At 64.0% G+C, this 56,609-nt stretch carries 54 protein-coding genes and 1 pseudogene (1 of these 55 running past the window's edge); 23 read left to right on the forward strand and 32 right to left on the reverse strand.

Annotated elements, in window-relative coordinates:
- The 10 genes and pseudogenes from NDO48_RS26590 to NDO48_RS26635 form a co-directional block, all read right to left on the reverse strand.
- A pseudogene (locus NDO48_RS26590) lies at positions 1–461 on the reverse strand (glutamine amidotransferase); the annotation flags it as partial.
- Positions 462–793: 332 nt separating this feature from the next.
- Positions 794–1,531 carry a helix-turn-helix domain-containing protein gene (locus NDO48_RS26595; RefSeq protein ID WP_018430925.1) on the reverse strand — a complete coding sequence of 246 codons (738 nt, stop codon included), beginning with the start codon at positions 1,529–1,531 and terminating at the stop codon, positions 794–796.
- Positions 1,532–1,726: 195 nt separating this feature from the next.
- Positions 1,727–3,025: a glycerate kinase type-2 family protein gene (locus NDO48_RS26600; RefSeq protein ID WP_267322713.1), complete on the reverse strand. Its 1,299-nt coding sequence runs from the start codon at positions 3,023–3,025 to the stop codon at positions 1,727–1,729.
- On the reverse strand, positions 3,025–3,993 hold the full coding sequence (locus NDO48_RS26605) for a 2-hydroxyacid dehydrogenase (protein WP_267322714.1): 969 nt from the start codon (positions 3,991–3,993) through the stop codon (positions 3,025–3,027). The genes NDO48_RS26600 and NDO48_RS26605 overlap by 1 nt, the downstream gene beginning before the upstream one ends.
- A gap of 153 nt (positions 3,994–4,146) precedes the next feature.
- Positions 4,147–5,046 (reverse strand): succinate--CoA ligase subunit alpha, encoded by a 900-nt coding sequence (gene sucD / locus NDO48_RS26610; RefSeq protein WP_018430922.1) that lies wholly within the window; start codon positions 5,044–5,046, stop codon positions 4,147–4,149.
- Positions 5,047–5,058: 12 nt separating this feature from the next.
- Positions 5,059–6,243: a malate--CoA ligase subunit beta gene (locus tag NDO48_RS26615; protein WP_018430921.1), complete on the reverse strand. Its 1,185-nt coding sequence runs from the start codon at positions 6,241–6,243 to the stop codon at positions 5,059–5,061.
- 13 nt (positions 6,244–6,256) lie between these two features.
- On the reverse strand, positions 6,257–7,222 hold the full coding sequence (locus tag NDO48_RS26620) for an HpcH/HpaI aldolase/citrate lyase family protein (RefSeq protein ID WP_267322715.1): 966 nt from the start codon (positions 7,220–7,222) through the stop codon (positions 6,257–6,259).
- An 11-nt stretch (positions 7,223–7,233) separates the two neighbouring features.
- Positions 7,234–8,424: an aminotransferase class V-fold PLP-dependent enzyme gene (locus NDO48_RS26625; protein WP_267322716.1), complete on the reverse strand. Its 1,191-nt coding sequence runs from the start codon at positions 8,422–8,424 to the stop codon at positions 7,234–7,236.
- Between the two features lie 201 nt (positions 8,425–8,625).
- Positions 8,626–9,951: an NAD(P)/FAD-dependent oxidoreductase gene (locus NDO48_RS26630; protein ID WP_267322717.1), complete on the reverse strand. Its 1,326-nt coding sequence runs from the start codon at positions 9,949–9,951 to the stop codon at positions 8,626–8,628.
- A gap of 128 nt (positions 9,952–10,079) precedes the next feature.
- The gene (locus NDO48_RS26635; protein ID WP_018430917.1) at positions 10,080–10,784 is read right to left on the reverse strand and encodes a GntR family transcriptional regulator; all 705 of its coding nucleotides are present in this window, start codon (positions 10,782–10,784) and stop codon (positions 10,080–10,082) included.
- Between the two features lie 163 nt (positions 10,785–10,947).
- Between NDO48_RS26635 and NDO48_RS26640 the strand changes: the two genes are divergently transcribed.
- On the forward strand, positions 10,948–11,301 hold the full coding sequence (locus NDO48_RS26640) for a RidA family protein (RefSeq protein ID WP_026227791.1): 354 nt from the start codon (positions 10,948–10,950) through the stop codon (positions 11,299–11,301).
- 30 nt (positions 11,302–11,331) lie between these two features.
- Positions 11,332–12,582, forward strand: a complete 1,251-nt coding sequence (locus NDO48_RS26645; protein ID WP_018430915.1) for a D-amino acid dehydrogenase — start codon at positions 11,332–11,334, stop codon at positions 12,580–12,582.
- Between the two features lie 74 nt (positions 12,583–12,656).
- On the opposite strand, the gene NDO48_RS26650 is transcribed toward NDO48_RS26645, so the two are convergent.
- From NDO48_RS26650 to NDO48_RS26660, 3 genes are read right to left on the reverse strand one after another with little or no spacing between them, the layout of a single operon-like run.
- Positions 12,657–13,673 carry a phosphotransferase family protein gene (locus NDO48_RS26650; RefSeq protein WP_018430914.1) on the reverse strand — a complete coding sequence of 339 codons (1,017 nt, stop codon included), beginning with the start codon at positions 13,671–13,673 and terminating at the stop codon, positions 12,657–12,659.
- Positions 13,674–13,707: 34 nt separating this feature from the next.
- Positions 13,708–14,919 (reverse strand): acyl-CoA dehydrogenase family protein, encoded by a 1,212-nt coding sequence (locus NDO48_RS26655; RefSeq protein WP_267322718.1) that lies wholly within the window; start codon positions 14,917–14,919, stop codon positions 13,708–13,710.
- Positions 14,920–14,927: 8 nt separating this feature from the next.
- The gene (locus NDO48_RS26660; protein WP_018430912.1) at positions 14,928–15,683 is read right to left on the reverse strand and encodes an SDR family NAD(P)-dependent oxidoreductase; all 756 of its coding nucleotides are present in this window, start codon (positions 15,681–15,683) and stop codon (positions 14,928–14,930) included.
- Between the two features lie 144 nt (positions 15,684–15,827).
- Between NDO48_RS26660 and NDO48_RS26665 the strand changes: the two genes are divergently transcribed.
- A complete protein-coding gene (locus tag NDO48_RS26665; protein WP_018430911.1) occupies positions 15,828–16,505 on the forward strand; it encodes a TetR family transcriptional regulator in 678 nt (225 codons plus the stop codon).
- Here NDO48_RS26665 and NDO48_RS26670 read toward each other — a convergent pair whose 3' ends face one another.
- Positions 16,506–16,955 (reverse strand): DUF983 domain-containing protein, encoded by a 450-nt coding sequence (locus NDO48_RS26670; protein ID WP_051092015.1) that lies wholly within the window; start codon positions 16,953–16,955, stop codon positions 16,506–16,508.
- Positions 16,956–17,291: 336 nt separating this feature from the next.
- Between NDO48_RS26670 and NDO48_RS26675 the strand changes: the two genes are divergently transcribed.
- From NDO48_RS26675 to NDO48_RS26690, 4 genes are read left to right on the forward strand one after another with little or no spacing between them, the layout of a single operon-like run.
- Entirely contained in the window at positions 17,292–18,716 is a 1,425-nt protein-coding gene (locus NDO48_RS26675; RefSeq protein ID WP_018430909.1) for a cytochrome ubiquinol oxidase subunit I, read from the forward strand.
- Between the two features lie 4 nt (positions 18,717–18,720).
- Positions 18,721–19,728, forward strand: coding sequence for a cytochrome d ubiquinol oxidase subunit II (gene cydB / locus NDO48_RS26680; protein ID WP_018430908.1), 1,008 nt, complete (start codon positions 18,721–18,723; stop codon positions 19,726–19,728).
- Positions 19,728–19,871 (forward strand): DUF2474 domain-containing protein, encoded by a 144-nt coding sequence (locus NDO48_RS26685; RefSeq protein ID WP_018430907.1) that lies wholly within the window; start codon positions 19,728–19,730, stop codon positions 19,869–19,871. The genes cydB and NDO48_RS26685 overlap by 1 nt, the downstream gene beginning before the upstream one ends.
- A gap of 11 nt (positions 19,872–19,882) precedes the next feature.
- Positions 19,883–20,812: a hypothetical protein gene (locus NDO48_RS26690; RefSeq protein WP_018430906.1), complete on the forward strand. Its 930-nt coding sequence runs from the start codon at positions 19,883–19,885 to the stop codon at positions 20,810–20,812.
- A gap of 4 nt (positions 20,813–20,816) precedes the next feature.
- Here NDO48_RS26690 and NDO48_RS26695 read toward each other — a convergent pair whose 3' ends face one another.
- The 11 genes from NDO48_RS26695 to NDO48_RS26745 form a co-directional block, all read right to left on the reverse strand.
- The gene (locus NDO48_RS26695; protein ID WP_157632932.1) at positions 20,817–22,205 is read right to left on the reverse strand and encodes a PLP-dependent aminotransferase family protein; all 1,389 of its coding nucleotides are present in this window, start codon (positions 22,203–22,205) and stop codon (positions 20,817–20,819) included.
- A gap of 196 nt (positions 22,206–22,401) precedes the next feature.
- Positions 22,402–24,933: a protein translocase subunit SecD gene (secD, locus tag NDO48_RS26700; protein WP_026227788.1), complete on the reverse strand. Its 2,532-nt coding sequence runs from the start codon at positions 24,931–24,933 to the stop codon at positions 22,402–22,404.
- A gap of 93 nt (positions 24,934–25,026) precedes the next feature.
- The gene (locus NDO48_RS26705; protein ID WP_040457326.1) at positions 25,027–25,281 is read right to left on the reverse strand and encodes a hypothetical protein; all 255 of its coding nucleotides are present in this window, start codon (positions 25,279–25,281) and stop codon (positions 25,027–25,029) included.
- A gap of 371 nt (positions 25,282–25,652) precedes the next feature.
- Complete coding sequence (locus NDO48_RS26710) at positions 25,653–26,216, reverse strand: gluconokinase (RefSeq protein ID WP_081623582.1); 564 nt, start codon at positions 26,214–26,216, stop codon at positions 25,653–25,655.
- Positions 26,213–27,496, reverse strand: coding sequence for a TRAP transporter large permease (locus NDO48_RS26715; protein WP_026227787.1), 1,284 nt, complete (start codon positions 27,494–27,496; stop codon positions 26,213–26,215). The genes NDO48_RS26710 and NDO48_RS26715 overlap by 4 nt, the downstream gene beginning before the upstream one ends.
- Before the next feature lie 2 nt (positions 27,497–27,498).
- Complete coding sequence (locus NDO48_RS26720; protein WP_026227786.1) at positions 27,499–28,053, reverse strand: TRAP transporter small permease; 555 nt, start codon at positions 28,051–28,053, stop codon at positions 27,499–27,501.
- A 99-nt stretch (positions 28,054–28,152) separates the two neighbouring features.
- Positions 28,153–29,145 (reverse strand): DctP family TRAP transporter solute-binding subunit, encoded by a 993-nt coding sequence (locus NDO48_RS26725; protein WP_018430899.1) that lies wholly within the window; start codon positions 29,143–29,145, stop codon positions 28,153–28,155.
- 34 nt (positions 29,146–29,179) lie between these two features.
- Positions 29,180–30,070 (reverse strand): NAD(P)-dependent oxidoreductase, encoded by an 891-nt coding sequence (locus tag NDO48_RS26730; RefSeq protein WP_018430898.1) that lies wholly within the window; start codon positions 30,068–30,070, stop codon positions 29,180–29,182.
- A 34-nt stretch (positions 30,071–30,104) separates the two neighbouring features.
- Positions 30,105–30,422: a putative quinol monooxygenase gene (locus NDO48_RS26735; RefSeq protein ID WP_026227785.1), complete on the reverse strand. Its 318-nt coding sequence runs from the start codon at positions 30,420–30,422 to the stop codon at positions 30,105–30,107.
- Between the two features lie 24 nt (positions 30,423–30,446).
- Entirely contained in the window at positions 30,447–31,805 is a 1,359-nt protein-coding gene (locus NDO48_RS26740) for an NAD(P)H-dependent oxidoreductase (protein ID WP_018430896.1), read from the reverse strand.
- A 247-nt stretch (positions 31,806–32,052) separates the two neighbouring features.
- Positions 32,053–32,946 (reverse strand): LysR substrate-binding domain-containing protein, encoded by an 894-nt coding sequence (locus NDO48_RS26745; RefSeq protein WP_018430895.1) that lies wholly within the window; start codon positions 32,944–32,946, stop codon positions 32,053–32,055.
- A gap of 660 nt (positions 32,947–33,606) precedes the next feature.
- On the opposite strand from NDO48_RS26745, the gene NDO48_RS26755 reads away from it, so the two are divergent.
- The 6 genes from NDO48_RS26755 to NDO48_RS26780 all read left to right on the forward strand — a co-directional run bounded on the left by NDO48_RS26755 (position 33,607) and on the right by NDO48_RS26780 (position 40,462).
- Positions 33,607–35,382, forward strand: a complete 1,776-nt coding sequence (locus tag NDO48_RS26755) for a chloride channel protein (RefSeq protein WP_018430894.1) — start codon at positions 33,607–33,609, stop codon at positions 35,380–35,382.
- Positions 35,383–35,525: 143 nt separating this feature from the next.
- Positions 35,526–36,218 carry an alpha/beta fold hydrolase gene (locus NDO48_RS26760; protein WP_018430893.1) on the forward strand — a complete coding sequence of 231 codons (693 nt, stop codon included), beginning with the start codon at positions 35,526–35,528 and terminating at the stop codon, positions 36,216–36,218.
- 190 nt (positions 36,219–36,408) lie between these two features.
- Positions 36,409–37,440, forward strand: coding sequence for a cell division protein FtsZ (gene ftsZ, locus NDO48_RS26765; RefSeq protein WP_018430892.1), 1,032 nt, complete (start codon positions 36,409–36,411; stop codon positions 37,438–37,440).
- Between the two features lie 99 nt (positions 37,441–37,539).
- Entirely contained in the window at positions 37,540–38,439 is a 900-nt protein-coding gene (locus tag NDO48_RS26770; RefSeq protein ID WP_018430891.1) for a LysR substrate-binding domain-containing protein, read from the forward strand.
- Positions 38,440–38,549: 110 nt separating this feature from the next.
- Positions 38,550–39,107 (forward strand): L-2-amino-thiazoline-4-carboxylic acid hydrolase, encoded by a 558-nt coding sequence (locus tag NDO48_RS26775; protein WP_018430890.1) that lies wholly within the window; start codon positions 38,550–38,552, stop codon positions 39,105–39,107.
- Between the two features lie 68 nt (positions 39,108–39,175).
- Positions 39,176–40,462, forward strand: coding sequence for a Zn-dependent hydrolase (locus tag NDO48_RS26780; RefSeq protein ID WP_051092014.1), 1,287 nt, complete (start codon positions 39,176–39,178; stop codon positions 40,460–40,462).
- 15 nt (positions 40,463–40,477) lie between these two features.
- On the opposite strand, the gene NDO48_RS26785 is transcribed toward NDO48_RS26780, so the two are convergent.
- Together NDO48_RS26785 and NDO48_RS26790 are read right to left on the reverse strand one after the other, a co-directional pair.
- Positions 40,478–40,831, reverse strand: a complete 354-nt coding sequence (locus NDO48_RS26785; RefSeq protein WP_018430888.1) for a VOC family protein — start codon at positions 40,829–40,831, stop codon at positions 40,478–40,480.
- A gap of 18 nt (positions 40,832–40,849) precedes the next feature.
- Positions 40,850–41,677 carry an alpha/beta hydrolase gene (locus tag NDO48_RS26790; RefSeq protein ID WP_018430887.1) on the reverse strand — a complete coding sequence of 276 codons (828 nt, stop codon included), beginning with the start codon at positions 41,675–41,677 and terminating at the stop codon, positions 40,850–40,852.
- Positions 41,678–41,980: 303 nt separating this feature from the next.
- Here NDO48_RS26790 and NDO48_RS26795 point away from each other — a divergent pair, with 303 nt between their 5' ends.
- The 7 genes from NDO48_RS26795 (at position 41,981) to NDO48_RS26825 (ending at position 49,143) form a co-directional block, all read left to right on the forward strand.
- The gene (locus NDO48_RS26795; RefSeq protein WP_018430885.1) at positions 41,981–43,606 is read left to right on the forward strand and encodes an AMP-binding protein; all 1,626 of its coding nucleotides are present in this window, start codon (positions 41,981–41,983) and stop codon (positions 43,604–43,606) included.
- A complete protein-coding gene (gene kynA, locus NDO48_RS26800) occupies positions 43,603–44,439 on the forward strand; it encodes a tryptophan 2,3-dioxygenase (RefSeq protein ID WP_267322719.1) in 837 nt (278 codons plus the stop codon). Before NDO48_RS26795 ends, kynA begins: the two co-directional genes overlap by 4 nt.
- Positions 44,440–44,482: 43 nt before the next feature.
- Positions 44,483–45,619, forward strand: a complete 1,137-nt coding sequence (locus tag NDO48_RS26805) for an ABC transporter substrate-binding protein (protein ID WP_018430883.1) — start codon at positions 44,483–44,485, stop codon at positions 45,617–45,619.
- A 181-nt stretch (positions 45,620–45,800) separates the two neighbouring features.
- On the forward strand, positions 45,801–46,721 hold the full coding sequence (locus NDO48_RS26810; RefSeq protein ID WP_018430882.1) for a branched-chain amino acid ABC transporter permease: 921 nt from the start codon (positions 45,801–45,803) through the stop codon (positions 46,719–46,721).
- 25 nt (positions 46,722–46,746) lie between these two features.
- Entirely contained in the window at positions 46,747–47,718 is a 972-nt protein-coding gene (locus NDO48_RS26815; protein WP_026227781.1) for a branched-chain amino acid ABC transporter permease, read from the forward strand.
- Positions 47,711–48,460 carry an ABC transporter ATP-binding protein gene (locus NDO48_RS26820; protein ID WP_018430880.1) on the forward strand — a complete coding sequence of 250 codons (750 nt, stop codon included), beginning with the start codon at positions 47,711–47,713 and terminating at the stop codon, positions 48,458–48,460. Before NDO48_RS26815 ends, NDO48_RS26820 begins: the two co-directional genes overlap by 8 nt.
- A complete protein-coding gene (locus NDO48_RS26825; protein WP_018430879.1) occupies positions 48,457–49,143 on the forward strand; it encodes an ABC transporter ATP-binding protein in 687 nt (228 codons plus the stop codon). The genes NDO48_RS26820 and NDO48_RS26825 overlap by 4 nt, the downstream gene beginning before the upstream one ends.
- A 45-nt stretch (positions 49,144–49,188) precedes the next feature.
- Here the strand turns inward: NDO48_RS26825 and kynU are convergent, their stop codons facing one another.
- The 4 genes from kynU to NDO48_RS26845 all read right to left on the reverse strand — a co-directional run bounded on the left by kynU (position 49,189) and on the right by NDO48_RS26845 (position 53,210).
- Complete coding sequence (kynU, locus tag NDO48_RS26830) at positions 49,189–50,436, reverse strand: kynureninase (RefSeq protein WP_018430878.1); 1,248 nt, start codon at positions 50,434–50,436, stop codon at positions 49,189–49,191.
- Between the two features lie 15 nt (positions 50,437–50,451).
- Entirely contained in the window at positions 50,452–51,375 is a 924-nt protein-coding gene (locus tag NDO48_RS26835) for an ABC transporter permease (RefSeq protein ID WP_018430877.1), read from the reverse strand.
- A gap of 5 nt (positions 51,376–51,380) precedes the next feature.
- Positions 51,381–52,160 carry an ABC transporter ATP-binding protein gene (locus NDO48_RS26840; RefSeq protein WP_018430876.1) on the reverse strand — a complete coding sequence of 260 codons (780 nt, stop codon included), beginning with the start codon at positions 52,158–52,160 and terminating at the stop codon, positions 51,381–51,383.
- A gap of 63 nt (positions 52,161–52,223) precedes the next feature.
- Positions 52,224–53,210, reverse strand: coding sequence for an ABC transporter substrate-binding protein (locus tag NDO48_RS26845; protein WP_018430875.1), 987 nt, complete (start codon positions 53,208–53,210; stop codon positions 52,224–52,226).
- Between the two features lie 156 nt (positions 53,211–53,366).
- Here NDO48_RS26845 and NDO48_RS26850 point away from each other — a divergent pair, with 156 nt between their 5' ends.
- The 3 genes from NDO48_RS26850 (at position 53,367) to NDO48_RS26860 (ending at position 55,727) form a co-directional block, all read left to right on the forward strand.
- Positions 53,367–54,149: a GntR family transcriptional regulator gene (locus tag NDO48_RS26850; protein WP_267322720.1), complete on the forward strand. Its 783-nt coding sequence runs from the start codon at positions 53,367–53,369 to the stop codon at positions 54,147–54,149.
- Positions 54,146–55,114, forward strand: a complete 969-nt coding sequence (locus NDO48_RS26855; RefSeq protein ID WP_267322721.1) for a threonine ammonia-lyase — start codon at positions 54,146–54,148, stop codon at positions 55,112–55,114. The genes NDO48_RS26850 and NDO48_RS26855 overlap by 4 nt, the downstream gene beginning before the upstream one ends.
- An 88-nt stretch (positions 55,115–55,202) precedes the next feature.
- Positions 55,203–55,727: a MarR family winged helix-turn-helix transcriptional regulator gene (locus tag NDO48_RS26860; RefSeq protein WP_018430872.1), complete on the forward strand. Its 525-nt coding sequence runs from the start codon at positions 55,203–55,205 to the stop codon at positions 55,725–55,727.
- Between the two features lie 69 nt (positions 55,728–55,796).
- On the opposite strand, the gene NDO48_RS26865 is transcribed toward NDO48_RS26860, so the two are convergent.
- Positions 55,797–56,609, reverse strand: partial view of a GlxA family transcriptional regulator gene (locus NDO48_RS26865; protein ID WP_267322722.1) — the 3' portion only. 162 nt of this gene lie beyond the right edge of the window; only the last 813 of its 975 coding nucleotides appear in the window; its start codon lies off the right edge, out of view; the stop codon is at positions 55,797–55,799.

Raw genomic sequence — 56,609 nt, forward strand, 5'->3', positions numbered from 1 at the left:
TCGGTTGCCATGCGGGTATGGCCGATGCCGTGGCTGCCGCTCATCTTGGTGACGTCGAAGCGCTTCACCACTTCGACCGGCAGACCCACTTCCTTGTAGATCTCGATGGCTTCGCCTGCACCCATGACGCGGACGTTGGGGCGCAGTTCGGCGATGGCGGCGCGTGCTTCCTCGAGCTTGGCAGCGGGTACGTCGAGAACGGCATGCGTCGACTTCACGGTCGCCGACACCTTGGTGCCGAGCTTCTTGCCGAGTTCGGCGTCGAGGCCTTTGAAATCCTGCTCGGGCGACGCCGACTGGATCGTGATCTTGCCCTGGCCCTTCGCGCCAGCGCCATAGATGGCGATGCCGGCGCTGTCCGGACCGCGGTCCGTCATGGTTACGAGCATTTCGGACAGCAGCGCGCCCAGCTGGGGCTCAAGCGACTTGTCCTTCAAAAACAGTCCTACAATTCCGCACATCCCGGTTTCCTCCACTCATTGGCTGCCTGTGACAAAAGCTAGCAGGTTCCCGAGGGCAATTCAACTGTGATGAATTTTTTATTCCTGTAGAAAAACAACAGCGCATGATGACCGGAGCCCAGCCGGCAAACAGGTGCGCGCGCCAAATCCGTACGGGGCTTTCCCGACAGAGAACGAGCATTATCCCTGGTGAAATGATCTGGCGTCACAGCAGCCAGCCTCGCCTCAGATAGGCGGCGCGGCGTCACCGGCGGGACGTCAAAACGACAGCGGCCCGGAAAACCGGGCCGCTATCAAGCATCAGAAAAACAGAGATAATTCGACCGTTCCGGTCAGTCGCTACCGCGACCGCGCGGATAGGAGATGATTGACAGGTACTTGATCGGCAGCTGGGTCAGTTCCTCCGGCCCGTGCGGAGCGTCGGCGTCGAAGAACAGGCTGTCACCAGGGGTCATGCGGTAGAGGTTGTTGCCATGACGGTAAACCACCTCGCCCTCGAGCATGTAGAGAAATTCCATGCCGTCGTGCTGGAAGGTCGGGAAGACATCGGAATCTTCACTGAGCGTGATGAGATAAGGCTCGACCGTCACGCCTGACGTGTCCGAACCGATGTGCCCGAGCAGCGTATACTGGTGACCCGCACGTGTGCCGCGGCGCTCGACATCGACGCCCTCGCCCGCCTTGACGAAGACAGCGTTGCGCTCCTCCTCGAAGCGGCGGAAGAACGAGGTCAACGGCACGCCCAGCGCCCGCGACAACGATTGCAGAGTGGTCAGCGACGGGGATGTGATGCCGTTCTCGATCTTCGACAGCATGCCGAGCGAAATGTCGGTTGCAGCTGCCAAATCGGCAACCGTGATGCCGAGTTTCTTGCGGAAGGCGCGCACCTCATGGCCGATCGCGACTTCGAGTACCTTTTCGCGGGTGTCGCGAACGGCGTGCGGATCCTGATGCAGCGGCGAAACGCGCGCCAAAGCGGCCTTTGCGACGGCGGCCGGCACATCGACATGCGATTCCTTGCCGTTTTTCCTCGAAGTCGCCTGCTTTTCCGCGGCCTTTGCCTTCGCCATGTCGTTGCCACCCGCTGCTGATCGCTGAATCTATTTCACCGACAGTAAACATTTTCAGCAGCGGAAACAACAGGTACGAAAGTTGACCTTGGGCAAAGGAGCTCAACCAGACAGCGGCGGCGAACGTCTTCGTTTTCGAAAATGGAATATTCTGACCGCCGATGCGACAATGACCGGCAGTGGCCGAAGCTGCCACTACTGCATCAGCAAGATCTGGAGATCGGCGACATTGGTGCCGGTGGCACCCGTGATCAGCAGATCGCCCGATGATTCCAGCGCATGGTAGGAATCGTTGTTTTCAAGCAGCGCCACAGGATTGCAGCCGAGCTTGCGCATCCAGCTCGTCGAGCTTGGATCGACGATCCCGCCTGCCGCATCGGTGGGACCGTCGCGACCATCGGTGCCGCCGCTGAGAAACACCCAGGGGCGCTTGATCGAGGCCCATTCGTTGAGCAGCGCGAAACGAAGGGCGAGTTCCTGGTTGCGGCCGCCGATGCCGGTGCCCGCGACGCGCACGGTCGGCTCACCGCCTGCGACGATGGCAACGGGACCGCGCTGGTTGGCCGCGAAAATGGCCATGCGGTGCAGGATCTCGGCAACGTCGGAGACATCGCCGCTCAGCCAGTCGTCGGCCTTGACCACCATCGGATAGCTGCTCTCCGCACTCTCCATCACCTTGTGCAGGCTGATGCTGTTGGAGCCGACGATGACGTTCTCGACATGGTCGAAGCTGGTTTCAGGTCCGGTCAACGGCAGATTGTCGATATTGCCGCGAAGAGTTGCGGGCAGCCTGTCATACAGGCCGTAGCGCGAGATGATGCGCAGTGCATCTGCAGCGCTTGCCGATGGCCGGGCGGTCGGCCCGCTGGCGATGGTGCCGACATCGTCGCCCGGCACATCGGACAGGATCAGCGACAGCATCTTCGCGCCGGACACGAGCTGGGCGAGCCGGCCGCCCTTCAGCCGCGAGAACTGCTGGCGCACCGCGTTGATTTCATTGATGTCGGCGCCGCAGCGGATGAGTGCTGAATTGAGCGCGATCTTGTCCGCCAACGACACGCCGGGGGACGGCGCGCAGATCAAGGCCGAGCCGCCGCCGCTGACCAGCACCAGCACCAGGTCGCCGGGCTCGGCCGAGCGCGCGGCGCGTTCGACCGCATAGGCGCCTGCGATGCTGCCTTCGTCGGGCAACGGATGGCCGCCCGCGATGACTTCGACGCCGGGAACCGGCGCCAGGTTTTCGCGGTTGGTCACCGCGCAGGCGTGATGCAGCTTGTCACCGACAAAAGGCAGTGCTGCCCGCGCCATGGGGCAGGCAGCCTTGCCGAAGGCGATCAGGATGACGCGGTTGGCGCTCGCGATCTCGCCACGACGCGCGTCCAGCGCCGAGATGACGGCCCGTTCGGGGTCCGATGCCGCAACACCCTCGCGGAACAGCGCAATCGCCTGTTCGCGGAGCCTGGTCACTGCCGGAGCCGAACGGTCGTCGATCATCACACCACCTTGTCGGGTAAGGGGCGGCCTTCGAAGAAGGCGGTCAGATTGTCGACCGCCTTCATGCCCATGGCCACCCGGGTTTCCTCCGTGGCGCTGCCGAGATGCGGCAGCAGAACCACATTCTCCATGCCAATCAGTTCCGCCGGCACGTCGGGCTCGCCGTCATAGACGTCGAGGCCGGCGCCGGCGATCTTGCCTTCCTGAAGCGCTGCCACCAGCGCCTTTTGGTCAACCACGTCGCCACGCGCCGTGTTGATGAGAAACGCGCCGCGCTTCATCGCGGCAAGCCGGTCGGCATTGATGAGATGGCGGTTCTCGGCGCCGCCTGGGCAATGCAGCGAGACGAAATCGGCCGCGGCCAACACGTCCTCGACGCTAGCAAGCTGGCGCGCGCCCATAGCGCGGGTCTCCTCGTCATCGACCTTCGAGCGGCTGTAGAAGACGACGTCCATGTCGAAGCCGAAATGCGCCCGCTTGGCCATCGCCTTGCCGATGCGACCCATGCCGATGATGCCGATGGTCTTGCCGGTCACCTTGGTACCGATCATGTGGGTCGGGCACCAGCCCGCCCACTGCCCGGAGCGCAGCTGGCGCTCGCCCTCACCGGCCCGCCGGGCGACCGAAAGCAGAAGGCTCATACCGATGTCGGCTGTGCAATCGGTAAGCACGCCCGGCGTGTTGGTCACGGTGATGCCACGCGCCTTGGCGGCATCGGTGTCGATATGGCTGAAGCCGACACCGAAATTGGCGAGAATCCTGGTGCGGAAATCAGCGTCAGGGAAGACTGCTGCCGGCAGCTTGTCGCTCACGGTCGGCAGGATCGCATCGAAATTCAGGAATGCCGCCTTGATTTGGGTCGGGCTCAGCGGAACGTCGCCCTGGTTGAAGGTGGTGTCGAACCGTTCCGCCAGGACCTGTTCGACCGCCTGTGGCCAGCGCCGCGTGACTATAACCCGAGGTTTCATCGCATTTCCCTAGAATGAACTTGGAGCGTCGCCCGCCCGTGCGGGCCACGACGCCGGTAGACTACGCTTCGACCAAAGGGAAAATCGAGACCGATCTTCCGGCCGAGGCGAGAAAGGGGAGCCAGTCGGCTCCGGCTCCCCTCGAAGGCCGGGTCAGGCGGCCTTCTTCTGCTGTTCGAGCACGCCGGCAACGGTCGGACCGAAGGCTGCGGGGGTCGGCACGATCGTCACGCCCGCCTCACGCAGGATTTCGACCTTTTCCTGGGCGGATTCGCCGAAGGCGGAGATGATGGCGCCGGCATGGCCCATGCGCTTGCCCTTCGGCGCCGAAAGGCCGGCGATGTAGGCGATCAGCGGCTTGCGCATGTTGTGCCTGGCCCATTCGGCGGCCTCGGCCTCCTGCGGACCGCCGATCTCGCCGATCATGACCACGGCGTCGGTGTCGGGATCGTCCTCGAACAGCTTGAGGATGTCCTTGAAGGACGAGCCATTGATCGGGTCGCCGCCGATGCCGACCGAGGTCGACACGCCAATGCCGAGCGCCTTCATCTGCGAGGCTGCCTCATAGCCGAGCGTACCCGAACGGCCGACGATGCCGACACGGCCCGGCAGGTAAATGTTGCCGGGCATGATGCCCATCAGCGCCTGTCCGGGTGTGATGACGCCGGCGCAGTTGGGGCCGACGAGGCGCATGCGGTCTTCGTAGCGGAAGCGGCGCATGTAGCGCTTCACCCGCATCATGTCCTGGGACGGAATGCCGTCGGTGATGCAGACGCAGAGCTTGAGGCCGGCTTCCGCCGCTTCCATGATCGAGTCGGCCGCGAAGGGCGGCGGCACGAAGACGATGGAGGCTTCGGCGCCCGTCTCTCGCACGGCGCCCCTGACGGTGTTGAACACCGGAATGCCCTGATGGACCTGCCCGCCCTTGCCCGGCGTCACGCCGCCGACGACGTTGGTGCCGTAACGCTTCATGTCGTCGGCGTGGAACGAGCCGATCTTGCCGGTGAGGCCCTGGACGATGACGCGCGTCCTGCGGTTCAAGAGTACTGCCATTTTGACCTCCCCTCAGTTCTTCTTCGATTTGGAATAGGCACGCATCGCCTCGACCGATTTCTCGGCTGCTTCGGCCAGCGTTTCGGCGACGATCACCTTCTCGCCGGACTCGGCGAGGATGCGGCGGCCCTCTTCGACATTCGTGCCGGCCAGGCGCACGACCAGCGGCACCTTCACGCCGACCTCGCGGATTGCCTTGATGACGCCCTCGGCCACCCAGTCGCAGCGGTTGATGCCGGCAAAGATGTTGACCAGGATGGTCTCGACATTCTTGTCGGCCAGCACGGCGCGAAACGCCTTGGCCACGCGTTCAGGCGAGGCACCACCGCCGATGTCGAGGAAGTTGGCCGGCTCACCGCCAGACATCTTGATCATGTCCATGGTCGCCATGGCGAGACCGGCGCCGTTGATGATGCAGCCGATGTTGCCGTCGAGGCCGACATAGGAGAGGCCGCGGTCACTGGCGAAGGTCTCGCGGGGATCCTCCTGCGACTTGTCGCGCAACTCCGAGATTTCGGCGCGGCGGAACAACGCGTTCTCGTCGAACGACATCTTGGCGTCGAGCGCGATCAGATTGCCGTCCTTGGTGACGACGAGCGGATTGATCTCCAGCATCGATGCGTCGAAGTCGCGGAACACGCGGTAGCAGCCGAGCAGCGTCTCGACAGCCTTGCCGATCAGGCTGTTTTCGAGCCCGAGGCCAAAGGCGATCTCGCGGGCCTGGAACTGCTGCATGCCGGCGCCCGGATCGACGATGGCACGAATGATCGAGTCGGGCTGCTTTTCGGCGATCTCCTCGATCTCCATGCCGCCCGAGGCGGAAGCCACGATCATGACACGCTCCGATTTACGGTCGAGCACGATGCCGAGATAGAGCTCCTGGCGGATGTCGACGGTTTCCTCGACATAGAGGCGCGACACCAGCTTGCCCTTCGGTCCGGTCTGGTGGGTCACCAGCTTGCGGCCGAGCATTGCTTCGGCAGCGTCGGAAACTTCGTTGTCGGTCGTACAGATGCGGATGCCGCCGGCCTTGCCGCGGGCGCCGGAATGGATCTGCGCCTTGACCACCCACTTGCCGCCACCGATCTCGCTGGCGCGGTATGTCGCCTGCTCGGGGCTGTAGGCAAGGCCGCCGCGCGGAATCTGCACCGAGTAGCGCGAGAGCAGTTCCTTGGCCTGGTATTCATGAATATCCATGTCGCACTCCTCCTCAGTTTGGCAGGCTCGTGCGCGACCGCGCCGACTGCTCGATTGCCTCGTGCATGACCAGCACATTGCGCGCCATGCGCTCGGATGCTGCGTCGATCATCTTGCCGTCGAGGGCGGCAGCGCCCTTGCCCTGCTCCTCGGCTTCCTTCAGCACCTCGATGATGCGGCGGGCGCGGGTGACCTCCTTTTCAGGCGGCGAGAACACGGCGTTGGCCAGTTCGATCTGCGAGGGGTGGATCGCCCATTTGCCTTCGATGCCGAGCGCTGCCGCACGCTTGGCGGCGGCGATGTAGGCTTCCGGATCGGAGAAGTCACCGAACGGTCCGTCGATGGGGCGCAGGCCGTAGGCGCGGCAGGCGACCGTCATGCGCGACAAGGCTGCGTGCCACTGGTCGCCGGGATAGTCGGGGTTGAGACCGCCGATGCTGACCGTGCGCGCCTTGCAGCTCGCTGCATAGTCGGCAACGCCGAAATGCATTGCTTCGAGCCGGCCGCCATAGGCGGCGATCGCCTCGACATTGGCCATACCCAACGCCGTCTCGATGAGTGCTTCCAGGCCGACACGGGTCTTGAAACCCTTGGCCGTTTCTATCTGGCTGACCATGGCGTCGACCATGTAGAGGTCGGCAGGCACGCCGACCTTGGGCACCAGGATGGTGTCGAGCCTGTCGCCAGCCTGCTCCATCACATCGACCACGTCGCGATACATGTAATGGGTGTCGAGGCCGTTGATGCGAACCGAGATGGTCTTGCCCTTGGCGCGCCAGTCGATTTCGTTGAGCGCCTGGATGATGTTCTTGCGCGCCCGCTCCTTGTCCGGCGGCGCCACCGCATCCTCGATGTCGAGGAAGATGTAGTCGGCGTCGCCGTCGGCGGCCTTGCGGATCATCTCCGGGTTGGAGCCGGGGACAGCCAGCTCGCTGCGCTGGAGGCGCAGCTTGCGGAGGTGGTGGAGTGTATGGCTCATGCGATCCTCCCTCAGGCCGCTTTGGCGACGGCCGGCTGGGCCGACAGGCGATAGTGCTCTAGGGCGGCGCCGACGCCGGAGCCCGGCTGCACCTTCACGCCGACGTCACGCAGCGCCATTTCGGCAGCCGAGATCGCGCCGCACATCATCACTTCGTTGACCCAGCCAAGATGGCCGATGCGGAACACCTTTCCGGCGACCTTGTTCAGGCCGACGCCGAGCGAGGTCTGGTAGCCGTGATAGGCGCGGCGCACGACTTCGGCGCTGTCGATGCCCTCGGGAACCACGATCGCGCTGACCGTGTCGGAGTTCCACTTCGCCTCCTTGGCGCAGACCTTCAGGCCCCAGGCGTCGACAGCCTTGCGCACGCCGGTCGCCAGACGGTTGTGGCGTTCGAAGATGTTGTCGAGGCCCTCCTCCTGGATCAGGTCGAGGGCAGCGCGCATGCCGCGCAGCAGCTGCACCGCCGGCGTGTAGGGGAAGTAGCCGGTGTCGTTGGCGCGGATCTGATCCTCGAAGGAGAAGTAGCAGCGGCTGAACTTCGCCTGCTTGGCGGCGGCCAGCGCCTTCTGGCTGACCGACAGGAAGCCGAGACCGGGCGGCAGCATGAAGCCCTTCTGCGAACCTGACACGGCGCAATCGACGCCCCATTCTTCCTGGCGGAAGTCGATCGAGCCGACCGACGACACGCCGTCGACAAACAGCAGCGCCGGATGCTTGGCGGCAGTGAGTGCTGCGCGCACCGCGCCGACATCGCTGGTCACGCCTGTGGCCGTCTCGTTGTGGGTGACGAAGACCGCCTTGATGCGGTGTTCCTTGTCGGCGGCAAGACGTTCGGCATAAATCTCGACCGGGACGCCCGTGCCCCATTCGACATCGACGACGTCGACATCGAGGCCGAAGCGCTCAGCCATGTCGACCCACAGATGTGAGAACTGACCGAAGCGCGACATCAGCACGCGGTCGCCGGGGCTGAGCGTGTTGGTGATCGCCGATTCCCAGGCGCCGGTGCCCGAGGACGGGAAGATGAAAGCGCGGCCGGTTTCGTTGCGGAAGACCTTCATCAGGTCGGTGAACAGCCCGCGGGTGAAGGTCGGATAGTCAGGCGCGCGCATGTCCTCCATGGGCATGTTCATCGCCTGCCGGACAACCTCCGGAACGTTGGTCGGTCCTGGAACAAAAAGCTGTGTGAAGCCGGCCATGATATGTCCTCCCGAAGACTGCTCAGGGCGCCGTGCCCTTTCGTGGCTTTCGAGAGGATGATCGGTTTTGCCCCCGACCCTCACAACACCTGTCGGGATAGAAACGCGGACCTTTGGGCGTTGGCCCGCACCTACTCGTTCAGAGGTGCGGGCGACCGTTCGGATAGGGTCGGGCCTACCCGATACCAGGTGGACTGGGCGTCACACCCCCGTTGTCGGCCGATGTTTCGTGCCGTCGATGAAGCGCTCGTAGCGGAAGGCCCTGGGATCGACCAACGGGGTGTCGTTGGTGACAAGGTCGGCTGTCAGCCGGCCAGCCGCCGGACCGATGCCGAAGCCGTGGCCGGAGAAGCCGGTGGCGAGCACCAGCCCCGGCATCGACTTGACCGGTGCAATGACCGGCACGGCATCGGGCGTGGCGTCGATGAAGGCTGCCCAGCGCTGCACCGTTGGCACGCCCTTCAGCGCAGGGAATACCTTTTCCATGCTGGCACGAGCCTGCTCGAGCCGGCCTTCGGCAGGCTCCGGGTCGAGCGTGCGATGCGTCTCGTAGACAGTCGCCGCGCCGTCCAGCTTCGGCGACAGCCCGAACGGGCCGCCGACGAAATCGCCGAAGCGCAGGCCGACAGAGCGCCATTCGCGCGACAGGATCGGCAGGAAGTCGGCGAAATAGCGGAAACTGTCGGGGTTCACATGGTGGTAGCTGATCGTGCCGTCGGCGATGGTGTAGCCGCCGTCGAGCCGCTTGCGGTAAGCAAAACCCTCGGTCCATGCGGCACCGTCAGGACCACCCTCGACAGGTGCCGTGCGCATGACCGACGAGCGCACGGCAAGCTGCGGCAGGCGAACGCCAACATCCCGGCAGAGCCGGCTCGACCAAGCGCCACCGGCGACCACGACGGTTCCGGCGCGGATCAGGCCATTTTCAGTGACGACCCCGCTGACGCGGCCGCCCTCGGTCTCGATCTCGCGCACGGCGCAGCGCAACAGAATGTGCGCGCCGGCTCTTCGTGCGGCGCGCGCAATCGCGGGCGCCGCCTTCTGCGGCTCAGCGCGACCGTCGCTTGGCGTGTGAAGTGCCGCACGAAAATTCTTCTGCGCGCCGGGCATCAGATCGGCGAGCGCCCTGCCCTCGATCATCCTCGTGTCGAGCGCATAGTCGCCGGCCGTCTTCAGCCACTCGGAATGATGCTCGACGTCGCTTTCGTCCTGGCAGAGATAGAGAATGCCGGTGCGGCGGAATCCGACGTCCTCGCCAACCAGCTGCTCGATGTCGCCCCACATCTTCAGCGCCTCGACGATCAGAGGCAGTTCGCGCGGGTCGCGGCCCATGCGCCGGCACCAGCCCCAGTTGCGGCTCGACTGCTCGCCGGCGATGTGTCCCTTCTCGCACAGGACGACCGATACGCCGCGCTTGGCCAGGAACAACGCCGTACTGACGCCGATGATGCCACCACCGACGATCACGACATCGGCTGACTTAGGCTGGCTATCCCCTGCGGGAACCGGATCGACCGGAGGCCCCATTCACTTCTCCCAATCCCTGAAGGCCAAGCCAGCGGCGCGGCAGCCGCTACGTCTGCACAGGCGGAACCGCGTTGCAACGCCGGCCGCTCGGCCGTTGCGTTCTAAACAGGGGAAAACACAGCGCGCGGCTAGTCGGGTCTGCCGAAGAAGATCCGAGCCAGACCTTCCTTGGTCACCTCTACGGCATGGGCAGAGCTCAGCGTGATATGGCGCTCCATCAGCTCGCCACCAGCGTCGCCGTCGCGCCGCCGGAGGCAATCGATGATTGCCGCATGCTCGTCATAGGTGCCACCGCGGCGGCGGTTGCTTTCAAGGTCGATGCGCCGGAAGAACCGGATCAGCGAATTGACCGAATCCAGCGCCACCAGCATACGCTCGTTCTTGGCCAGCTTGACGATGGCGATGTGGAAGGCCTCGTCGGCCTCCGCCACCATGGCCCAGTTGGTGGTGGGGCCGAGATTGCTGTTGTTCTGCCAGATGGCGATGGTCTCGGCGATTTCGACATCGGTACCGCGCTGGCAGGCCAGGCGAAAAGCGGCGCGCTCGATGGCAGCCCTGAGTTCATAGAGTTCCTGCACGCCTTCCGGCGTAATGTCGCGGGCATAAAAGCCGCGATTGGGCACGAAGCTCATGAAGCCATCGCGCGCCAGCCGATTCAGCGCCTCGCGCACCGGCGTGCGCGATACGCCCAGCCTTGTCGCAAGCTCGACCTCGTTGACGCGCTCGCCCGGCTTGAAGCGGTAATCGACGGCCAGCTCCTTCACCGCCTCATAGACCTTCTCGACGCTGTCGGCGGCACGCCCCGGCTTTTTCGGCTTGGCTGTCTTCTGCACCCTTGGCTCCGTTCCGGCCGCCCGGTCTTTGGTTCGAGTCGGCTCTCACTCTCGCGTCGCCGAACTAATGGCACGGCGAAGTGCAGTCCACAATCCTCTTGTGGATACACTTGTGTCGACATATAGTAGCGACGCAATAGAACCAAACCTGGAGTGTTTTCAAATGAGCAGCATCACCCGAATTGACGTTGGCCCGCGCATGAGCCAGGCGGTCGTCCACGGCAACACGGTCTATGTCGCGGGCCAGGTCGCGCTCGATGCCGGCGGCGAGAGCGTCACAGCCCAGACAAAGAACATCCTCGACCGCATCGACGCAGTTCTGGCCAAAGCCGGTACCGACAAGACCAAGCTGTTGTCCGCCTCCATATGGCTTTCCGATATTGCCGGCTTCGCCGAGATGAATACCGTCTGGGACGCCTGGGTGGCCAAGGACTGCGCGCCTGCCCGCGCCACCGTCGAATCCAAGCTGGCCGCGCCGCAGTTCACGGTCGAGATCGCCGTGATCGCCGCACTCTGAGCGGCAACGGTACAATCACGGAGATTCAGGATGCGTGTTGCCGTGCTCGGCGCCGGTGTGGCCGGCGTTACGACTGCCTATGAGCTTGCCCGTGACGGCCACGAAGTCACTGTCATCGACCGACTGCCGGAGGCGGCGGGCGAGACCAGCTTCGCCAATGCAGGGCTGATTGCGCCGGGCCATGCCTATACCTGGTCGTCGCCCAAGGCACCTCGCATCCTGCTCCGCTCGCTGTTCGACGATAGCCAGGCGTTGCGCTTCAAGCCGAGCCTGGACCCTAGACTGTGGTCGTGGTCGTGGAAGTTCCTGATGAACTGCACCGCCGAAAAGGCCCGCACCAACACCAAGCGCAAGGTCCGGCTCTGCCGCTATTCACAGGACCGGCTGATGGACATCGTCGCGGATACCGGCATCGACTATCACGGACTGGAGGGCGGGCTGCTCTATCTCTACCGCAAGCCCGAATCCTTCGCCCGTGGCTCGACCAACACCCGCATCCTCATAGAGGAAGGTCTCGATCTGCGCGCCATCTCCGCCGACGAAGCGGCACGCATCGACCCCGCGCTTGCCAAGGTCAAGGACAAGTTCGCCGGCGCCGTATACTGCCCCTCCGACGGCAGCGGCGATGCGCGTGTCTTCACCCAGAACCTCGCCCGCCATTGCCACGAGAATCTCGGCGTGAATTTCCTGTTCGACACCGAGGTCAAGGGTTTCGAAAACGTCGGCGACCGCATCGCCCGCGTCACTACCTCGAAGGGATCGGTCGAGGCCGACGAATTCGTGCTGTGCCTCGGCGTGTTCGCCCCTGACTTCGCCCGGCGGCTCGGCGTGTCGCTGCCGATCTATCCGATCAAAGGCTATTCGGTGACCATGCCATTCGACGACAGCAACCTTGCGCCAACGGTCGGCGGCGTCGACGAAGACAACCTTGTCGCTTATGCCCGCTTCGGCGACCGGCTGCGTGTCACGGCGACGGCCGAATTTGCCGGCTTCGACAAGTCGCATAAGCCAGAGGATTTCCGGCACATGCTGTCGGCGATCCGCGACCTGTTCCCCAACGGCGCCGACTTCGCCAAGCCGCAATATTGGGCCGGCCTGCGCCCGATGACGCCCGAGGGTACGCCGATCTTCGGCCGCGGCGGCCGCTTCTCCAACATGGTCTTCAATGTCGGCCACGGCCATATGGGCTGGACCATGTCGGCCGGCTCTGCCCGCATCACCGCCGACATCGTCAAACGGACCAAGCCCGGTTTCGACCCGGCCGGCATGTTGCTGCAGTAGCTGGGCCGCCTTGAAACAACAAAAAAGCCCGCATCTCCGCGGGCTTTTTTGCATCCAGCTATCGAACACCAGGCTTACCAGGGTCGCGCGCCGTCGATGATTTCCATGGCGCGCGTGGCAAAGCGGCCAGCGAGCGGCGCAACGTCAGCGGCATCGGCAGCGGCCGCATTGCCGGCGCGTACCCGGTCGGCGATGCCGACGAAGATCACCGCGAAACGGAACAGCGAAAAGACTAGGTGGAAGCGCTCGAGCGGAGCTGTGGGCACGGCATGAGCGAAGTAATGGTCGAGGAATTCACGCTGGCTCGGAATGCCCAGCGCCTCCCGGTCGAGGCCGAGAATACCGCCATATTCGTCAGGCGCCGAGTGCCAGGTCATAGAACAGAAGCCGAGATCGGCAAGCGGATGGCCAAGCGTCGAAAGCTCCCAGTCAAGGATGCCGATGACCTCGGGCTTGTCAGGATGGAACAGCAGGTTGCCAAGACGGAAATCGCCATGGGCGATGGAAACGCGGCCATCGTCGGCCGGCAGGTGTTGCGGCAGCCAGTCGGCCGCCGCTTCCAGCACCGGGATTCTTTCGCCTGGGGATTCCGCGAGCTGCCGGGTCCAGCGGCCGATCTGGCGCTCGAAATAATTGCCCGGCTTGCCATAGTCGCCGAGACCGATCTCGTCGGGACGCACGGCGTGCAGCCTGGCCATCGCCTCGGCCATGCCGAGATAGATGCCGCGCCGTTCGTCGCGTGAAAGTCCTGGCAAGGAGCAATCATGGAAGACCCGGCCTTCGAGGCGCTCCATCAGATAGAAGGGCGTGCCCAAGGGTTCATCGACGTCGTGAAAAAGCACCGGCCGCGGCACCGGCACGTCGGTCGGTGCGAGCGCCGCCAGCACGCGGTACTCGCGGTCGATGGCATGCGCCCCGCGCAGGATCGGCCCCGACGGCTTCTTGCGCAACACCATGCGGCGGCCGCCGAAATCGACGAAATAGGTCGGGTTGGACTGGCCTCCGCCGATCCGGTCGAGCCGCATGTCACCCTTGCCGAAGCGCTCGCCGAGGAATGCCTCCAGCGCCGCCGGATCGAAATCGACCTTCATTGCCTGCCTAGCCTCTGCCCCTCCCATCGTCTCCTTACGCCTCGCCTTCGACGTTCCAGCGCCAGAAGTTCGAACCTTCCTCGTTGAGCAGGCGGTTCAGCACCATCTTGTGCACTTCATCGGCGCCATCGACCAGCCGTGCCTGGCGGGCGTAACGGTAGATCCATTCGAGCACCGTGTCCTTGGAATAGCCGCGCGCACCATTGATCTGAATTGCCACATCGGCGGCGTCATGCAGCACGTTGGCGACCTGAACCTTGGCCATCGACACCTCCTTGCGGGCGAAGCCGCCGCGGTCGAGCTCCCACGCTGCCTTCATCACCAGCATGCGGCCGATCTCGATGCGCATCGCGAGCTCGCCGAGCTTGAGCTGGATGCTCTCGCGGTCGGCGAGCCGGACGCCGAAGCCGTAGCGCTCGGCGGCATAGGCCCTGGCGATCTCGACGCAGCGCTTGGACAGCCCGAGCCACCGCATGCAGTGCGTGAGACGCGCCGGCGCAAGCCGCACCTGCGTCACCTTCATGCCCCTGCCCTCGCCGGCCAGAAGGTTTTCGGCCGGGATTTCCAGCCCGTCGAATTCGAGCTCGCAATGACCGCCATGCTCCTCCGGCCCCATGATCTCGATACGACGCTTGATCGACCAGCCGGGCTGATCCTTGTGGAACAGCAGCGCCGACAGCCCGTGCTTGGGGTCATCGGAGGTGCGGGCGATCAGGATGAAGTGGCTGGCGTCCTCCGCTCCTGTTATGAACCACTTGCGGCCGCTGACCACATATCTGTCGCCACGTTTCTCGGCCCGGGTGGCGATCATCGACGGGTCGGATCCGCCGCCGGGATGCGGCTCGGTCATGGCGAAAGCCGAACGCACCTTGCCCTCGACGATCGGCTTCAGCCATCTTTCCTTCTGCCCGGGCGTGCCCAGCGCTTCCAGCACCATCATGTTGCCGTCGTCGGGCGCGGCAGAATTGAACACCACCGGGCCGAAGATCGAGCGATTCATCTCCTCGTAGCAGACGGCCATGCCCATCTTGCCGAGGCCGGCGCCGCCGGTTTCCGGCTTGAGCTGCAGACACCACAGGCCTTGCGCCCGCGCCTTGGCGCGCAATGTCTCGAGCAGCGGCAAAGCGATGTTGCCATGAACGTCATAGGACGCCTTGTCGGCCTCCAGCGGCAGGATCTCGCTGTCGACGAAATCGGCGATACGGACGCGGTAATCTTCGACGCGGGCTGGGATATCGAAATTCATGACGGGCCTCACAGCGAAGAAACGAGATGGCCGCCATCGACCTCGATCGACGAGCCGGTGATGTAGCTGCCGGCGGCGGAAGCCAGCAGAAGCAGGGCACCGTCGAGTTCCTCGGGCCTGCCCAGCCGGCGCTGGGGAATGCGCTTGACGAGCTGCTGGCCGGCCTCGGAGGAAAAGAACGCGCGGTTGATGTCTGTCTCGATGTAGCCCGGGCAGAGCGCGTTGACGCGGATGCCGTTGCGCGCCCATTCGAGCGCCAGCGCCTTGGTCAGCTGCAGCACGCCGGCCTTCGAGGCGGCATAGGCACTGAGATTGCCGGCGACGCGGTGGCCGAGGATCGAAGCGATGTTGACGATGGCGCCGCCATGTCCCGCGGCTTTCATGCTGCGCGCCACGGCCTGGGCCACGACGAACACGCCCTTCAGATTGGTGTCGAGCACGCGGTCCCATTCGGCCTCGTCGAGGTCGAGCGCGCGCCCGGCACCAGAAATGCCGGCATTGTTGATAAGAATGTCGAAACTTGGTCCCGCATCAGCCAGCGCCGCAGCCACCGATGCGCCATCGGCGACATCCATCTGGATGGCACGGGCGGCGCCGCCGGCCGCCTTGATCGCGGCACAGGCCTCGTCAAGCGTCTCCTTGCGCCGGGCCGCCAGCGTGACGGCAACGCCATGGCGCGAAAGCAGCTCGGCGAAGTGCAGCCCAAGCCCGCCGGAAGCCCCCGTTATGAGGGCCCTCTTGCCCCTGAGATCGTCGAACAGCATCAGGTTTCACCTCAAAAAACAAGCGAGCGCTCGTTTTTCTTATTCGCCTTCAACCCCTTTTGCAACAGGCCGATTGCTGCTATTCCGGCCTTGGGCGGACAGGCCCCGCCAACTCGATCGAACGGAGATCATGTGAACTTCGCCATGCACAGGCAATGGTCGAGCGCCTTTTCAACGGAAGCGCTGTGCGCGCGCATCCTCGAGCGCCACCGCGATTCGGTGCGCGTGCAGAAGCCGCATGTCGCGGTCGCCAATCTTGTCCGCATCATCGAGGCGACACTGAAGCTGTCGAACAGGCAGGGCTTCCACGCCACCAGCCTGCGCGACCTGGCCCAGGCCTCAGGCCTCAGCATGGGTGGGCTCTATTCCTATTTCGACAACAAGACGACGCTGCTATCGATGATCCTGGGCGAGGTCTCGACCACCGTAAACGAGGTGCTGACAGCGGCCTCCGACGAGATCGCCGAAGACCCCGGGTCCCACCTGAAATGGCTGATAGAGGCGCATATCCGCCTCACCGAGGCGATGCAGCCGTGGTTCGTCTTCGCCTATATGGAAGCAAAATCCTTTCCCGCAGCCGAGCGCCGCATGGCCATCGACAGCGAGGCCGCGACCGAGGAGATTTTCGCAGCCGTGCTGCGGCGCGGGGTCGAGCGCGGCACCTTTGCGGTCACCGACATCGAGCTGACGGCCTCGCTGATCAAGCCGCTCCTGCAGGACTGGTACGTCAAGCGCGCCAAGTACCGCCGGCGCGGCACCGGCATCGACGACTACATTGCAGCTGTCTCAGCCTTGGTCGAGGCATTCGTCAGGCCGCGCTGATCAGACGGCCGGCTTATGTCCGCCCTTGTCGGCGGCGATCTTGGCCTTGGCGTGCCAGTCGAAGTCGATCGAGCCTTCCTCGGCCTTGTGGAAATATTGCGAGCAGACCAGCCAGCCCTTGAGCGGGCGCAGCAGCGCCATGCATGATAGGACCGTCAGCGGCAGGGTGATGAAGATATGCACCCACAGCGGCAGGCCGAAGGCCATCTGGAACCAGACGCCGAAGGCGAGCGCGGGCACAGCGGCGATGGTCATGGCGAAGAAGGCCGGGCCATCGGCCGGATCGGCGAAGGAATAATCGAGGCCGCAAACCTCGCAACGCGGCGCGAGTTTCAGGAACCCCGAGAACAGGTGCCCCATCTGGCAGCGCGGGCAAAGGCCCTGAATGCCGGTCTTCATCGGATTGTCGGTGGGCGTGAAACCCTCGGCCTTATATCTGCTCTCAGACATGCTCGCCTCCATCATGGCGGATCGCGAATACGGGCGGCGCCACATGCCGGCCCGCCATCCATGACCGATACATAGGGCGCAATGCCCTTGCATGCAATATCGATTTGCATATAATTCGCATACGTTACATACAATATTTGTTTTGTCTTGGCATTGTATGCAGAGACGAAGGGCCGCACCCCATTCCGTGGGGCAAAATGTCCGCGTCGACTTTCCGCCGCAATGGGATCAGGATGGCGGCAATCGGGAGGCTGGTTAATATTCGTTGGAGGCCGACAGGCTTTCGGCATCGTTCAACGGCAGCCCAAGGCGGCCGTGCTTGCAGAGAGGTCCTTGATGTTCGGCCTGACAGCCCTGGAACTGGCCCGTATACAGTTCGGCTTCACAATATCCTTCCACATCATCTTCCCGGCCATCACCATCGGCCTGGCCAGCTACCTGGCCGTACTGGAAGGACTGTGGCTGTGGAAGCGCGACACGGTCTATCGCGACCTCTACCATTTCTGGTCCAAGATCTTCGCCGTCAACTTCGCCATGGGCGTCGTCTCCGGCTTGGTCATGGCCTACCAGTTCGGCACCAACTGGAGTTATTTCTCTTCCTTCGCCGGTTCGATCACCGGACCGCTGCTGGCCTATGAAGTGCTCACCGCCTTCTTCCTCGAGGCGGGCTTTCTCGGCGTCATGCTGTTCGGCTGGAACCGCGTCGGCCCCGGTCTGCACTTCTTCTCCACCATCATGGTGGCCATCGGCACACTGATCTCGGCCACCTGGATCCTTGCCTCCAATAGCTGGATGCAGACCCCGCAGGGCTTCGAGATCGTCAACAACGTCGTTGTGCCGGTGGACTGGTTCAAGGTTATCTTCAACCCGTCCTTCCCCTATCGCCTCGCCCACATGACGATCGCCGCCTTCCTGTCGACCGCGCTGTTCGTCGGCGCCGCAGGCGCATGGCATCTGCTGCGCGGCAACGACAACGCCCGCGTCCGCACCATGCTGTCGATGGCCATGTGGATGCTGCTGTTCACGGCGCCGATCCAAATCATCGCCGGCGACCTGCACGGGCTGAACACCCTCAAGCACCAGCCCGCCAAGATCGCCGCTCTCGAAGGCCACTGGGAGAACAAGCCAGGCGAGGCCGTGCCGCTGACCCTGTTCGGCATACCGGACATGGAGAAGGAAGAGACGCTCTACGCGATCAAGGTGCCGCACCTCGGCAGCCTGATCCTGACCCACACCTGGAGCGGCCAGTTCCCCGGCCTGAAGGAATACGCCAAAGAGGACCGCCCGAACTCGACTGTGGTGTTCTGGAGCTTCCGCATCATGGTCGGCCTTGGCATGCTGATGCTGCTGCTCGGCCTCTGGGGCGTATGGCTGCGCTGGCGCGGCCGGCTGTTCGAGACGCGGCTGTTCCTGCGCTTCGCCACATGGATGGGGCCGGCGGGTCTGATCGCCATCCTCGCCGGCTGGTACACCACCGAAATCGGCCGCCAGCCATGGATCGTCTATGGCGTGATGCGTACCAAGGACGCGGTGTCCAACCACTCGGCGCTGGCCATGAGCGTCACGCTGGTGGTGTTCATCGTCGTCTATTTCATCGTCTTCGGCATCGGCACCAGCTACATGCTGAAGCTGGTCGGCAAGGGCCCGGCTGAATCCGAGCACGAACCTGACGACGAAGGCGGCCGGCCTTCGCGCCCGCTGTCGGCGGCGCACGACCAGATGGACATGTTCGCCTCCGCACACCAGGACAGGAAGGGCTGAACCGATGGGCATCGATCTTCCCGTAGTCTGGGCTGTCATCATTGCCTTCGGCCTGATGATGTATGTCATCATGGATGGCTTCGATCTCGGCATCGGCATCCTGTTTCCCTTCGTCCGCGAACGAGAGGACCGCGACACCATGGTCAACACGGTGGCGCCGGTGTGGGACGGCAACGAGACCTGGCTGGTGCTGGGCGGTGCCGCCCTCATGGCCGCCTTTCCGCTGGCCTATGCCGTCATCCTCAGTGCGCTCTACCTGCCATTGGTGCTGATGCTGCTCGGGCTGATCTGGCGTGGCGTCGCCTTCGAGTTCCGTTTCAAGGCCGACGAGCACCACAAGGCTTTCTGGGACCGCGCCTTCGCCGGCGGCTCCTATGTCGCAACCTTCTTCCAGGGCGTGTCGCTGGGCGCCTTCCTCGATGGCTTCAAGGTCGAGAACGGCGCCTTTTCAGGCGGGCCGCTCGATTGGATCACGCCCTTCTCCCTGTTCACCGGGCTCGGCCTGATCGTCGCCTACGCCCTGCTCGGCTCCACCTGGCTGATCATCAAGACCGAGGGTGCGCTCTACGATCGCATGGTGGCGCTGGCGCGGCCCGTGACGCTGACGCTGCTCGCCGTTATCGGCATTGTCAGCCTGTGGACGCCATTTGCCCACCCCGACATCGCCGCGCGCTGGTTCAGCTTCCCCAACATCGTCTTCTTCTCGCCGGTACCGGTGCTCGTTCTGGTCTGCGGCTGGCTGATCCTGCGCAGCCTGCAGGGTGTTCCGCATGCCGGCCCATTCATCCTGGTGTTGTTCCTGCTGTTCCTGGGCTACAGCGGCCTCGGCATCAGCCTGTGGCCCAATATCATCCCGCCTGACATCACCATCCGCGAGGCGGCCGCCCCGCCGCAGAGCATGGGCTTTGCGCTCGTCGGCGCGCTGTTCATCATCCCCTTCATCCTCGGCTACACCGCCTGGTCCTATTATGTATTCCGCGGCAAAGTGAAAGCCGGCGAGGGCTATCACTGATGGGGGCACCCTCGCAGGCACCTGACAGCTGGGCCAAGCGCATCGGCTGGCTGGTGCTGATCTGGACCGTGAGCGTGCTGTCTCTCGGGCTGGTCGCCTATCTGTTCCGCTTCCTGATGGGCCTTGCCGGCCTGACTGTCTGAGACACGCCACGATGTACACCGGGATCGAGGGGCCGCTCGCCCCGCGCGACTTCCACGACCGCATCTATGCCGGGGAGATCCTGCGCCTTGCCGGCCTGACGCCGATGCGGGAGCTGGTGACTTTTGCCCGCGCCTTCCTCGAAGATGCGTTCGCGCCGTATGTTCCCATCGAGATCCATCGCCACCTCTCGCATCACGAACAGACCGAGAGCTTCGCCCGGCGTCAGCGCGACTTCGCCAGGGCGCCGGAGGTCAAGCGGCTGTGGCGGGACATGTTCGAAGCCGCCGGCCTCGACGCCCACGAGCTTGCCCGCGACAGCCTCTACCTCCGTTTCCAGCCGCACCAGGATCGCGGTGCGGCAGTTCCTCGAGCCCGCACGACGGCGACCATCGCCTTTCATCGCGACACCTGGGGTTCGAATCTCTATGCCCAGACCAACTGGTGGGCACCGATCTACGATATCGACGCCGACCGCACCTTCGCCATGTATCCATCGCTGTGGGACCGGCCGGTTGCCAACACCAGCGCGACATTCGACCTGATGGCTGTCATCGAGCGATCCAAGGCCGGCGGACGCAACGCCAACGACGCCGACGCTGCGATCCCGCATTTGACCGAGCAGCTCGAGGCCGAGGCATTTCCCGTCGTCATCGCCCCTGGCGAGGTCATCGCCTTCTCGAGCGCCCATGCGCATGCCGGCGTACCCAATTCGACCGGCCTGACCCGCATTTCGCTGGAGACGCGAACTTTGTGGATCGACGATGTCGGGTCGGGCCGCGGCGCGCCCAATCTGGATGGCCATGCACGCTGGATGTCACCGGGCATGTTCCGGCGCGTCAGCGATGAGAAGCCACTCAATGAAATGCTCGGCATGAACCGGATCGAACCGTTTGCCGGACCATTTCCGGCAGCAATGCCGTCAGCTGCCGAACCAGCCTAGGCGCTCAAACCACCATCGTCGACATCGCCGACTGTTCGGCAAGCAGCTCGGCCACGGTCCGGAGACCTGCCGCGAGCGAGGCCTGATCGGGCGCCGCGCCCAGCCCGAGCCTGACCGCCTCCGTAGCCACGCCTCCGACCGCAAACGCATCGCTGGTGACGACGCCGATGCCTGCCGAGCGCAGGCGCGCGGCAAAGTCGCTGCGGTGCCAGTGACCAGGCAGCTTCAGCCAGGCGTGGAAGCCTTCGGGATCGGCCTGCACCAGCTCACTTGGCAAGGTCTGGGCGACGATGGCCTGGCGCTGACGGGCCTCGGTGCGGATGGCCTCCAGCACCGCTTGCGCGACACCTCCTTCGATCCAGCGTGTGGCGATCGCCGCCGTCAGCGGCGAGGCCATGCCGGCAGTCGCCCTGATAGCCCCCGCAAGATGACCGACACCGCGCTCCTGCGGCACCACCAGATAGGCGACCCTGAGCGCCGGCGACACGCATTTGGCGAGGCCTGATATGTGATAGGTGACGTCTGGCGCGATCGCCGCAAAGGGCGGCACCGGTTTCACAGGTATAGCGCCATAGGCGTCGTCCTCGACGATCAGAACATTGTAGCGCCGCGCAATGCCGGCGATGCGCTCCCGGCGTTCCAGCGGCAGCGTTGCGGTGGTCGGGTTGTGCAGCGTCGGCGTCGTGTAGAGTGCCTTGGGCGACTGCGTGCGGCAGACTTCCTCGAAGGCTTCGGGAATGAGCCCCTGGGCATCCATGGCAACGCCGGCGACCCGCAACCTGAAATGTTCGGCTACGGCCAAGAACCCCGGATAGGTCAGCGCCTCGGCGCAAATCGTCTCGCCCGGTGCGGCAAGAGCACCGACAAGCGCCAGCAGCGCGCCTTGTGCGCCGGGCGTCAGCAGCAGCCGGCCGGGGCCAATTTCGCCCAGGCGCGGCGCAAGCCAGGCGGCACCCGAGGCCTTGTCGCGGGACGTGCCGCCCGCCTCCTGGTAGCGCATCATGAGGTCGAGCCCGGCAGCCGTCTCCAGCCCCGACATTGCATCCCACATGCGCGCGGCAAGCTCGGCGTCGTCGAAACGAGGCGGCAAGTTCATGCTCATATCGATGATGCCGGTCACGACAGGTGCGGGCCCGGCGGGACGACGCGCCCGCACATAGGTGCCCTGACCGACGCGGCCTTCGATCAGGCCGCGCTTGCGGGCCTCGGCATAGGCGCGGCTCACCGTGGTGAAGTCGATGCCGAGCTGGTCGGCCAATGTCCGCTGTGGCGGCAGCCGGAAGCCGTTCTCCAGCCTGCCTGAAGCGATGTCGGCCGACAGCGCGTCGGCGATGGCCAGGTAAAGCGGCCCCGCCGCTTTCGATATCGTCGGCAACCATGCCGTTGCAGTCATGACGTCGCAGGGCTCCAACATTGCGCATCCATATATATGCACAATGTATGCCCATTGCTACCGGTAAGCGGGAGACCTCGGCTAAGGCCGGTCATCGTCGCCATGCTCGATCGCGACGAAAAAGACCGGGCAGCATGATCGTTCATGGCCCTGCAATGAAGAAACGGGCAGCCACAAGGGCTGCCCGGTTCGGTTTTCAGCCCTTGGCGAGACTCGCCGTGGCGCCTTCTGCCTGCTCGACCTTGCGATGCTGCCACCAGTCGCCCAGCAAGAGCAGGATCGGTGCTGCGATGAAGATCGACGAGGTCGTCGCGATGAACACGCCGAACACCATGGGCACGGCGAAGTTCTCGACGGCACTGCCGCCCCAGATGGCCATCGGCAGCATCGAGAGCAGGATCGCTACCGAGGTGTAGATACAGCGTGCGAACACCTGGTTGATGCTCATGTCGATGAGTTCGCGCAGCGGCATCTTCTTGTACAGGCGCAGGTTTTCGCGCATGCGATCATAGACCACGACCTTGTCGTTCACCGAGTAACCGATGATGGTCAAAAGGGCCGCGATCGCCGTCAGGTTGAAGTCCAGCCCGAACAGCGCGAAGAAGCCCACCATCTTGGTGGTATCCAGCACAAGCGTGGCGATGGCTCCGATGGCGAAGTTCCATTCGAAACGCCACCAGATGTAGATCAGCATGGCGAGGGCGGCCAACACCACCGCCATGATGCCGGATTGCGCCAACTCACCGCTGACCTTCGGACCCACCACTTCGGTGCGTTCGAACTTCACGCTTGGGTCGAGCTTCTGCACGGCAGCCTTGATGGCGTCAACGGCAGCGGTCTGTGCCGTTTCGCCGCCGTCCTGGCGCTGGACGCGGATGAGCACGTTGCCGTCGCTGCCGATCTGCTGCAGCGCCACCTCGCCGATGTTCAAGCTGCCCAGCGTGCTGCGCAGCTGTGACAGGTCGGCCGGGGTAGACGTCGCAATCTCGACCTGGATGCCACCCTTGAAGTCGATGCCGTAGTTGAGGCCCGGCTTGAAGAAGAGGCCGATCGAAGCGAGCGACAGGAAGATCGACATGCCGATGCCGAGATAGCGCGCCTTCATGAACGAGACCGAGGTCTTTTCCGGGAAGAAGCGGATCAGCGGTTCGATCGTGATCGTCTTCAGGCGCTTGCGGCGCACCACGGCGGCCATCAGGATGCGCGTCACCGAAACGGCGGTGAACATCGACAGGCAGGTGCCCAGGAACATGGTGATTGCAAAGCCGCGCACCGGGCCCGAGCCGAACATGAACAGCAGGCCGGTGGCAATAAGCGACGTCACGTTGGCGTCGACAATGGTCGAATATGCGCGCTTGAAGCCATTGTCCAAGGCCGCGAAAGCGCTCAACCCCTTCTTCGACTCTTCCCTTATGCGTTCGTTGATCAGGATGTTGGCGTCGACGCCGAAGCCAATGCCAAGGATGATGCCGGCGATGCCGGGCAAAGTCAGCGTGCCGCCGATCAGCGTCAGCACGCCGAAGGTCAGGATCAGGTGCAGCAACAGCGTGAAATTGGCGATCATGCCCCAGCTGCCGTAGAGCGCCACCATGAACAGCACAACGGCCACGAAACCGGCGATGCCGGTGTAGATGCCCATCTTGATGACGTCGCCGCCAAGGTCAGGACCGACAGTGCGTTCTTCGATAACGGTCAGCGGCGCCGGCAGCGCACCAGCGCGCAGCAGCGCCGAAAGCGTCACCGTCTCTTCGACGCTGAAATTGCCGCTGATCTGGCCCGAGCCGCCGGTGATGGGCTCGCGAATGACGGGCGCCGACAGCACCTTGCCGTCGAGCACGATGGCGAAGGGCTTGCCGACATTGGCAGCGGTGATCTCGGCGAACTGGCGCGCGCCAACGCTGTCGAAACGGAAGGAAACCAATGGCTCCTGGGTGCGCTGGTCGAAGTTGGCGCGGGCATCGGTGAGGCGTGCGCCATCCAGCGCAACGCGGTCTTCGACAGGATACTGCGCGCCCGACTTGGCATCGGGCATCATGGTCACGCCACGTGGAAGCGGCTCGCCGCTGGCAACGTTGGCCACCATGTGGAAGGTCATCTTAGCCGTGCTGCCAAGCAATGCGCGCAGCCTCGTCGGATCCTGGAGCCCGGGAAGCTGCACCAGCATGCGGTCGCTGCCGACGCGCTGGATCGTCGGCTCGGCGACGCCGACCTGGTCGACGCGCTGGCGCACGATCTCGAGGCTCTGCTGGAGTGCCGCGTCAAGCTTGTCGCGCAACCCGGCCTCGGTAAGACCGACCTTGATCTGGTTGTCGGCCTGGCTGACCGCGATGTCAGGCACGCCACCGCCAAGGCCGAGGCCGCTGACGGGAACAGCCAGCGCCTGTAGCGTGGTGAGCGCCGTCGCGCGCTGCGCATCGTCGGCAATGGTGACGACAATGGCATCGCCTGCGAGCCGCGCCGACGATGCGTTGATACGCTCCTTGCGCAGGGCGCCGCGCACGTCGTCCAGCAGCGAGCGAAGGCGGTCTGCCTTCAGCGTCTTCGCATCCACTTCAAGGACAAGATGCGATCCGCCCTGGAGGTCGAGGCCAAGCGTGATCTGCTTCTTGGGGAACCAGCCGGGCAGTGCCGCAAGTTGCTGTTGCGTGAGGATATTGGGCAGCGCGGCAATGATGCCGGCCAGAATGATGATGGTGTAAGTCACCAACACCCATCGGGAAGTTCGCATAATTCTGATCCTGTGATGGCGAGCCTGGGCGTCCTGCGCTCAGGCGTAAGCCTAAATGTCGAGGCTGCGAAGAACCGCAGCAGTCAGGAAAGATCAGGCGATGCGGGGAGGCGCGCGGGTCTTGTAGCCATGCGGCGCTTCGGGGCTGACCATCCGGAGATGGATGGCAGGGGACCGCGCCGCGACATAGGGTGCGGCGAGCCCGACATCGGTGGGGACCAATGCACCCTTGGACTTGTCGTCGTCATGCGCCGCCAGCGCCTTGACCGATCTCTGGTCCACGACGACGAAAAGACGCCTTGGGAAATCGGGGGCGTTGTGGCGGTCGAGAATGTCGACGCTGTCCATGGCAGCGCTGGACTGCGATTGCGTCCAGGGCGTCCCATTGGCCGGGGGGCCGCACAGGACTGCGATCGAGGCGACACAAAACAGCAGAATGGCCGGCAGAAAGCCGGTCGCTCGCGTTTGATGTACCTTGCTCTTGCGCATTATCTGCTTTGGTAACGACAGCTGTCGGCCCGACGGGCGGTGAAACACCCCCTCCCATACGGCAGTTGTGCAGCATCGCCAAGCCCAAGTGTTGCAGGCGTCCCATACATTCAGGGAGCTGATGAGGCCAAAAAGAGAAAAACGGTCGGCCTCACCGACGATGCAATCGAACCAGGGAGTGCCTTCGCACCTGATCAGGCGAGCACAAGCTCAGTACCTGAGTTCGTTCTCTATCTCGCCCTGTCGGCGCCACGTGAGGCGAGTGCCAGCATTGCCTCGGCGACGATTGTATCAGGGGTTGCTGCAACATCGAGCCAGATGGCGCTCTCGCCTGCATCTGGAGGTTCCAGGGTGTTGAGCTGGCTTTCGAGCAAGGAGGCCGAGGCAAAGTGGTCCTTGCGGGCCAGCAGCCTTGATTTGATAAGTTCCCTCGCCCCGTGCAGGAACAGCAGCTGCACATCCCCCAGTCTCTGCCGCAGAAAGTCCCTGTAGCTTCGCTTGAGCGTGGAGCAGGCAATCACCACCGGCTGCGACGTCTCGGCGGAGGCTGCATCGCAGACAGCGGCAAGCCAGGGCCACCGATCGGCATCGGTCAGGCCGATGCCGCGTCGCATCCGCTCCACGTTTTCCTGGCTGTGGAACTGGTCGGCCTCGACAAAAGCGCTTCCGAGCGCTTCTGCGAGCCGTCGTCCGATCTCCGTCTTGCCCGTTCCGGCAATGCCCATGACGACAAGGTATTTTGGTCCTGCGTCCCGTTCGCGGGAGCCTGCTGGCACGGAGATGCGCGATGTCATGGATAAAGCCCCAGCAGGCGTATCGGCCCGAGCGTCAACACCGGGAAGAGGACGAGCAGGAATATCGCCACCGTGAGCACCGTCATCGGCGCAAGTGAGCCGCGGATCACGTCTTCGACACGCATATTGGCAACTTGTGCTGCCGCAAACAGGCAAACGCCCACCGGCGGTGTTACGAGGCCGAGCGTCAGCGTCATGACGGTGACCACCAGGAAGTGGATCGGATCGATGCCGAGCGACATGACAGGCGGCATCAGCACTGGGATCAGGATGAACATCGCCGGGATCGCCTCCATGAAGATGCCGATGATCAGCAGGAAGGCGAAAATCACGAGCATGCCGGAGACAGGCCCGACGCTCATGGCATCGAGCAGGATGGCCACTTTGTCCGGCAGGCCCTCATAGGCGAATATCCATGCCGCAAGCTGCGAGGTGGCCGCGATGAACAATATCGTTCCCGAGATGCGCGCGGTCGAGATCAGGATTTCAGGGAGTTCCGACAACGGAATGGTGCGGTAGACCAGCATCGCCAACACCAGCACATAGACCACCGCAACCGCCGCAGCTTCGGTCGGCGTGAATGCGCCGCTGGCAATGCCAGCCACCAGTATGATTGGAGTCAGCATCGGAAGGATGGCTCGAAGACCGGTGACGACGACATTACGAAACACGAATGGCGAAGGTGGGTTGTAGCCGTAATAGACCGAATAGAAGTGGTTGAAGATCATGAATGCAAAGGCGATGAACAGGCCGGGCACCAGACCTGCAACCAACAGGGTGCCGATCGACACATTGGCGATAGAACCGGCGATGACGACGAGGATCGATGGCGGAATGATCGACGACAGCGTCGCCGTGCACAGCGTCATGCCGACCGCATAACCCTTGGGGAAGCCATGGCGCTCCATGGCCTTGATCTCGATTGCCCCAACCGAGGCGATATCGGCTACGGACGAACCGGACACGCCGGAAAATATGACCGACGAGATGACGTTGACGTGGCCAAGACCACCCGGTAGCCAGCCGACCATCGCCTCGGCAAAGTCGAAGATGCGCTCGGCAACCCTGCCGCGCTCCATCACGGCTCCGACCAGGATGAACAGCGGAACGGCAACGAGCAGGAACGAGTTCATCGACGAGAACATCGTCTGCGTCAGAAGGTCGAACGGCATCGGCGTGAAAAGCAGCAGCGTAACCACGCCGGCCAGGCCCAGAGCAATGGCGAGCGGCACTCCGAACATGCTCATGACGAAGAAAATGATCAGCAGAAAGAGGCTCATGCTCATGATCTTGCACCCGTGGTCATGTTGATGTCGGCATGCGCGATCTCGCCCGGAGGAAGCCCCGGCTCCGGCAAGGCAATCAGATCGCGACGGCTTCTGAGCGACTCGATTATTGCCAGGATGGCGACGACCGAAGACACCGGCATCACCAGCCCGATAACCCACATCGGTATCGGCAAGGTGGCGGCCACCTCGTTCATCATGATCTGCTGGCGCACGAGCGTAATGCCGGTCCATCCTGTAATGAGGAAGAACGCCACCGACGAGCCGACATAGATCGGCACCGCGATATGGCGGAACAGGCCGCGCGCCATGGACATGAAGACCACGACGCGGGCCGATTCCACGGTTCGGAAACCGGCGGCGAGCCCGAGAAAGACCATCCAGATGAAGAGGAAACGGACGGCCTCCTCGGTCCAGGGGAGAGGTCGGCCCAGCAGGCGGCCAGTCACCTGCATGAGCACAACGATCAGGATGCCGCCACATGCGGCACCGGCGGCGACGTCAGCTACCAGCCTGACGGCACGGCCGAACAGTGGATCCTTGGAGTTCATCTGAACGGTCCTTGCGAAATGGTCCGGGAACATCCGCAGCGCCATTCGGGAACGACACGCGGCCGCCCCCGAGAAAGGTCACTGCGCTGGTTCGATCGGTCAGTTCTTGCCGACGAAGGCAACGGTACGGTCGAAGAATGCCTGGTCCTTGACGAGGCCCGCAAAGGTCGGGGAAAGCTTTCGCGAGACGGCAATGAAGGCCTCGCGCTGCTCCGGCGTCAACTCGTTGACCTCCACGCCCTTTTCCTTCAGCGTCGCAATCGATTTTGCGATGTCGGCAGCGTCGTTCTCAGCCTTCCAGGCCTCGGTTTCCAGGGCCGCGTCCTGCAGCGCCTTCTTGTGCGCATCCGACAGCGCTGCAAAGCGCGCGGGGTTGACGCCCACCACCCAGGCATCGGCAATGTGATTGCTGATGGTGAGGTATTTCTGCACCTCGTAGAGCTTTGCGCTGACAGGCACGTTAACAGGGTTTTCCTGTCCATCGACGACCTTGAGCTGGAGGGCATTGTAAACCTCGGCGAAGGCCATCGGCGTCGGCGCAGCGCCCATCGCGCCAAAGAATTCGACCCAGAGCGGATTGTTCGGCACCCGCAGCTTCATGCCCTTGAGGTCTTCCGGCTTGGTGATCGGCAGCTTCGAATTCGTGATCTGCCTGAGCGGCCGCGACCAGAGGTCGAGCCCCTTGATACCGATCTTGTCGAGCTCGGCGGTCAGTTCCTCACCGGGTTCTCCATCGAGAAAACTCCTGAGCTGCGTCACGTCGTTGAACAGGTAAGGCACCGCGATCGCGGTGAACTTCGGATTGAAAGTGGCGTAGAGCGACGTCGCGTTCAAAAGCATGTCGAGCGAGCCGCCGGCGAGTTGCTTGACGCCTGCCGAAGGATCGCCGCCATAGAGCGTGCCGTTCGGGAAGACGCGGATTTCGAGATCGCCATTGGTCTTCTGCTTGACCAGTTCGGCGAAATGCTTGGCAGCGAGCGTGATTTCCGAGGTGTCGGCGTCGGGCGTCGATAGCGTAAGCGACTCCGCCTGGCTGGCGCCGACCGACAGAAGCAGCGCGCCCACGAGCGAGCCGATCAGTTTCATTTTCATAGGTTCTCCTCCCTTGATCGTTGTCAGATCTGTTTCATTGCACGCCCGAATTCAGGCGCCTCAATTCCAGTATGGCAGCGCTGTGATCGAGATCGCCGCCGCCATGTTCGACAAGACCGCGGAAAATGCGGTCGACCTCGGTCGCCACCGGAAGGTGCAGTCCAAGAGATCCGGCAAGCTCCAGGGCCGTGCCGGTGTCCTTGATCTGGTATTTCGCCGGGCCGCCCGGTGCGAAATCGCTTTCGATCATCCGTCGGCCGTGCTGGCGAAACACCGTCGAGTCGGCGAATCCGCCCGAAAGGGCCTCTCGCACTCTTGCCGGGCTGGCGCCACCCCTTTCGGCCAGAAGCAAGGCCTCGGCGACCGCGCATATGTTGCTTGCCACGATGAGTTGGTTGGCAAGTTTGGCCAGCGAGCCCGATCCGACCGGCCCGACATGGGTGACGCGACCGAGAAGCGTCAGAATGGGCGCCAATTCGCCAACCAAGTCTTCGTCGCCACCGGCCATGATGGCAAGCGTGCCGTCCCGGGCGCCCGCTTCGCCGCCGGACACGGGAGCATCCACGTAGCGAATGCCTTTCTGCCCCGCCCGCACTGCCTGGTTTCGGGCAGTATCGACGGGAATGGAGCTCATCACCACCAGAATGGAGCCCGGCGCCATGGCTGCAGCGACGCCGCCAGTGCCAAACAGGACCTCATCGCAGACAGGGCCGGAACTCAGCATGCAGATGACGATGTCGACGTCGCACCCGACCTGTGCCGCCTGGGAGGCCTGTGAGACGCCGTAGGCACCAAGAGCTTCGGATTTGGCCGAACTGCGGTTCCAGGCCATGACGGGGAACCCGGCTTCGGCCAGCCGGCGAGCCATATGGCCGCCCATGATGCCCGTACCCACGAAACCGATGCGTCGAGAATGATTGCTCATGCCAGCGCCTCCCAACGCCAGGATGTCGTCTTTCCTAGAGGGGCTCCCTCGCCGCGAAGCGGACCTGGGTTTCCTCGACACCGAGCGATTTCATTGCAGCCTGGAACCGCTTGAGATGCGGTGTCTGCATATGCGCTTCGAACGCCTCCCGGTCGTCATAGACCTCGTAGAAAAGAACCAAATTGTCCTTTTCTTCCGGACGCACGACGTCAAACTGCCGGCATCCCGGCTCGTCGGCCGCCGAGTGTCGCGCGTCGTCCATGGCGGCGTGCAGGAAAGCCGCCATGACGTCTGGTCCCACCCGGAATTCCGGGATCACGACGAAATGTCGTCTATTGTCTTGCGCGCCCATGATCGCTCCTGCCACCGGTCGATCTCAGGCGGCCGCGCTTGCCGCGGAACGGAACTGCTGCTCCATGTCGCGGCGTACCTTGACCACATCAAGGTCATTCACCAGTTCGACGTCGTCGAAGCTGACGATCTGGTCCTTCTTGACCGGCCGCTTCAGCTTGACGTTGTGCGCCAGGCCGATCGGCAGCGCGGCGAGATCGAGGCTGCGCGAAGCCGGGATCGCATTCGCCCAGACGGCGTAACCGCCTTCGCCATCGAGCATTTCGCCCGGCTGCATGTCCTTCTTGGCCGTTGCGACCGCATCGCCACGGAATTCCCGCGAACAACCGGTCGGTTCGTTCCGCAGGACGGCCGAAAGCACGCTGACCGACGTCTCGAGACCGATGATGTGGAAGGGCCGCCACATCGAGGCGTACCAGCCAGACGGATCGGTCAGCAGGCCATATTGCTTGAAGCAGGCGCGGGAATATTCATTATGCGCCTTGAAGGTCACGAACACGCCATAGCGGATGTTGTTGAACACCTCGCGGCCATCAGGTTCCTGACTGGCGGCGATGTCCACCAGGCCCGACCGCGCCATCCGGCCGCCATCGGCCGCGGGGCGGAATACCTTGGCGAGGTCGTGCAGGCCGGCGGGCGGGAATGCAAGACCGTCATCCGGGCAGTCCAGGCCGGTGCCGTTGGCAACTGCCGCCATCTCGATCGCGGCCTTGGTGCCGTCGGTGAAGGAATTGTACATTTTCGGGTTGAAATCACCCTTGGCGACTTCTTCCTCGGTCCAGCCGAAGAAACTCCAGACGGTATCAGGCGTCGAGTAGCGGTAACGCGGCTCGAAGTTCATGCCCTTGCCGGCTGACGTCACTTCGAAGCCTGTCGCCCTGGCCCAGTCGACCAGTTCGCAGATCAGTGCCGGCTGGTCGCCATAGGCCATCGAATAGATGACACCCTTCTGGCGGGCCCTTTCGGCGAGGATCGGGCCAACCATGACATCAGCTTCGACATTGACCATGATGACATGCTTGCCCGCTTCGATCGCCGCCAGGGCATGGCGAGTGCCGGCGATCGGATGGCCCGTGGCCTCGATGACGCATTCGATCTCGTCGCAGGCAAGCATCGCCGCAACGTCGTCGGTGACGAAGGTCGTGCCGGCCTTGACCGCTTCGCCGGCGCTCCTGGCCTGATAGCGCTCTTCGGGCCAACCGACACGCTGCATCGACTCCCGCGCCTTGGCAACGTTGAGATCGGTCACGGCAACCATGTGGTAGCCGGCAATGCGCTGCGCCTGGGCAAGCACCATGGAGCCGAACTTTCCGGCGCCGATCAATCCGACGCGGACAGGACGGCCACGGCCAGCACGCGCGGCAAGGAGAGTGTAGAGGTTCATTCCGATGTCCTTCGCACGATCAATTCAACATCACGCGGCTTGATTGCGGAGCGCAGAAGGTCGCTTCGCCAACGGCCTAGACCGGGCGACAGGCTGAAGGATGCATGCACCCTTCGCGATGAATTCAGAGACCTCCTCCGCCCGGTTCCTCCCCGGCGGGCCGACACTTGTCGTGCCGGACGATGTATTGGTAAGCGAAGAGAGGTATTAGCGCAATTTAGATGTCAGCCGCGATCATTTAGGTTGGCTAAACAATTGAACCGGGTATGCGGGAGCGCTCTTCGCGCAGCCAGTCGAGGAAAAGCCGGACTTTCTTCTGGCGCAAATGATCGCGCGGACACACGATCCACTGGGTGACGATCCGGACCGGCGGGGGCTCTGCGACGGGGCAGACCAGCGAGCCATCGCGCAGCTCGCGCTCCATCATCATGGTGCTTTCGAGCGCGATCCCCATCCCGTCCACGGCAGCGTCGATCGCCATGTGGCTGCGGTCGAACAGGACCCGGCGCCATCCCTGCACGGGCTGCACGCCGGCCAGCTTGAACCATGCCGTCCACTGGGCTTGCGACTTCACCGAATGGATCAGGCGGAACCTGGTCAGCTCGTCAGGCAAGAGACTCTCCGCCGCGGCCAGTTTTGGCGAGCAGGCGGGCAGAAATGTCTCCTCGGCCATGCCTTCGACAAACAGCCCCGGCCAGCGCCCGTCGCCATGACGAATCTCGAGATCGACGAGCTCCCGGTTGAAATCGGTCGGCTCGTTGGTTCCGTCGACGCGGATGTCGAGTTCGGGGTTCCGGTCAAGAAAAGCACCGAGCCTCGGCAGCAGCCACTTGTTTGCCAGCGTCGGCGTGGCCCGCACGGTCAGGGTCGTCACCGAGCGGTAGCCGCGTATGGTGCCGGTTGCCTCCTCGATCCTTTCGATCTCGTCGGTGATTTTGGCGTAATACAGCTCGCCGGCCTCGGTGAGCACCACCCGGCGGCCCAGCTTGGTCAGCAGCGACACCCCAAGCTGTACCTCGAGCGACTGGATCTGCTGGGTTACGGCCGATGGCGTGACGCCCAGTTCCTCTGCCGCACGCGAGATGCTTCCGGCGCGCGCTGCCGCATGGAAAACCCAGATCGCTCGCACCGGCAGCTGCACGTCTTCACATCCTGAAGCATCGACACACCAAGCCGATATCCAGTTTTGGCCAGATTGGCGAGTGGTTCGCGAAGCTGGAGCATCAGGTCACCGGAAGATTGGCTGCCCAGCTGCAAGCACGGGATGGCCATGGTAGCGTTCCTCCGAAAAGCAAAAAAGGCCGGGCAGAACCTGTCTACCCGGCCTTGTCTGGGAAAATTCGGGCGTAACCGCCACGGCTCAGTTGGTGGGAACCTGTGCCAGCAGCCTCTCGAACACCTTCTTGGCCTTGCTGCTTGAGCGCCTTTGTCTGTTCGAGATTGCTTGGCTTGCCCACCACGATCAATGCCACCATGCCCATGCCGTAATGCGGCGTGCACTTGACGCCGGATCTGGGGATTGCCTACGAGACAGTGCGTCAACATGTGAAATCGATCTTCTACAAGACCGACACCCGCAGTCAGAGTTCGCTGGCATCAGTGCTTCAACGGCTGTCAGTTCGGGTATAGCCGGGCGGTTTCGACTGTGACTTCATCATCATTCGGTAAGTGATTGAGAAACCCTCCGTCCTGGCTTGGGCGGTGACTATGTCCGCACGATGCGCTACGAAGCATCAGAGGCCTGGTGCCGGCATAGGCCGCACAGACGATTGAGCAGGCTTCGGCATATCAGAAGCGCACCATGCCTGCAGAACGCCCCCTCGCCGCCATCTCCGCGAAAGCGCTGTCCAGCCTGAAGGCCATAGCCGTGGCCGGCGGCATGCAGATTGTCCTGCTCGCCTGCGTGGTCGGCGCCTTTGCCGGCATGGCCGTCACTGTGCTGTCCAACGCCGCGCACCTGCTGCACAATTATCTCTTTTCTCTGCCCGTCGACGTTCGCCTGTCGGGTCTTCTGCAGCTGTCGAACCCGACCGACGCCGCGATCCCCGTTGTCGGTGGCGCGCTGATGGGCCTGAGCATCTGGCTGCTCAAGCGTTATCGCAATCGCAGCCTCGTCGACCCGATCGAGGCGAACGCCCTTCTCGGCGGCAGGCTGTCCATCGGTGACACGCTGATCGTCGCGGGCCAGACCATGCTGTCGAACGGTTTCGGCGCATCAGTGGGGCTAGAGGCCGCCTACACCCAGACCGGCTCTGGCTTCGCCTCGAGGCTGGCGCGCGCCTTCAACCTGCGCCGCAACGACGTGCGCACGCTTGTCGGCTGCGGCGCGGCAGGCGCCATCGCCGCCGCCTTCGACGCACCGCTGACAGGTGCATTCTATGGCTTCGAGTTGATCATCGGCGTCTATTCGCTCGCCAACGTCGCCCCTGTGCTGGCCGCGTCGGTGTCGGCTTCGCTGATGGCGACGCAGCTTGGCGCAGAACAATTCCCCATCGAGATCGGCATGATGCCGCCGCTGACGCCGCACCAATACCTGCCCTTCCTGCTGCTTGGCCTGATCGCCGGGCTGGGCTCGGTGGGTATCATGCAACTGGTGACGCTGGTCGAGCGCGCTTTCCTCGCCGCGCGCCTGCACCCGGCCGTCCGGCCCGTTTTCGGCGGTGCCATCGTCGGCCTTCTGGCTCTGCTCTCACCGCAGGTGCTGTCGAGCGGCCACGGGGCGATGCATCTGTTTTTGACCAATCATTTCGCCTTCTGGACCGTGCTCGCGGTCTTTTCGCTGAAACTCCTGGCCTCGGCGGTGTCGCTTGGCTCCGGGTTCCGCGGCGGCCTGTTCTTCGCCTCGCTGTTTCTCGGCGTACTCCTGGGCAACATGTTCGCCACGGTGATGAATGTCATTTCGCCCGCAACCGGCATCCACACCACCATGGCAGCCGTCATCGGCATGACGTCGCTGGCGGTCGGCGTGGTCGGCGGACCGCTGACCATGACATTCCTGGCACTCGAATCCACGCGTGATCTGGCCATCACCGGCGTGGTGCTGGCCGCTGCGGTGGTTTCGAGCATCGTCGTCAGGTCGACCTTCGGCTATTCGTTTTCGACCTGGCGCTTCCACCTGCGCGGCGAGACGATCCGCAGCGCCAACGACATCGGCTGGATGCGCAATCTCACCGTTCGCAGCATGATGCGCACCGATGTGCGCACGGTGCCGGCCGACATGCCCATTGACGACTTCCGGGCGCAGTTTCCGCTGGGCTCGGCCCAGCGCGTCATCGCCGTCGACGCCGAAGGCAGATATGCCGGGATGATCCTGGTGCCGGATGCCCATACGACGTCGCCCGACATCTCGGACCCGACGGTGAAGCCGCTGCTGCGGCATACGGAAACCGTGCTCGTCCAGCCGATGAACGCCAAGGCTGCGGCAGCGGTGTTCGAAAAGGCCAAGGCCGAGGAACTGCCTGTCGTCGACGGCCTCAAGACGCGCAAGGTGGTCGGGCTGCTCACCGAGGCGCATCTGATCCGCCGCTACTCGGAAGAGCTCGAAAAGGCGCATCGCGACCTCTCCGGCGACAGCTGAGCCATTTTTCCTGGCGCTACGGCAGCGACGGACAATATTCACCCGACACCGGAACCCCCGACGCACCGGTGCATTGTTCGAGGCCGGCCGTTCCACTGGCGGACACCGGCACCCAGCCATCTAGTCCAATAAGGAGACTGGCCATGCCCGCAGTGAAGAACATCGTTCTCGTTCACGGCGCCTGGGGAGATGCGTCGCACTGGCGCAACGTCATCCCGCTGCTTCATGCCAAAGGCTACAAGCTTGCCGCAGTGCAGAACCCGCTGACTTCGCTTGCCGACGACATCGACCGCACGTCCAAACTGGCGGCAGCCCAGGACGGCCCGACGCTTCTGGTCGGCCACTCCTATGGTGGCGCGGTCATATCGGGCGCCGGCCACACCGCCAATGTCGCAGGCCTGGTCTTCATCGCCGCCTTCGCGCCCGACGAGGGTGACAGCCTGGGCGGCATCTTTGCGCGGCGCGACCCGCCATCCGGCGCAGCCAGCATCCGGCCCGACAGGGACGGTTTCCTGTGGCTCGCCCAGGACACGTTCCGCCAGAGCTTCGGGCAGGACCTGAGCGAGAACGACGCACTTGTGATGGCGGTGACCCAAAAGCCGATCGCCGCACGCTGCTTCGAGGACAAGGCCGGACCGGCAGCATGGAAAACCAAGCCGAGCTGGTATCAGGTGTCGAGCCGCGACCACATGATCCCGCCTGAGACCGAACAGTGGATGGCCGACCGTATCAAGACGCGCAAGACCATCACGCTCGATGCCAGCCACGCCTCGCTGGCGTCCCATCCGGCCGAGGTTGCCGCCCTCATCGACGAGGCGGCGAAAGCGCTTTCATAGGGCCAGCGGGGCCCGGCATTTCCCGCGGCAGCCGAACCGATTGCCGCGGGACACGCGCCGACTTCCGTCATTTCCCCAGCGTCTGCCGGCTAAAAGCCGCAATCGGCAGGCTATTCCTTGCAGCCTCCCTGTCGATCTGATTCCCTGACATTGCCGATTCGGGCAGGGGCCTGCGTAGGAAACGGATGTCATGAACAGTTCCAAGAAACCTGAGATCTCGGAAATGCGCCCGAAGATCACCGTAATCGGTGTCGGCGGCGGCGGCGGCAACGCCGTCAACAACATGATCGCCGAAGGCCTTGAGGGCACTGAATTCATCGTCGCCAACACCGACGCCCAGGCGCTGACCATGTCCAAGGCGACGCGGCTGGTGCAGCTCGGCGCGATGGTGACCGAAGGCCTCGGCGCGGGATCGCTGCCGGAAGTCGGCCAGGCGGCAGCCGAAGAATCGATCGACGAGATCATGGACCAGCTGTCGGGTACGCATATGTGCTTCGTCACTGCCGGCATGGGCGGCGGCACCGGCACCGGTGCGGCTCCCGTTATCGCGCGTGCGGCGCGTGCGGCCGGCATCCTGACGGTCGGCATCGTCACCAAGCCGTTCGCTTTCGAAGGACGCCGCCGCATGCAGATGGCCGAGCGCGGCATCGAGCTTCTGCGCGAGGCGGCAGACACGGTCATCGTCATTCCGAACCAGAACCTGTTCCGCATCGCCACCGCCAAGACCACCTTCGAGGACGCCTTCGGCATGGCCGACAAGGTGCTCTATTCGGGCGTCAGCTGCATCACCAACCTGATCGTCAAGGAAGGCCTGATCAATCTCGACTTCGCCGACGTGAAGACAGTCATGCGCGGCATGGGCCGGGCGATGATGGGCACCGGCGTCGGCACCGGCGAAGGCCGGGCCAGCAAGGCCGCCGAGGCCTCGATCGCCAATCCGCTGATCGACGAGAACACGATCAAGGGCGCCAGGGGCGTGCTGATCTCGATCTCGGGCGGCATGGACATGACGCTGTTCGAGGTCGACGAGGCCGCCACCCGCATCCGCGAAGAAGTCGGCGACAATGCCGACATCATCGTCGGCGCGATCTTCGACAACTCGCTCGAAGGCCAGTTCAAGGTCTCGATCGTCGCCACGGGTCTCGAGGCTACAAGCTCCGACGGCGACCAGGTGATCATGCGCGGCCAGCCGGCCCAGGGTTCGGCGCAGTCGTTCCACTGAGGCTTCCGCACTCAGAGGGCCGCAGCTGTCGTAGCCCTGTTGCACTCCTGGCCTGTCTGCCCGAAGCTGGTGTCCGACACGTGACCTTGCCCGGGATCGATGAAGCTGGCTCATGAATCGGATCTGCTGCCGCTGAACGCCGCCAAGGCGTTCGAGGCTTTTGCCCGGCTGGGCAGCGTCACGGCTGCGGCGGATGAACTCGGCCTCACCGCTTCGGCCGTCAGCCACCGGCTGGCGCAGCTGGAAGAATTCGTCGGCACCAAATTGACGGAACGGCAGGGCCGTGGGTTAGCGCTGACCGCCGAAGGCCGGGAATATCTGGAATCTATCCTGCCGGCCTTCTTCCTGCTGCGCACGGCCACCAGCCAGCTGCGCTTCAGGGCGAGTGCCCGCGAGATTTCGATCAGCGCCATCCCGCTCTTCGCCGTGAACTGGCTTGTGCCACGTCTTTCCGGTTTCAACCGGCAGAACCACGATATCGACGTGCGCGTCACCTATGCCCAGAACCGCAACTATTCGAGCGACGCCGCCGACATTTCGGTGCGTTTCGGCTCTGGCGCCTGGCTGGGCTACAAAAGCGAATTCTTCCTGGGCGGCACTGTCGTGCCAGTGGCGAGCCCTGTCTTGCTGCAGGGCGGCAATGGGATGCCGGACGCCGAAGCCCTCGCCGGCCTGCCGCTGATCCACGACGAAAGCCGCGACCACTGGCTGAACTGGTTTCGAGCGGCAGGCGTGCGGGCGACCGACCAGCACCTTTCCGGTCCGCTGTTCGAGGACGGGCTGCTGGCTCGCGCCGCCGCCGTCTCGGGCATGGGCGTAGCCCTGTGCCGCCTGCCGCTCATAGCCGACGACATCACCAAAGGCAGGCTGGTCGTGCTTTCGGAACGCGCGCTTGATGACGGGCGGCACTACTATCTGTGCACCAGAACCGACCGGGAATTGTCGCAGATTGCCCGACGCTTCGTCGCCTGGATGTTGGCCGAGCGCGACAAGCATTAGCGGCATCGTGAAATTGAGCTCAGCAATTGAGGGATCTGCGATGGTCATTCCGCATCGCAGCTTCTAGGCTCGTCTGGTGACGCCGTATCAGGCGCAATGCAGGGGCCCAAATGACAGACAAGCACGCAACCGCTCCCGACCAGGATCCGCTCGATCCGTCCTCGGGCGTGCAGGCAGCCATCGATGGCCTGGGCATTCTTGCCCGTCGCCGCATCGAAGCGGAAATCATCAAGCCGATCTATGAGGAGATGGCCGCGCGTTTCGGCCGCGAGGCGGCGCGCGAGACCCTGCGCGCGGCGATCACCAAAGCGGCGATCGAAGCCGGCAAGAAGTTTGCCGCGGCCGAGACAGGTCCTGTCGACCTCAAGTCCTTCGCTGCCCTGCAACCGAAATGGCGCCAGGACGATGCGCTGCATTTCGAGGTGCTGACCGAGACAGCCGACCGGTTCGACTACAACGTCACCCGCTGCCGCTATGCCGAGATGTACCACTCGATGGGCCTCGGCGAGATCGGAACGCTGTTGTCGTGCCAGCGCGACGGCACCTTCTGCCAAGGCTACAACCCCAGAATTTCGATGGAGCGCACCCGCACCATCATGGAAGGCGGTGGCAGCTGCGACTTCAGGTATCGGATGAACCCCGGCGACGACACGGCAAAGAGCAGCTAGACCGCAGTTTCTTTCGCCGCGATTCGAAAAGCCAGATGCCGCTGCGGCGTGCCCGCTCAGGCAATGTCATGTCGCGCGCCAATACGAGGAATTTGAACTTGGACAAGCCAGTGACCCGTACCAACGCCAGGATCGACCAGGACAGGCTCTGGGAGTCGCTGACGGACATGGCCAAGGTTGGCCCTGGCATTGCTGGCGGCAACAACAGGCAGACCCTGACCGACGAGGACGCCGAGGGGCGCCGCCTGTTCAAGTCCTGGTGCGATGCCGCCGGCCTTGAGATGGGCATCGACGACATGGGCTCGATGTTCGCTCACCGCGAAGGCACCGATCCCGACGCCCTGCCCGTCTATATCGGCAGCCACCTCGACACCCAGCCGACGGGCGGCAAGTTCGACGGCGTGCTTGGCGTGCTCGGCGGCCTCGAGGTCGTGCGCACGCTGAACGATCTCGGCATCCAGACCAAGCACCCCATCGTGGTCACCAACTGGACCAACGAGGAGGGCTGCCGCTTCGCCCCCGCCATGGTGGCATCGGGCGTCTTTGCCGGCACCATCGACAAGGACTGGGCCTATGCGCGCGAAGACGCCAAGGGCAAGCGCTTCGGCGACGAACTGGAGCGCATCGGCTGGAAGGGCGCCGAAAAGGCCGGCGCCCGCCAGATGAAGGCCTACTTCGAACTTCACATCGAGCAGGGCCCGATCCTCGAGGATGAAGGCATCGACATCGGCGTCGTCACCCACGGCCAGGGCCTGAAGTGGCTGCAGGTGACGCTGACCGGCCAGGAAGCGCATTCGGGCGGCACGCCGATGTACAAGCGCCGCAACGCCGCCCTCGGCATGGCCCGGGTGATAGAGCTGGTGCATGAGGTGACGATGGACTACCAGCCCGACGCGGTGGGCAATGTAGGCCACGTCGAGGTTCACCCCAATTCGCGTAGCACCGTGCCCGGCCGCACCGTTCTCACCATCGACATCCGCTCGCCCGAAAAGGAAGTGCTCGATGTCATGGACCAGCGCATCCGCGAAGGCATCGCGCTGATTTCAGAGGCGCTCGACATCGAACACGAGATCGAGCAGGTCGGCGCGTTCGATCCTGTCGCCTTCGACCGGGACTGCGTGCAGATGGTGCGCTCTGCCGCCGAAGGTCTCGGCTACAGCCATCGCGACATCGTCTCGGGTGCCGGCCACGACGCTTGCTGGATCAACCGTGTGGCACCGACCGCGATGATCTTCTGTCCCTGCGCCGACGGCCTGTCGCATCACGAAGACGAAGACATCGAGCCTGAATGGGCGGCAGCGGGCTGCGACGTGCTGCTGCACGCCGTGCTCGAGGCCGCCGTCGTCGTTGCCTGACGGCGGCTCGGACAGCTAGCAAACGCAGGCCATCAGGACATTGCCGTCAGGGTCGCGGAAGGTGAACCAGTGATCGAACCCGATCTCGGTCACTGAATCCGCTCCCAGCTCAACGACATGGTCGCGCGCCGTGGCAATGTCCTCGACATCGAAATGAAACAGCGGCGAGTTGCGCCGCGCGTGCGCGTCATGGATCTTGGCGTCGAGGACCAGGCGCAACCCGTTGTCGAGCGCAAACACCGCGAGATGGCCGAATTGGATTTCAGGCGCATCGGCTATCCCAAGTAAGCGGGCGTACCAGTGGCGCGCCTGCTCGACATCGGCGACGGGTACGAAGATTGCACCAATCCGAGGCATGATCGCGCTCATAGCGGAAAGTCTCCTGGGCTAGCCGAGCAGCGTCCGCGTCAGCTGATGGTCGGAATCCGCGAGCCCGTCGATGACGCTGAAATGATGGCGGTCGGGCTCGACCACGGCTGCCGTCGCAGCACCAAGGCCGGTCCAGATATTGGCGAGCAGCGCGCTCTGACGCAGGAACTCGGCGCGCTCGCCGCCACCGACCCAACAGGTGATGCGCGCGCCTTCAACCGGCCGCAGCAACGCCGGGCTCTCAGACAGCGCCTCCGCCTCATCGATGTGAAGCGTCTTGTTCATGCCGGTGTTCATCAGCGGCCTGAGGTCGTGGACACCAGACAGCGACACGACATGGCGGATGCGCGCCTGGACGTCCGCGCCGAGCGGCGAGCCCATTGCCACCATGCGCGAGACGAGATGGCCGCCGGCGGAATGGCCGGTCAGCATGATGGGACCGTCGATCAGCGAGGCGGCCTTGCCGATGGCTGCGCCGACCTCGCGCACGATGTCGGCGATCCTGACCTCCGGGCACAGCGTATAGGACGGCACGGCCACGGCATAGCCGCTGTCGACCGAGCCCTTGCCGAGATGCGACCAGTAGCTCTTGTCGAGCGCCATCCAGTAGCCGCCATGGACGAAAACGACGAGGCCCTTGGGTTTGCCCTCCGGCAGGAACAGGTCGAACCGGTTGCGCGGCCGCTCGCCATAGGCAATGTCGAGCTGCGCCCGGTCGGCGGCCGACTGGCTGTCACGGAATGCCCTGGCCGGCTCCACCCAGGCCGCAGGCCAGCGGTCACCGCCAGCGATGTTGGCGCCGTTGGTGTAGGCATTGTCCCAGTCGGTGATGTGACGTTCGAACACCCGATTCCTCCTCCGGCGGTATGATTGTCGACCAAGGAATGGCCCGACGCCTCCCTTTCCGTCAATGCGCCAGCAGGAAGAAACTTTAGGCTTGAAATAAATTCGGACCGATGCGATGCTTCCCTATCAGTCGAGAATGGGAGGTCTCGCTGTGCCGAATGCCGGTCACATGGTCGACCGCACAGAGAACGCCGCCGAAGATGCCGCGCGGCCTTGCCTGACACCGGTGCATGATCTCCCCGCAAACATACGCAATCACCAGCCCGGCGAACCCGCCGCGGCGATGAGCCTGTAGGGGACAGAATGCTTGGACCGTCAGCGCATATCGACACGTTCACGCGCGACAACCTGCCCGCCCAAGATCAGTGGCCCGACTTCCTGCTCGATGGCTTCCAGTATCCCGAGCACATCAATGCCGGTGTCGAGCTGACCGACCGGCTGGTCGAAAAAGGTTTTGGCGACCACACGGCACTGATCGGCAACGGCCGCCGCCGCACTTACAAGGAACTGTCTGATTGGACCAACAGGCTGGCGCATGCGCTGGTCGAGAACTACGGGGTCAAGCCGGGCAGCCGCGTTCTGATCCGCTCGGCCAACAATCCGGCCATGGTCGCCTGCTGGCTTGCCGCCACCAAGGCAGGCGCCGTCGTGGTCAACACCATGCCGATGCTGCGTGCCGGGGAACTCGCCAAGATCGTCGACAAGGCAGAGATTTCGCTGGCGCTGTGCGACACGCGCCTCATGGACGAGATGGTGGCCTGCGCCAAGGACAGCTCATTCCTCAAGAAGGTCATCGGCTTCGACGGCACCGCCAACCACGACGCCGAACTTGATCGCGTCGCCCTCGACAAATCGGTGATCTTCGAGGCCGTCAAAACCGGCCGCGACGACGTCGCTCTGCTCGGCTTCACCTCCGGCACCACTGGCGTGCCGAAGGCGACGATGCATTTCCATCGCGACCTGCTGATCATCGCCGACGCCTATGCCAAGGAGGTGCTGCAGGTCACACCGGACGACGTGTTCGTCGGTTCGCCGCCGCTGGCCTTCACCTTCGGCCTTGGCGGTCTCGCCATCTTCCCGCTGCGTTTCGGTGCGGCGGCGACGCTGCTCGAGCATGCGACGCCGCCGAACATGATCCACATCATCGAGACCTACAAAGCGACAATCTCGTTCACCGCGCCCACCGCCTACCGCGCCATGATGAAGGCGATGGACGAGGGCGCCGACCTGTCGTCGCTTCGCGTCGCCGTCTCCGCCGGCGAGACCTTGCCCGGACCGGTGTTCGAGGAGTGGACCCAGAAGACCGGCAAGCCGATCCTCGACGGCATCGGCGCCACCGAGATGCTGCACATTTTCATCTCCAACCGTTTCGAGGACCGCAAGCCCGCCTCCACCGGCAAGCCGGTCGGCGGCTACGAGGCACGCATCGTCGACGCCGACATGAACGAGGTGCCGCGCGGCACTGTCGGCCGGCTCGCCGTGCGCGGCCCCACCGGCTGCCGCTACATGGCCGACGATCGCCAAGGCGAATATGTCCGCGACGGCTGGAACCTGACGGGGGACGCCTTCTTCCAGGACGTGGATGGTTTCTTCCATTTCGCCGCGCGCTCCGACGACATGATCGTCAGCGCCGGCTACAACATCGCCGGCCCCGAGGTCGAAACCGCCTTGTTTTCGCATCCCGATGTCGCCGAGTGTGCCGTCATCGGCGCCGATGACGGCGAACGCGGCCAGATCGTCGAGGCCTATGTGGTGCTGGTCGAGGGCGTCGCCCGCGATGCCGAGACGATCAAGCGCCTTCAGGACCATGTGAAGGCAACGATCGCGCCCTATAAGTATCCGAGGTCGGTGAAGTTCATCGACGCCCTGCCGAAAACCCAGACCGGCAAGATCCAGCGCTTCCGCCTGCGCACGGAGAAGACAAATTGAGCAAGCCCTACGATCCCTCGACCGAGGGTGCGGAAATGTCGTTCAAGGACCGCATGTCCTACAGCGACTACCTGCATCTGGAGAAAGTACTGGACGCGCAATCGCCGCTTTCGACCGCCCATGACGAAATGCTGTTCATCATCCAGCACCAGACCTCGGAGCTGTGGATGAAGCTGGCGCTGCACGAGATCGGTGCCGCCATCCGCTCGATCCGAGCCGACCGGCTGGAGCCTTCCTTCAAGATGCTGACGCGCGTGTCGCGCATCTTCGAGCAACTCAACAGTGCCTGGGACGTGCTGCGCACCATGACGCCGAGCGAATACACCGAGTTCCGCAACTCGCTCGGCCAGTCCTCGGGCTTCCAGTCCTGGCAGTACCGCGCCATCGAGTTCATGGCTGGCAATCGCAACCCAGCCATGCTGCGCCCGCATGCGCATGCCCCCGAACTGACGGCACGGCTGGAGGCGATCCTGGCCCAGCCGTCGCTCTATGACGAGGCGATCCTGCTGCTTTCGCGCAACGGCTTCGATGTTGGCGCGGAGGCCAGCAAGACCGACTGGCGCGAGACGCGCAGCGAAAGCGAGGAGGTTCTAGCGGCCTGGCAGGCGATCTACCGCGAGCCGCAGCGCTACTGGATGTTCTACGAGCTGGCCGAGAAGCTGGTCGATTTCGAGGACTACTTCCGCCGTTGGCGTTTCAACCACGTTACCACTGTTGAACGCATCATCGGCATGAAACGCGGCACTGGCGGGACCTCGGGCGCATCGTATCTCAAGAAGATGCTGGAGGTTGAACTGTTCCCCGAACTCTGGAAAGTTCGTACCCGGCTCTGAAGCTTTTTTGCATTACAAAGAAAACACTGGGAGGGAGAACCTGATGAAGAAGATTATTGTGGCTGGCATTCTCGGCCTGTCGCTGGCGGCGTCGAACCTCGCTTATGCCGAGCCGGTGAAGATCGGCGTCATCACCACGCTTTCAGGCGGCGGCGCCGGCCTCGGCGTCGACATGCGCGACGCCTTTGAGCTGGCGATGAAGAAGTCGGGCAACAAGGACGTAGAGCTCGTTGTCGAGGACGACGCGCAGAAGCCCGAGATAGCCGTCCAGCTCGCCGAAAAGATGATCCAGAGCGACAAGGTCGATCTGCTCACCGGCATCATCTGGTCGAACCTCGCCATGGCGGTGGTGCCCAATGCCGTGTCGCAGGACATCATCTACCTGTCGCCCAATGCCGGCCCATCTGCGCTGGCCGGGGCCAAGTGCAACAAGAACTACTTCAACGTCGCCTACCAGAACGACAACTTCCATGAGGCGATGGGGCAGTACGCCAACAAGGACTACAAGAAGACGTTCATCCTTGCGCCGAACTATCCGGCCGGCAAGGATTCGCTGACCGGCTTCAAGCGCTATTACAAGGGCGATCTGGCCGGCGAAATCTACACCCAGGTCGGCCAGACCGACTACGCCGCCGAAATCGCCCAGATCCGCGATTCCGGCGCCGACTCTGTGTTTTTCTTCCTGCCCGGCGGCATGGGCATCGCCTTCATGAAGCAATACGCCCAGTCGGGCGTGAACATCCCGGTCATGGGCCCGGGCTTCTCGTTCGACCAGGACATCCTGCCGGCAGTCGGTGACGCAGCACTCGGCGTCAAGAACTCGGCCAGTTGGTCCAAGGACCTCGACAACGCCGCCAACAAGGAGTTCGTCGAAGCGTTCCAGGCCGAATATAAGCGCCTGCCCTCGGTCTATGCCGCCCAGAGCTGGGATACGGCCAACCTGATCCTGTCGGCGCTCGGCAAGGCCAGCGTCAAGGACAAGGACGCCTTCCGCGCAGCCCTGAAGGCCGCCGACTTCAAGTCGGTGCGCGGCGACTTCAGCTTCAACACCAACAACCATCCGATCCAGAACATCTATGTTCGCGAGGTGGTGAAGGAAGGCGACGTTCTGACCAACAAGATCGTCGCCACCGCCTTCGAAAAGCACGGCGACGCCTACGCCGAGCAGTGCAAGATGTAGCTAGCTTCCTTCTCCCCGCCTGCGGGGAGAAGGTGCCGGCCTTCGATAAATTCAGGACCGGATGAGGGGCTGGGCATACACCCTTGGGTGCAGCGCTGCCCCTCACCCTTACCCTTCCCCGTGAACGGGGAGAGGGGGATGTCTTCATCACATCCTCAATCCAGCCAGCGAAAGCGTCCCCTTGTCCATCGCACTGCTCATCGAGCAACTCCTCAACGGCCTGCAACTCGGAGTGATGCTGTTCCTGATGGCAGCGGGCCTGACGCTTATCTTTGGCGTGATGGGGCTGATCAACCTCGCCCATGGCTCGCTCTACATGGTCGGCGCCTTTGCCTGTGCGGCGGTCGCCGCCGCCACCGGCTCGTTCTGGATCGGCCTCATCGCCAGCCTGATCGCCGCGGCAGCGGCCGGCGCCATCATGGAAATGACCGTCATCCGCAGGCTCTACGACCGCGACCATCTCGACCAGGTGCTCGCCACCTTCGCGCTGATCCTGATGTTTTCGGAAGGTACGCGCTGGCTGTTCGGCTCTTTCCCGCTCTATCTCGATATTCCGCCGCAACTCCAAGGCGCCGTGCCACTGCCCGGCGGCGGCCAGTACCAGCTTTACCGCCTCACCATCATCGGCGTCGGCATCGTGGTTGCGACCGGGCTCTATTTGCTGATCTCGCGCACGCGCCTCGGCATGCGCATCCGCGCCGGCGAATCCGACCGGGAGATGATCGCAGCGTTGGGCGTCGACATCCGCACGCTCTACACCGTCGTCTTCGCGCTGGGCGCAGCCCTTGCCGGCCTCGCCGGCGCCATGGTCGGGGCGCTGCAGTCGGTGCAGGTCGGCATGGGCGAACCGGCACTGATCCTCGCCTTCGTCGTCATCGTCATCGGCGGCATCGGCTCGATCAAGGGCGCATTGTTTGGCGCCATCCTCGTCGGCGTCGTCGACACCATGGGCCGCTTCCTACTGCCCAAGGCACTGGCGCTCGCGATGCCTGCAGCCGAGGCCGGGCCTATCGGTGCGGCGCTGGCCTCCATGCTGATCTACATCGTCATGGCGCTCATCCTCGCCTTCAGGCCGAGCGGCCTGTTTGCGGCGCAGTCGTGAGGCGACCATGACCGACGCCCCCCTGATGAACCGCGAATCCATCGTCAACACGCTGCTGGCGCTGGCATTGCTCGGCTTTCCGCTGGCGGCGCAGGCGATGGGCGAGCCCTTCTACATCACGCTCGCCACGCGCATCGTCGTGCTCGCGCTCGCAGCCGTTGGCCTCAACGTAGCACTTGGCCTCGGCGGGCTGGTGTCCTTCGGTCACGCCGCCTTCTTCGGCCTCGGCGGCTATGCCGCCGGCATCCTGGCGACCCATGCCTTCAATGCCGAGCCGCTGCTGTTCGATTTCGAGGGCACCACTTCGATGCCCATGATCTGGCTGGCGGCAATCGTCATCTGCGGCCTGATCGCCCTTCCGATCGGTGCCATCAGCCTGCGCACGACCGGCGTCTATTTCATCATGATCACGCTGGCCTTTGCGCAGATGATCTACTACTTCGCCGTTTCATGGCCAGCCTATGGCGGCGAAGACGGGCTGTCGATCTATGTGCGCAACACATTTCCCGGCCTGAACACCACCCAGCCCCTGCCCTTCTTCCTGATCTGCTACGCCCTGCTTCTGGCAGCACTCGCGTTGTTCTGGATGCTGCGCGGCTCGCGCTTCGGCGCGGCACTTGAGGCAGCACGCCAGAACCCGGTCAGGCTCGCCGCCGTCGGCATTCCCCCGTTCAACATCCGCCTCGTCGCCTTCGTCATCTCGGCAATGGTGACGGGCGTCGCCGGTGCACTGTTTGCCGACCTCAACAAGTTCGTCAGCCCGGCGATGATGTCCTGGCACATGTCGGGCGAACTCATCGTGCTGATCATCCTCGGCGGCAAGGGCCGGCTGTTCGGGCCGCTTGCCGGCGCCATGCTCTATGTGCTGATCGAATACGCGCTCGGCGGGATCACCGAGCGCTGGCAGTTCTTCCTCGGCCTTATCCTGCTCTCAGTGGTGCTGTTCGCGCGCGGCGGATTGCTCGGCCTGTTGGCCGGAAAGGCGCGTCATGGCTGAGCCGATCCTCGAAATCCGCGACCTTCGCAAGACCTTTGGCGCGCTGAAAGCCACCGACGGCGTCAGCCTGACGCTGAAACCAGGCGAAATCCACGCGCTGATCGGCCCCAACGGTGCCGGCAAGAGTACGCTGATCCACCAGATATCGGGTTCGATCCGCCCCGACAGCGGCTCGATCCGTTTCCTCGGCCAGGACATGGCTGGCCTCGACATGGCCGCCCGCGCCCGGCTCGGACTTGGCCGCAGTTTCCAGATCTCGTCGCTCGCGCCGGAATTTTCGGCGCTTCGCAACGTCATGCTGGCGGTACAGGCGCGGCAAGGCTCAAGCTTCCGCTTCTTCAGGCCGGTCATGAGCGACCGAAGCCTGACCGGACCGGCCATGGCGATGCTCGAGCGCGTCGGCCTGGCACCCCGCGCGCATCTGCCGGCGGCGGAGCTTTCGCATGGCGAGCGCCGGCAGCTTGAGATCGCCATCGCGCTGGCGCTCGGCTCCAAGGCGTTCCTGTTCGACGAGCCGATGGCCGGCATGGGCCCCGAAGGCTCGAAAGCGCTGACCAGGTTCCTCGACGGTCTGCGCGATGAGGCGCCGATCCTGCTGGTCGAGCATGACATGGACGCGGTTTTTGCGCTCGCCGACCGAATCTCGGTGCTGGTCTATGGCCGCGTCGTTGCCACCGGCAGTGTCGACGAGATCCGCAACGATCCGGAAGTCCGCCGCGCTTATCTCGGAGAAGCCGCGTGAGCCTGCTCGAACTCAAAGGCGTGGAAACCTTCTACGGCGCTTCGCAGGCGCTGTTCGGCGTCTCGCTCGACGTACGCGAGGGCGAGGTCGTCGCACTGATGGGCCGCAACGGCATGGGCAAGACCACAACCATCGGCTCGGTGCTCGGACTGGTCCGTCCACGCGGCGGCTCGATCCGCTTCGGCGGCCGCGAGATATCGGGTCAGCGCCCGCACCGCATCGCCCGCCTCGGCCTCGGCCTGGTGCCGGAGGGGCGGCGCTGCTTCCCCAATCTCACCGTGTTCGAGAACCTCGTCGCCGCCTCCCGGGGCAGCGACTGGACCTACGGCAAGGTGGTCGACCTGTTCCCCCGCCTTGGTGAACGCCGTGAGCAATACGCCAACACCTTGTCGGGCGGCGAGCAGCAGATGCTGGCCATAGGCCGCGCGCTGATGACCAATCCGAGCCTGTTGATCCTCGACGAGGCCACCGAAGGCCTCGCGCCCGTCATTCGTCACGACATCTGGGCGGCGATCCGCAAGCTCAAGGCCGCAGGCCAGTCGATTCTGGTGGTCGACAAGACACTGTCGGAACTGTTGCCGGTAGCTGACCGCTGCTTCGTGTTGGAAAAGGGTGTCACGGTGTTCGAAGGCACACCGGGTGCGCTGACACCCGAGATCCAGGATCGTTATCTCGGGGTGTGAAAAAGGGCGGCAAAAGCCGCCCTTTTGCTTCGAGATGATAGGCGCTTACGTCACCGCCGACTTCACGGCGAAACGCGCATCCTGCCAGGCGCCGGTGCGAAGGATGTCCTCCAGCACCTCGACCGCCTGCCAGACATCCTTGTAGCCGACATAAAGCGGCGTGAAGCCGAAGCGGACCGTGGCCGGCGCGCGGAAGTCGCCGATGACGCCACGTGCGATCAGCGCCTGCATGAGGGCGTAGGCGTTTTCATGCTCGAACGAGACCTGGCTGCCACGCTTGCTGCCATCGCGCGGGCTTTCCAGCTTGAGGCCATAGGCACCGCATTTGGCTTCGACCAGTTGGATGAACAGGTCGGTCAGGGCGATGCTCTTTTTGCGCAGCGCCTGCATGTCGACGTCGTCCCACACATCGAGCGCGCCCTTGAGCGCACGCATGGTCAGGATCGGCTGGGTGCCGCACAGGAACCGGCGGATGCCGGCGTCCGCCGCATAACCCTGTTCGAAGGCAAAGGGCCTGGCATGGCCCCACCAGCCGCTCAACGGCTGGCTGACATCGGCGAGGTGACGGGTCGCAGCATAGATGAAGGCCGGAGCGCCCGGGCCGCCATTGATGTATTTGTAGGTGCAGCCAACGGCGAAATCGACATTGGCACCGTCGAGGTCTACCGGCAAAGCACCTGCCGTGTGGCAGAGATCCCAGACGATCAGGGCGCCGGCCGCCTGGGCCTGCCTGGTCAGCGCCGCCATGTCGCGCAGCTCGCCCGACTTGTAGTTGACGTGGTTGACGAGAACCACCGCAACCTTGTCGTCGATCAGCTCTTCGATGCTCGGCGCATCGACGCCTTCGAGGCGCAGCACGGCACCTGCCCGCGTCGAGGCAACGCCTTCGGCCATGTACAGGTCGGTCGGGAAGCTGTTGCCCTCGGCGACGATGACCGAACGGTCCGGCCGCATCGCCAGGGCTGCATGCAGCACCTTGTAGATGTTGGTCGAGGTGGTGTCGCACACCACCGTCTGGCCGGGTGCAGCGCCGATCAGGCGGCCGATCCGGTCGCCCAGTTCGGTCGGCATGTCGAACCAGCCTGCGGTGTTCCAGGCACGGATCAGGTCCTGCGCCCACTCCTTGGACGCAGCCGCCTGGAGCTCGCCGAAGGCGGCGTGCGTCGCAGCCCCCAGCGAATTGCCGTCGAGATAGATCACCCCTTCCGGCAGGATGAAGCGGTCGCGCATCGACCGCAGCGGATCGGCAGCATCCATCGCCTCGACAGCGGCGAGATCGGGAATTCCGGTCATGTCAAACAATCCTGGTTATTCGCGGACGGTTTCGCGAGCGGGGAGCGGGCCGCGGCTGCGCTTGAGGCTCGGCAGGGCCAGCATGGCAAGCACGAACAGGCCGGTGGCGAGCTTGAGATCGGGGGGCGGCATGCCGGCGGCAAGGCAGAGCGAAACCAGCTGGTAGTAGACGATGGCGCCGACAAACGGGGCCGCGAGCTGGCGCAGCACCGTCTGCTTGCCGATGATGGCTTCGCCGATCATCAGCGCGGCAAGGCCGTTGATCAGGATGCCGAGACCCATGTTGACGTCGGCAAAACCCTGGCTCTGTACCATCAGCGCGCCGCTGGTGGCCGAGAATGCGCTGGCAAGGCCGACGCCGCCGATGGTGGCGACCCAGACATTGATGCCCTGTGCCTCGGCCATGTCAGGGTTGGCGCCGACGGCGCGAATGGCAGTGCCCTTCTCGGTCTTGAAGAACATGTTGAGCAGCACGAAGACGATGGCGCCGATGATGCCGGCGACGATGATCTTGCTGACCGGGAAGCCCGGCTGGACGAAAGGCGCCCAGTCGAAGACGGTCGGCGCGCCGAACACCGACAGGTTGGACTTGCCCATGATGCGCAGGTTGATGCTGTAAAGCATCGTCATCATCAGGATGCCGGCCAAAAGCGTGTGAATGCGGAAGCGCAGGTGGATGAAGGCCGTGCAGCAGCCGGCGAGGAAGCCGGCGATGAGGGCGACCGCAATCGCCGTCAGCGGCGAAGCACCGCTCGCCAGCAAAACGCCGCAGACGCAGCCGCCGAGCGGAAACGCGCCCTCGCTGGTAAGGTCGGGGAAATTCAGCGTGCGGAACGGGATCATGATGCCAAGCACGACGAAGGCGAGGATGAGGCTTTGTGCCAGCGTGACCGGGATCAGCGCGACGAAGCTCGTAAAGATGGTCTGGATAAGGTCCATGGTGATCAGCTCGCCAGCAGCATGCGGTCGGTCTTGACGGCGAAATGGCCGATCAGGTCCGGAACAGTGGTCCTGGCCTTCTCGTCGCCCGAGATCTCGAGGCGGAGCTTGCCGGCATCGAGCATGATGACGCTGTGACCGAAATCGACAGCGTGCTGCATGTTGTGGGTCACCATCAAGGTGGTGAGCTTGAGCGCCTCGACGGCACGCACGGTCGCCTTCATGACGATGTCGGCGGTGCGAGGATCGAGCGCTGCGGTGTGTTCGTCGAGCAGCAGGAGCTCGGGCTGGCCACCGACCGCCATGATCAGCGACAGCGACTGGCGCTGGCCGCCGGAGAGCAGTTCGACGCGGGTGTCCAGGCGGTTTTCGAGGCCGAGGCCGAGCAGCGCCAGCCGCTCCCTGTAGTCGGCAAGCCGCTTGGCGTTGAGGCCCTGGCGCAGGCTGCGCTTCTTGCTGCGCAGTTCGGCGAGCAGCATGTTCTCGGCCACCGTCATGGAGGCGGCGGTTCCCTTCATCGGGTCCTGGAATACGCGGGCAAGCCGCATGGCGCGGGTGTGCACCGGCAGATCGGTGACGTTGTCGCCATTGATGAGGATCTGGCCGGAATCGAGCACCAGCGCACCCGAAATGGCATTGAGCATGCTGCTCTTTCCGGCGCCGTTGGAGCCGATGACGACGCCGAATTCGCCGGTGGCGAGCTTCAGGTCGAGGCCGTCGAGGGCAACCTTCTCGTCGGGTTGTCCCTTATAGAATACCTTACGTGCAGATCGGATTTCGAGCATCCGTCCCTCCCGAAATGGCAACGGCGCGTGAAACGCCGTTGCCAGGTTTGACGAAGCCGAAAATCAGTCGACGATGCACTTGCAGTCGGCGAGCGAAGCCGGGATCTCGATGCCGAAGGCAGCCATGGCCTTCTTCGAGATCGTCGCAGCGTGGTCCTCATAGGCCGGACGCGACGGAGCGATGGTCTTGGGATCCTTGCCCTTCAGCACTTCGGCGGCAATCTTGCCGGCGTTGACGCCGACCTGCTCGTAGTTCACCGCGAAGCTCGCGGGCACGACACCGTCGCGCACGGCGTTGTCGTCGGCGTTGACGACGGGGATACCGGCCTGGCGGGCGGCAGCCGCAACCGCCGGGATGGCCGGCTGGATCAGGTTCGAGGTCGGGCCATAGATCACGTCGACCTTGCCGGCCAGCGAGGCGATGCGCTGCTGGATGTCGTTGACATTGTCGATACCCACTTCGACGACCTCGAAGCCGGCAGCCGGCGCGGCTTCCTTGATCTTCTCGACCAGGGCGACGTCATTGGCTTCACCCGGGTTGTACGGCACGCCGAAACGCTTGGCGTTCGGCAAAAGCTTCTTGGTAAATTCCATCACCGCTGCGACGTCCTGCAGATCGGTGGCGCCAGTCATGCCGTCGTCACCAGCTTCCCACGACGGCACCAGCTTGGCGGCGACCGGATCGGTGACGGCAGCGAAGATGACCGGAATGCCCGAGCCGGCGAGCGCCTTCTTGGCGATCTGCGAGACCGGGGTGGTGATGGTGTAGAGCATCTTCGGGTTTTCGGCCTGCAGCTTTGCGATCATCTGCGGCACGAGCGAAGCGTCGAAATTGGTGTGGCTCTCGGTGTAGACCACATCCTTGCCCTCGGCGAAGCCGTTCTCGGCCAGCGCCTTCTTGAAGCCGGCGATCGCGGCGTTGAGCTGCGGATGCTCGCCGAAATTGGCGATGCCGATCTTGACCGGATCGGCGATGGCAGCGCTCAGGCTCGTGGCGAGCGCGCCAGCCAGGATGAGGCCCGACAGCAGGCCGGACTTGAAGCTCTTCATGAATTCCTCCCAGAATGAAGCACTGCCGGTACGCCAGCAGCTTGACCAGAAGATGAGCAGACCCTGAAGCAGCTGTCAAACGATTATATATAATTCTTGCCATGACTCGACATCATATATAATCCTGAGTCTCAAGCGGTGCTGCGGAGGACAGCGATGCAGGATGACGAAGAGCATTCCACAAAAACGGAAGCGGCCTACCGGCTGCTGCGCCGCGATATCCTGACCACGCGCCTGCTGCCAGGCGCTCCGCTCAAGCTCAGCGCCCTGCGTCAGAGCTATGGCGTCGGCTGGACGCCGTTGCGCGAGGCCTTGTCGCGGCTCGAGGCCGAGCGCTTGGTCACCGCCATTTCAAACCGCGGCTTCACCGTTGCTTCCGTGTCGCGCGGCGAACTCGAAGACCTCGCCCGCGCCAGGATGGTGGTCGAGCTGCCGCTGCTGCTGGAATCGATCGAAAAGGGCGGCAGCGACTGGGAAGAAGCGGTCGTCACCGCGCATTATCGCCTGTCGCGCTGCAAGACGGCAGTTGAAGACCCCTCCGACGAGGCGGTCGACGCCTGGGACGAGAAGCACGAGGCCTTCCATGCGGCGCTGCTCAGTGCCGCTCAGTCGAGCTGGCTCCTGCGTTTCCGCTCGACAATATCAGACCAGTTGCGCCGGCATCATCGTTTCCTCGGCCTCGCGCCGACATTGCGCGCCGCCGCCGGCCAGAAGGACGGATTCGAGGAAGCCATGGCAGCCCTGCAGGAGGCGCAGTCGATCGGCCCGCATACGGCCCTGATGGAGGCCGCGCTCGACCGCGACCTCGAACGCGCCAAGGCACTGATGATCGACCACATCGGCTACACGCTGCATGTCTATGTCCACACCGGCGACTACAGCGGCAGCAGGCACGCCGCCCGCCCCGGCAGCCTCAGGTCGCGGTCGGCGGCCGAATGACCGCCCCCTACCGCCCGTCGCTGGACGAGATCGCCGCTGCGCGCGCCCGCATAGCACCTTACGCTCCGCGCACACCGCTGGTCCGGCTCGACCTCGGCCTGCCCGACCGGCAGATCTTCCTCAAGCTCGAGACGCTGTCGCCCATCGGCGCGTTCAAGCTTAGGCCGGCGCTGAACGCGCTGCTTTCCCGCGACGCGGCTGCGCTCGCCAATGGCGTCGCCACCACCAGCTCCGGCAACATGGCCTATGGCATGGCGTGGGCCGCCAACAGGCTCGGCTTGCCGATGGCCGCCTACATGTACGCAGGTGCGCCGCAGACCAAGATTGATGGTGTGCGCCGCCTCGGCGGCGAAGTGCGCTTCATCTCGCTCGAGACCTGGTGGCAGTACATCATCGGCGCAGACAGGCCCGACTTCCCGGAATTACTGATCAACCCGGTGACCGACCAGGCGGTACTGTCGGGAAACGGCTCCATCGGCATGGAAATCGTCGAGGACCTGCCGGAGGTCGACGTCGTGCTCACCCCCTATGGCGGCGGCTCGATGACGTCAGGCGTGGCAAGCGCCGTGAAGGCGCTGCGCCCGCAAACGAAAATCTTCGCCGTCGAGGACGAAAGCGCAGCCCCGGTGACGGCAGCACTTGCCGCAGGCCGCATCGTCGACATCGAGACGCTCCCGTCCTTCGTCAAGAGCATTGGCGGCCCGTCCTTGGTGCCGCAGCTGTGGCCGGTGGCGCGCGAGCTGATCGACGGCGCCGTCACCGTCAGCCTCGAGCAGGTCACCGCGGCGATGCGGATGCTGTTTGCGAAATCCAAGGTTGTGGCCGAGGGCGCAGGGGCAGCCTCGCTGGCTGCAGCGCTTGCCAGTCCTGATGCCACCGGCAGCGTCGTCTGCGTCATTTCAGGCGGCAACATCGACGCCGAGGCCTATTCGACGGTACTCGCAGGCGGCATCCCCAGCGCCTGAACCTTTCAAGCTTGTACTATCGAGCGAAACGGTCCTACAACAGCCCGGTCGGACCGGCCTGTTCTGCGGTTCGCGGCGAGGACGGCAGATGGAAGAGCGCAAGGATACGGCAAACGCCGAAGGCTGGGTGGACGGCGAGACCAAGGTGTTGGAAGCGCCCGCCGATCATGGCACCGAATTGCGCCTGTGGCTGCGACTGCTCACCTGCTCGACGCTGGTCGAGACCGAAGTGCGCCGGCGCCTGCGTGAAGAGTTCGATTCCACCCTGCCCCGCTTCGACCTGATGGCGCAGCTCGAGCGCGCCCAGGACGGCATGGTGCTGGGCGAAGTGTCTAAGCGCATGATGGTGTCGCCCGGCAACATCACTGTCTTGGTTGAGCGCCTAGCCGAAAGCGGCCACATCAGTCGCACCACCTCGCCGACCGACCGCCGCGTCCAGATCATCGCCCTGACGCCCTTCGGCCGCGCCGAATTCGAGAAAATGGCAGCGGCACACGCCGACTGGATCGGCGACCTGTTCGGCACGCTGTCAGCCAAGGACGGCGCGATCCTACTCGATGAACTCGCCAAGCTGAAGCGCTCGATCGTCGCGTCACTGGCCAAGGGCGCTTGATCGAACCGGCTGGAGCAATTCCAGGAAAAGTGCGCAGCCGTTTTCCATCCGGAATTGCGCAGAAACACTCTATGCGCGAAATCGGGCGCGGTAGTCGCTCGGCGTCAGCCCGACGATACGGACAAAGACCTTGCGGAACGCACCGGGATCGCCGTAGCCGACTTCCCATGCCACCTTGTCGACCGACTGCATGGTGAATTGCAGCAACTCCCGCGCCTTGCCGACGCGCAGGCGCTGGCCATATTCTGTGGTCGTCAGCCCGGTCGCCTTCTGAAACCGGCGCAGGAAGGTACGCTGCTCCAACCCGGCCAATGCCGCCAGGTTGCCGAGATCCAGGTCCTTGCCTTCGCTCGCCTGCAGCCAGTGCTGCACCTTTAGGATTGCCGCGTCACCATGGCTGAGCCGCGGCGCGAATGTGCTGTAGTAGCGCTGTTCGCGTCCGGGCGGATCGAGAGCGAGAACCCGGGCCGTCTCGATCATCACGGTCGGCCCGAGAAAGCGGTCGACGAGTTTCAGGCCAAGGTCGGTCCAGGCCATCAGGCTGCCGGCGGTGATGATGTCGCCGTCATCGATGAGCAGCCTGTCGGTGTCGAGTTTGGCTTCGGGAAAACGCGACCGGAACGCCTCGTCATAGACCCAGTTCGTCGTCACCGGCCGCCCGGCCAACAGCCCCGTCTCGCCGAGCAGGAAGGCGCCGGCGCAGACGGACGCCAGCACACCGCCGGCACCATGGCGCTGGAGCAGCCAGCCGGCGACAGGTGCGGCATGTTCGGGCGAGATCGGATCGCCGAGTGCCGGCGGTACAACATAGATTTCGGGAACACCCGTGGCATCTGGATGGGTGTCGAACACCCTTGTCGGGACTTGCCCCACACTCTCCGC

This window comes from Aminobacter sp. MET-1 (assembly GCF_026521175.1).
Lineage (GTDB): Bacteria > Pseudomonadota > Alphaproteobacteria > Rhizobiales > Rhizobiaceae > Aminobacter.

Bases quoted from the DNA above. Each gene is read 5' to 3' on its own strand.
- NDO48_RS26770 (WP_018430891.1), top strand. From the start codon at position 37,540: ATGAAGCTGGCTCATGAATCGGATCTGCTGCCGCTGAACGCCGCCAAG.
- NDO48_RS26755 (WP_018430894.1), top strand. From the start codon at position 33,607: ATGCCTGCAGAACGCCCCCTCGCCGCCATCTCCGCGAAAGCGCTGTCC.
- NDO48_RS26595 (WP_018430925.1), bottom strand. From the start codon at position 1,531: ATGGCGAAGGCAAAGGCCGCGGAAAAGCAGGCGACTTCGAGGAAAAAC.
- secD (WP_026227788.1), bottom strand. From the start codon at position 24,933: ATGCGAACTTCCCGATGGGTGTTGGTGACTTACACCATCATCATTCTG.
- NDO48_RS26615 (WP_018430921.1), bottom strand. From the start codon at position 6,243: ATGGATATTCATGAATACCAGGCCAAGGAACTGCTCTCGCGCTACTCG.
- NDO48_RS26805 (WP_018430883.1), top strand. From the start codon at position 44,483: ATGAAGAAGATTATTGTGGCTGGCATTCTCGGCCTGTCGCTGGCGGCG.
- NDO48_RS26860 (WP_018430872.1), top strand. From the start codon at position 55,203: ATGGAAGAGCGCAAGGATACGGCAAACGCCGAAGGCTGGGTGGACGGC.
- NDO48_RS26840 (WP_018430876.1), bottom strand. From the start codon at position 52,160: ATGCTCGAAATCCGATCTGCACGTAAGGTATTCTATAAGGGACAACCC.
- NDO48_RS26670 (WP_051092015.1), bottom strand. From the start codon at position 16,955: ATGTCTGAGAGCAGATATAAGGCCGAGGGTTTCACGCCCACCGACAAT.
- NDO48_RS26795 (WP_018430885.1), top strand. From the start codon at position 41,981: ATGCTTGGACCGTCAGCGCATATCGACACGTTCACGCGCGACAACCTG.
- NDO48_RS26780 (WP_051092014.1), top strand. From the start codon at position 39,176: ATGTCGCGCGCCAATACGAGGAATTTGAACTTGGACAAGCCAGTGACC.
- ftsZ (WP_018430892.1), top strand. From the start codon at position 36,409: ATGAACAGTTCCAAGAAACCTGAGATCTCGGAAATGCGCCCGAAGATC.
- NDO48_RS26775 (WP_018430890.1), top strand. From the start codon at position 38,550: ATGACAGACAAGCACGCAACCGCTCCCGACCAGGATCCGCTCGATCCG.
- NDO48_RS26695 (WP_157632932.1), bottom strand. From the start codon at position 22,205: ATGACTGCAACGGCATGGTTGCCGACGATATCGAAAGCGGCGGGGCCG.
- NDO48_RS26630 (WP_267322717.1), bottom strand. From the start codon at position 9,951: ATGGGGCCTCCGGTCGATCCGGTTCCCGCAGGGGATAGCCAGCCTAAG.
- NDO48_RS26665 (WP_018430911.1), top strand. From the start codon at position 15,828: ATGCACAGGCAATGGTCGAGCGCCTTTTCAACGGAAGCGCTGTGCGCG.
- NDO48_RS26725 (WP_018430899.1), bottom strand. From the start codon at position 29,145: ATGAAAATGAAACTGATCGGCTCGCTCGTGGGCGCGCTGCTTCTGTCG.
- NDO48_RS26600 (WP_267322713.1), bottom strand. From the start codon at position 3,025: ATGATCGACGACCGTTCGGCTCCGGCAGTGACCAGGCTCCGCGAACAG.
- NDO48_RS26690 (WP_018430906.1), top strand. From the start codon at position 19,883: ATGTACACCGGGATCGAGGGGCCGCTCGCCCCGCGCGACTTCCACGAC.
- NDO48_RS26730 (WP_018430898.1), bottom strand. From the start codon at position 30,070: ATGAGCAATCATTCTCGACGCATCGGTTTCGTGGGTACGGGCATCATG.
- NDO48_RS26675 (WP_018430909.1), top strand. From the start codon at position 17,292: ATGTTCGGCCTGACAGCCCTGGAACTGGCCCGTATACAGTTCGGCTTC.
- kynU (WP_018430878.1), bottom strand. From the start codon at position 50,436: ATGACCGGAATTCCCGATCTCGCCGCTGTCGAGGCGATGGATGCTGCC.
- NDO48_RS26735 (WP_026227785.1), bottom strand. From the start codon at position 30,422: ATGGGCGCGCAAGACAATAGACGACATTTCGTCGTGATCCCGGAATTC.
- NDO48_RS26710 (WP_081623582.1), bottom strand. From the start codon at position 26,216: ATGACATCGCGCATCTCCGTGCCAGCAGGCTCCCGCGAACGGGACGCA.
- NDO48_RS26660 (WP_018430912.1), bottom strand. From the start codon at position 15,683: ATGCTGTTCGACGATCTCAGGGGCAAGAGGGCCCTCATAACGGGGGCT.
- NDO48_RS26740 (WP_018430896.1), bottom strand. From the start codon at position 31,805: ATGAACCTCTACACTCTCCTTGCCGCGCGTGCTGGCCGTGGCCGTCCT.
- NDO48_RS26760 (WP_018430893.1), top strand. From the start codon at position 35,526: ATGCCCGCAGTGAAGAACATCGTTCTCGTTCACGGCGCCTGGGGAGAT.
- NDO48_RS26655 (WP_267322718.1), bottom strand. From the start codon at position 14,919: ATGAATTTCGATATCCCAGCCCGCGTCGAAGATTACCGCGTCCGTATC.
- NDO48_RS26720 (WP_026227786.1), bottom strand. From the start codon at position 28,053: ATGAACTCCAAGGATCCACTGTTCGGCCGTGCCGTCAGGCTGGTAGCT.
- NDO48_RS26645 (WP_018430915.1), top strand. From the start codon at position 11,332: ATGCGTGTTGCCGTGCTCGGCGCCGGTGTGGCCGGCGTTACGACTGCC.
- NDO48_RS26605 (WP_267322714.1), bottom strand. From the start codon at position 3,993: ATGAAACCTCGGGTTATAGTCACGCGGCGCTGGCCACAGGCGGTCGAA.
- NDO48_RS26850 (WP_267322720.1), top strand. From the start codon at position 53,367: ATGCAGGATGACGAAGAGCATTCCACAAAAACGGAAGCGGCCTACCGG.
- NDO48_RS26815 (WP_026227781.1), top strand. From the start codon at position 46,747: ATGAACCGCGAATCCATCGTCAACACGCTGCTGGCGCTGGCATTGCTC.
- NDO48_RS26650 (WP_018430914.1), bottom strand. From the start codon at position 13,673: ATGAAGGTCGATTTCGATCCGGCGGCGCTGGAGGCATTCCTCGGCGAG.
- NDO48_RS26640 (WP_026227791.1), top strand. From the start codon at position 10,948: ATGAGCAGCATCACCCGAATTGACGTTGGCCCGCGCATGAGCCAGGCG.
- NDO48_RS26685 (WP_018430907.1), top strand. From the start codon at position 19,728: ATGGGGGCACCCTCGCAGGCACCTGACAGCTGGGCCAAGCGCATCGGC.
- NDO48_RS26715 (WP_026227787.1), bottom strand. From the start codon at position 27,496: ATGAGCCTCTTTCTGCTGATCATTTTCTTCGTCATGAGCATGTTCGGA.
- sucD (WP_018430922.1), bottom strand. From the start codon at position 5,046: ATGGCAGTACTCTTGAACCGCAGGACGCGCGTCATCGTCCAGGGCCTC.
- NDO48_RS26820 (WP_018430880.1), top strand. From the start codon at position 47,711: ATGGCTGAGCCGATCCTCGAAATCCGCGACCTTCGCAAGACCTTTGGC.
- NDO48_RS26620 (WP_267322715.1), bottom strand. From the start codon at position 7,222: ATGAGCCATACACTCCACCACCTCCGCAAGCTGCGCCTCCAGCGCAGC.
- NDO48_RS26835 (WP_018430877.1), bottom strand. From the start codon at position 51,375: ATGGACCTTATCCAGACCATCTTTACGAGCTTCGTCGCGCTGATCCCG.
- NDO48_RS26785 (WP_018430888.1), bottom strand. From the start codon at position 40,831: ATGAGCGCGATCATGCCTCGGATTGGTGCAATCTTCGTACCCGTCGCC.
- NDO48_RS26855 (WP_267322721.1), top strand. From the start codon at position 54,146: ATGACCGCCCCCTACCGCCCGTCGCTGGACGAGATCGCCGCTGCGCGC.
- NDO48_RS26625 (WP_267322716.1), bottom strand. From the start codon at position 8,424: ATGGCCGGCTTCACACAGCTTTTTGTTCCAGGACCGACCAACGTTCCG.
- cydB (WP_018430908.1), top strand. From the start codon at position 18,721: ATGGGCATCGATCTTCCCGTAGTCTGGGCTGTCATCATTGCCTTCGGC.
- NDO48_RS26845 (WP_018430875.1), bottom strand. From the start codon at position 53,210: ATGAAGAGCTTCAAGTCCGGCCTGCTGTCGGGCCTCATCCTGGCTGGC.
- NDO48_RS26705 (WP_040457326.1), bottom strand. From the start codon at position 25,281: ATGGACAGCGTCGACATTCTCGACCGCCACAACGCCCCCGATTTCCCA.